At 40.4% G+C, this 57,671-nt stretch carries 57 protein-coding genes (2 of these 57 cut by a window edge); 14 read left to right on the plus strand and 43 right to left on the minus strand.

What is annotated here, in order from left to right:
* The 9 genes from ACOAOT_RS19140 to ACOAOT_RS19180 form a co-directional block, all read right to left on the minus strand.
* A protein-coding gene (locus tag ACOAOT_RS19140) for a GNAT family N-acetyltransferase (RefSeq protein ID WP_420218425.1) crosses the window boundary here: on the minus strand, positions 1 to 550 show its 5' portion. 14 nt of this gene lie to the left of the window's left edge; only the first 550 of its 564 coding nucleotides appear in the window; it begins with the start codon at positions 548 to 550; its stop codon lies off the left edge, out of view.
* Between the two features lie 76 nt (positions 551 to 626).
* Positions 627 to 1,376 carry an SDR family oxidoreductase gene (locus tag ACOAOT_RS19145; protein ID WP_420218426.1) on the minus strand — a complete coding sequence of 250 codons (750 nt, stop codon included), beginning with the start codon at positions 1,374 to 1,376 and terminating at the stop codon, positions 627 to 629.
* 34 nt (positions 1,377 to 1,410) lie between these two features.
* On the minus strand, positions 1,411 to 1,770 hold the full coding sequence (locus ACOAOT_RS19150; RefSeq protein WP_420218427.1) for a VOC family protein: 360 nt from the start codon (positions 1,768 to 1,770) through the stop codon (positions 1,411 to 1,413).
* A gap of 29 nt (positions 1,771 to 1,799) precedes the next feature.
* On the minus strand, positions 1,800 to 3,665 hold the full coding sequence (locus tag ACOAOT_RS19155; RefSeq protein ID WP_420218428.1) for an ABC transporter ATP-binding protein: 1,866 nt from the start codon (positions 3,663 to 3,665) through the stop codon (positions 1,800 to 1,802).
* Positions 3,662 to 5,422 carry an ABC transporter ATP-binding protein gene (locus ACOAOT_RS19160; RefSeq protein ID WP_420218429.1) on the minus strand — a complete coding sequence of 587 codons (1,761 nt, stop codon included), beginning with the start codon at positions 5,420 to 5,422 and terminating at the stop codon, positions 3,662 to 3,664. Before ACOAOT_RS19160 ends, ACOAOT_RS19155 begins: the two co-directional genes overlap by 4 nt.
* A gap of 88 nt (positions 5,423 to 5,510) precedes the next feature.
* Positions 5,511 to 5,939 (minus strand): MarR family winged helix-turn-helix transcriptional regulator, encoded by a 429-nt coding sequence (locus ACOAOT_RS19165; protein WP_420218430.1) that lies wholly within the window; start codon positions 5,937 to 5,939, stop codon positions 5,511 to 5,513.
* Positions 5,940 to 6,029: 90 nt separating this feature from the next.
* A complete protein-coding gene (locus tag ACOAOT_RS19170; RefSeq protein WP_420218431.1) occupies positions 6,030 to 7,001 on the minus strand; it encodes a hypothetical protein in 972 nt (323 codons plus the stop codon).
* A gap of 23 nt (positions 7,002 to 7,024) precedes the next feature.
* A complete protein-coding gene (locus ACOAOT_RS19175; protein ID WP_420218432.1) occupies positions 7,025 to 8,677 on the minus strand; it encodes an ABC transporter ATP-binding protein in 1,653 nt (550 codons plus the stop codon).
* The gene (locus tag ACOAOT_RS19180) at positions 8,674 to 10,398 is read right to left on the minus strand and encodes an ABC transporter ATP-binding protein (protein WP_420218433.1); all 1,725 of its coding nucleotides are present in this window, start codon (positions 10,396 to 10,398) and stop codon (positions 8,674 to 8,676) included. Before ACOAOT_RS19180 ends, ACOAOT_RS19175 begins: the two co-directional genes overlap by 4 nt.
* Before the next feature lie 278 nt (positions 10,399 to 10,676).
* On the opposite strand from ACOAOT_RS19180, the gene ACOAOT_RS19185 reads away from it, so the two are divergent.
* Positions 10,677 to 11,507: a class I SAM-dependent methyltransferase gene (locus ACOAOT_RS19185; RefSeq protein WP_420218434.1), complete on the plus strand. Its 831-nt coding sequence runs from the start codon at positions 10,677 to 10,679 to the stop codon at positions 11,505 to 11,507.
* Between the two features lie 126 nt (positions 11,508 to 11,633).
* Here the strand turns inward: ACOAOT_RS19185 and ACOAOT_RS19190 are convergent, their stop codons facing one another.
* The 3 genes from ACOAOT_RS19190 to ACOAOT_RS19200 form a co-directional block, all read right to left on the minus strand.
* On the minus strand, positions 11,634 to 12,266 hold the full coding sequence (locus ACOAOT_RS19190; RefSeq protein ID WP_420218435.1) for a hypothetical protein: 633 nt from the start codon (positions 12,264 to 12,266) through the stop codon (positions 11,634 to 11,636).
* 154 nt (positions 12,267 to 12,420) lie between these two features.
* A complete protein-coding gene (xynC, locus tag ACOAOT_RS19195) occupies positions 12,421 to 15,243 on the minus strand; it encodes a glucuronoarabinoxylan endo-1,4-beta-xylanase XynC (protein WP_420218436.1) in 2,823 nt (940 codons plus the stop codon).
* Positions 15,244 to 15,254: 11 nt separating this feature from the next.
* Positions 15,255 to 16,709, minus strand: coding sequence for a glycoside hydrolase family 43 protein (locus ACOAOT_RS19200; protein ID WP_420218437.1), 1,455 nt, complete (start codon positions 16,707 to 16,709; stop codon positions 15,255 to 15,257).
* Between the two features lie 228 nt (positions 16,710 to 16,937).
* Between ACOAOT_RS19200 and ACOAOT_RS19205 the strand changes: the two genes are divergently transcribed.
* Positions 16,938 to 17,825 carry an N-acetylmuramidase domain-containing protein gene (locus ACOAOT_RS19205; RefSeq protein WP_420218438.1) on the plus strand — a complete coding sequence of 296 codons (888 nt, stop codon included), beginning with the start codon at positions 16,938 to 16,940 and terminating at the stop codon, positions 17,823 to 17,825.
* Between the two features lie 85 nt (positions 17,826 to 17,910).
* Here the strand turns inward: ACOAOT_RS19205 and ACOAOT_RS19210 are convergent, their stop codons facing one another.
* The 7 genes from ACOAOT_RS19210 to ACOAOT_RS19240 form a co-directional block, all read right to left on the minus strand.
* Positions 17,911 to 18,606, minus strand: coding sequence for a hypothetical protein (locus ACOAOT_RS19210; protein ID WP_420218439.1), 696 nt, complete (start codon positions 18,604 to 18,606; stop codon positions 17,911 to 17,913).
* An 87-nt stretch (positions 18,607 to 18,693) separates the two neighbouring features.
* The gene (locus tag ACOAOT_RS19215; RefSeq protein ID WP_420218440.1) at positions 18,694 to 19,443 is read right to left on the minus strand and encodes an energy-coupling factor ABC transporter ATP-binding protein; all 750 of its coding nucleotides are present in this window, start codon (positions 19,441 to 19,443) and stop codon (positions 18,694 to 18,696) included.
* A 1-nt stretch (position 19,444) separates the two neighbouring features.
* Positions 19,445 to 20,269, minus strand: a complete 825-nt coding sequence (locus ACOAOT_RS19220) for an energy-coupling factor transporter transmembrane component T (protein ID WP_420218441.1) — start codon at positions 20,267 to 20,269, stop codon at positions 19,445 to 19,447.
* Positions 20,250 to 21,263, minus strand: coding sequence for a cobalt transporter CbiM (cbiM, locus tag ACOAOT_RS19225; protein WP_420218442.1), 1,014 nt, complete (start codon positions 21,261 to 21,263; stop codon positions 20,250 to 20,252). Before cbiM ends, ACOAOT_RS19220 begins: the two co-directional genes overlap by 20 nt.
* Positions 21,264 to 21,375: 112 nt before the next feature.
* Entirely contained in the window at positions 21,376 to 21,906 is a 531-nt protein-coding gene (locus ACOAOT_RS19230) for a YcxB family protein (protein WP_420218443.1), read from the minus strand.
* Between the two features lie 41 nt (positions 21,907 to 21,947).
* Entirely contained in the window at positions 21,948 to 22,505 is a 558-nt protein-coding gene (locus ACOAOT_RS19235; protein WP_420218444.1) for a uridine kinase family protein, read from the minus strand.
* Positions 22,506 to 22,542: 37 nt separating this feature from the next.
* Positions 22,543 to 23,064, minus strand: a complete 522-nt coding sequence (locus ACOAOT_RS19240) for a nitroreductase family protein (protein ID WP_420218445.1) — start codon at positions 23,062 to 23,064, stop codon at positions 22,543 to 22,545.
* A gap of 141 nt (positions 23,065 to 23,205) precedes the next feature.
* On the opposite strand from ACOAOT_RS19240, the gene rsmH reads away from it, so the two are divergent.
* Entirely contained in the window at positions 23,206 to 24,255 is a 1,050-nt protein-coding gene (gene rsmH, locus ACOAOT_RS19245) for a 16S rRNA (cytosine(1402)-N(4))-methyltransferase RsmH (protein ID WP_420218446.1), read from the plus strand.
* A 17-nt stretch (positions 24,256 to 24,272) separates the two neighbouring features.
* A complete protein-coding gene (locus ACOAOT_RS19250) occupies positions 24,273 to 25,094 on the plus strand; it encodes a CPBP family intramembrane glutamic endopeptidase (protein ID WP_420218447.1) in 822 nt (273 codons plus the stop codon).
* Positions 25,095 to 25,146: 52 nt separating this feature from the next.
* On the opposite strand, the gene ACOAOT_RS19255 is transcribed toward ACOAOT_RS19250, so the two are convergent.
* The 5 genes from ACOAOT_RS19255 to pdxR all read right to left on the minus strand — a co-directional run bounded on the left by ACOAOT_RS19255 (position 25,147) and on the right by pdxR (position 30,553).
* Complete coding sequence (locus ACOAOT_RS19255; protein ID WP_420218449.1) at positions 25,147 to 26,931, minus strand: collagen-binding domain-containing protein; 1,785 nt, start codon at positions 26,929 to 26,931, stop codon at positions 25,147 to 25,149.
* Between the two features lie 116 nt (positions 26,932 to 27,047).
* Positions 27,048 to 27,221, minus strand: a complete 174-nt coding sequence (locus ACOAOT_RS19260; protein ID WP_420218450.1) for a hypothetical protein — start codon at positions 27,219 to 27,221, stop codon at positions 27,048 to 27,050.
* Between the two features lie 177 nt (positions 27,222 to 27,398).
* Positions 27,399 to 28,775, minus strand: a complete 1,377-nt coding sequence (locus tag ACOAOT_RS19265; protein WP_420218451.1) for a DEAD/DEAH box helicase — start codon at positions 28,773 to 28,775, stop codon at positions 27,399 to 27,401.
* Between the two features lie 42 nt (positions 28,776 to 28,817).
* Positions 28,818 to 28,979, minus strand: coding sequence for a hypothetical protein (locus ACOAOT_RS19270; RefSeq protein ID WP_170072144.1), 162 nt, complete (start codon positions 28,977 to 28,979; stop codon positions 28,818 to 28,820).
* 158 nt (positions 28,980 to 29,137) lie between these two features.
* Entirely contained in the window at positions 29,138 to 30,553 is a 1,416-nt protein-coding gene (gene pdxR / locus ACOAOT_RS19275; RefSeq protein ID WP_420218452.1) for a MocR-like pyridoxine biosynthesis transcription factor PdxR, read from the minus strand.
* A gap of 116 nt (positions 30,554 to 30,669) precedes the next feature.
* Between pdxR and ACOAOT_RS19280 the strand changes: the two genes are divergently transcribed.
* Entirely contained in the window at positions 30,670 to 31,038 is a 369-nt protein-coding gene (locus ACOAOT_RS19280) for a pyridoxamine 5'-phosphate oxidase family protein (protein ID WP_420218453.1), read from the plus strand.
* 121 nt (positions 31,039 to 31,159) lie between these two features.
* Here ACOAOT_RS19280 and ACOAOT_RS19285 read toward each other — a convergent pair whose 3' ends face one another.
* The 4 genes from ACOAOT_RS19285 to ACOAOT_RS19300 form a co-directional block, all read right to left on the minus strand.
* Entirely contained in the window at positions 31,160 to 32,416 is a 1,257-nt protein-coding gene (locus tag ACOAOT_RS19285) for an MFS transporter (protein ID WP_420218454.1), read from the minus strand.
* Between the two features lie 25 nt (positions 32,417 to 32,441).
* Entirely contained in the window at positions 32,442 to 33,380 is a 939-nt protein-coding gene (locus ACOAOT_RS19290) for a GNAT family N-acetyltransferase (RefSeq protein WP_420218455.1), read from the minus strand.
* Between the two features lie 198 nt (positions 33,381 to 33,578).
* Positions 33,579 to 33,932: a DUF2085 domain-containing protein gene (locus tag ACOAOT_RS19295; RefSeq protein WP_420218456.1), complete on the minus strand. Its 354-nt coding sequence runs from the start codon at positions 33,930 to 33,932 to the stop codon at positions 33,579 to 33,581.
* Positions 33,933 to 33,952: 20 nt separating this feature from the next.
* Entirely contained in the window at positions 33,953 to 34,240 is a 288-nt protein-coding gene (locus ACOAOT_RS19300; RefSeq protein WP_170822874.1) for a zinc-ribbon domain-containing protein, read from the minus strand.
* Positions 34,241 to 34,677: 437 nt separating this feature from the next.
* Between ACOAOT_RS19300 and ACOAOT_RS19305 the strand changes: the two genes are divergently transcribed.
* Complete coding sequence (locus tag ACOAOT_RS19305) at positions 34,678 to 36,600, plus strand: heavy metal translocating P-type ATPase (RefSeq protein ID WP_420218457.1); 1,923 nt, start codon at positions 34,678 to 34,680, stop codon at positions 36,598 to 36,600.
* An 80-nt stretch (positions 36,601 to 36,680) separates the two neighbouring features.
* A complete protein-coding gene (locus tag ACOAOT_RS19310) occupies positions 36,681 to 37,274 on the plus strand; it encodes a methyltransferase family protein (RefSeq protein WP_420218458.1) in 594 nt (197 codons plus the stop codon).
* 7 nt (positions 37,275 to 37,281) lie between these two features.
* On the opposite strand, the gene ACOAOT_RS19315 is transcribed toward ACOAOT_RS19310, so the two are convergent.
* On the minus strand, positions 37,282 to 38,253 hold the full coding sequence (locus tag ACOAOT_RS19315; RefSeq protein ID WP_420218459.1) for a hypothetical protein: 972 nt from the start codon (positions 38,251 to 38,253) through the stop codon (positions 37,282 to 37,284).
* Between the two features lie 138 nt (positions 38,254 to 38,391).
* On the opposite strand from ACOAOT_RS19315, the gene ACOAOT_RS19320 reads away from it, so the two are divergent.
* The 3 genes from ACOAOT_RS19320 (at position 38,392) to ACOAOT_RS19330 (ending at position 41,355) form a co-directional block, all read left to right on the plus strand.
* Positions 38,392 to 39,174: an EFR1 family ferrodoxin gene (locus tag ACOAOT_RS19320; protein WP_420218460.1), complete on the plus strand. Its 783-nt coding sequence runs from the start codon at positions 38,392 to 38,394 to the stop codon at positions 39,172 to 39,174.
* A gap of 136 nt (positions 39,175 to 39,310) precedes the next feature.
* Positions 39,311 to 39,673 carry a BlaI/MecI/CopY family transcriptional regulator gene (locus ACOAOT_RS19325; protein ID WP_420218461.1) on the plus strand — a complete coding sequence of 121 codons (363 nt, stop codon included), beginning with the start codon at positions 39,311 to 39,313 and terminating at the stop codon, positions 39,671 to 39,673.
* 2 nt (positions 39,674 to 39,675) lie between these two features.
* A complete protein-coding gene (locus ACOAOT_RS19330) occupies positions 39,676 to 41,355 on the plus strand; it encodes a M56 family metallopeptidase (protein ID WP_420218462.1) in 1,680 nt (559 codons plus the stop codon).
* A 376-nt stretch (positions 41,356 to 41,731) separates the two neighbouring features.
* On the opposite strand, the gene ACOAOT_RS19335 is transcribed toward ACOAOT_RS19330, so the two are convergent.
* The 3 genes from ACOAOT_RS19335 to ACOAOT_RS19345 form a co-directional block, all read right to left on the minus strand.
* Positions 41,732 to 41,992, minus strand: coding sequence for a type II toxin-antitoxin system prevent-host-death family antitoxin (locus ACOAOT_RS19335; protein WP_420218463.1), 261 nt, complete (start codon positions 41,990 to 41,992; stop codon positions 41,732 to 41,734).
* Positions 41,993 to 42,157: 165 nt separating this feature from the next.
* The gene (locus tag ACOAOT_RS19340) at positions 42,158 to 43,540 is read right to left on the minus strand and encodes an amidohydrolase family protein (protein WP_420218464.1); all 1,383 of its coding nucleotides are present in this window, start codon (positions 43,538 to 43,540) and stop codon (positions 42,158 to 42,160) included.
* Positions 43,541 to 43,558: 18 nt separating this feature from the next.
* On the minus strand, positions 43,559 to 44,956 hold the full coding sequence (locus tag ACOAOT_RS19345) for an oxidoreductase (RefSeq protein WP_420218465.1): 1,398 nt from the start codon (positions 44,954 to 44,956) through the stop codon (positions 43,559 to 43,561).
* A gap of 175 nt (positions 44,957 to 45,131) precedes the next feature.
* Between ACOAOT_RS19345 and ACOAOT_RS19350 the strand changes: the two genes are divergently transcribed.
* A complete protein-coding gene (locus ACOAOT_RS19350) occupies positions 45,132 to 45,710 on the plus strand; it encodes a TetR/AcrR family transcriptional regulator (RefSeq protein WP_420218466.1) in 579 nt (192 codons plus the stop codon).
* On the opposite strand, the gene ACOAOT_RS19355 is transcribed toward ACOAOT_RS19350, so the two are convergent.
* From ACOAOT_RS19355 to ACOAOT_RS19365, 3 genes are all read right to left on the minus strand, one after another.
* Positions 45,707 to 46,549, minus strand: coding sequence for an enoyl-CoA hydratase/isomerase family protein (locus tag ACOAOT_RS19355; protein ID WP_420218467.1), 843 nt, complete (start codon positions 46,547 to 46,549; stop codon positions 45,707 to 45,709). The two genes, ACOAOT_RS19350 and ACOAOT_RS19355, sit on opposite strands and share 4 nt — an antisense overlap.
* A 137-nt stretch (positions 46,550 to 46,686) precedes the next feature.
* Positions 46,687 to 47,517 (minus strand): enoyl-CoA hydratase/isomerase family protein, encoded by an 831-nt coding sequence (locus tag ACOAOT_RS19360; RefSeq protein WP_420218468.1) that lies wholly within the window; start codon positions 47,515 to 47,517, stop codon positions 46,687 to 46,689.
* Between the two features lie 28 nt (positions 47,518 to 47,545).
* Complete coding sequence (locus ACOAOT_RS19365; protein ID WP_420218469.1) at positions 47,546 to 48,763, minus strand: M20 metallopeptidase family protein; 1,218 nt, start codon at positions 48,761 to 48,763, stop codon at positions 47,546 to 47,548.
* A 232-nt stretch (positions 48,764 to 48,995) separates the two neighbouring features.
* Between ACOAOT_RS19365 and ACOAOT_RS19370 the strand changes: the two genes are divergently transcribed.
* Positions 48,996 to 50,309, plus strand: a complete 1,314-nt coding sequence (locus ACOAOT_RS19370) for a helix-turn-helix domain-containing protein (RefSeq protein WP_420218470.1) — start codon at positions 48,996 to 48,998, stop codon at positions 50,307 to 50,309.
* 79 nt (positions 50,310 to 50,388) lie between these two features.
* On the opposite strand, the gene ACOAOT_RS19375 is transcribed toward ACOAOT_RS19370, so the two are convergent.
* The gene (locus tag ACOAOT_RS19375; protein ID WP_420218471.1) at positions 50,389 to 51,459 is read right to left on the minus strand and encodes a HAMP domain-containing sensor histidine kinase; all 1,071 of its coding nucleotides are present in this window, start codon (positions 51,457 to 51,459) and stop codon (positions 50,389 to 50,391) included.
* A complete protein-coding gene (locus ACOAOT_RS19380; protein ID WP_420218472.1) occupies positions 51,456 to 52,130 on the minus strand; it encodes a response regulator transcription factor in 675 nt (224 codons plus the stop codon). The genes ACOAOT_RS19375 and ACOAOT_RS19380 overlap by 4 nt, the downstream gene beginning before the upstream one ends.
* 165 nt (positions 52,131 to 52,295) lie before the next feature.
* Here ACOAOT_RS19380 and ACOAOT_RS19385 point away from each other — a divergent pair, with 165 nt between their 5' ends.
* On the plus strand, positions 52,296 to 53,240 hold the full coding sequence (locus ACOAOT_RS19385; protein WP_420218473.1) for an ABC transporter ATP-binding protein: 945 nt from the start codon (positions 52,296 to 52,298) through the stop codon (positions 53,238 to 53,240).
* The gene (locus tag ACOAOT_RS19390) at positions 53,237 to 53,947 is read left to right on the plus strand and encodes an ABC transporter permease (protein ID WP_420218474.1); all 711 of its coding nucleotides are present in this window, start codon (positions 53,237 to 53,239) and stop codon (positions 53,945 to 53,947) included. The genes ACOAOT_RS19385 and ACOAOT_RS19390 overlap by 4 nt, the downstream gene beginning before the upstream one ends.
* Positions 53,948 to 54,045: 98 nt before the next feature.
* Here ACOAOT_RS19390 and ACOAOT_RS19395 read toward each other — a convergent pair whose 3' ends face one another.
* The 6 genes from ACOAOT_RS19395 to ACOAOT_RS19420 form a co-directional block, all read right to left on the minus strand.
* The gene (locus tag ACOAOT_RS19395) at positions 54,046 to 54,990 is read right to left on the minus strand and encodes an NAD(P)-dependent oxidoreductase (RefSeq protein WP_420218475.1); all 945 of its coding nucleotides are present in this window, start codon (positions 54,988 to 54,990) and stop codon (positions 54,046 to 54,048) included.
* A 163-nt stretch (positions 54,991 to 55,153) separates the two neighbouring features.
* Complete coding sequence (locus tag ACOAOT_RS19400; RefSeq protein WP_420218476.1) at positions 55,154 to 55,546, minus strand: metal-dependent transcriptional regulator; 393 nt, start codon at positions 55,544 to 55,546, stop codon at positions 55,154 to 55,156.
* Positions 55,547 to 55,608: 62 nt separating this feature from the next.
* Positions 55,609 to 55,845 carry a hypothetical protein gene (locus tag ACOAOT_RS19405; RefSeq protein WP_420218478.1) on the minus strand — a complete coding sequence of 79 codons (237 nt, stop codon included), beginning with the start codon at positions 55,843 to 55,845 and terminating at the stop codon, positions 55,609 to 55,611.
* A gap of 65 nt (positions 55,846 to 55,910) precedes the next feature.
* Complete coding sequence (locus ACOAOT_RS19410; RefSeq protein WP_420218479.1) at positions 55,911 to 56,366, minus strand: MarR family winged helix-turn-helix transcriptional regulator; 456 nt, start codon at positions 56,364 to 56,366, stop codon at positions 55,911 to 55,913.
* Positions 56,367 to 56,529: 163 nt separating this feature from the next.
* Positions 56,530 to 57,306, minus strand: a complete 777-nt coding sequence (locus ACOAOT_RS19415; protein WP_420218480.1) for a formate/nitrite transporter family protein — start codon at positions 57,304 to 57,306, stop codon at positions 56,530 to 56,532.
* Positions 57,307 to 57,323: 17 nt separating this feature from the next.
* Positions 57,324 to 57,671 carry the 3' portion of an alpha/beta hydrolase family protein gene (locus ACOAOT_RS19420; protein WP_420218481.1) on the minus strand. 867 nt of this gene lie beyond the right edge of the window, so 348 of the gene's 1,215 nt are visible here — the last part of the coding sequence; its start codon lies off the right edge, out of view; it ends in the stop codon at positions 57,324 to 57,326.

A 57,671-nucleotide genomic window follows, 5' to 3' on the forward strand; every position in this document is an offset into this window, starting at 1 on the left:
TCCAATAATTTTCATATTCAGTTCCATCATGTCCAACCAGTTTATGATCTGTCCATTGAAAATTCATTTTTTCCAGTGCTTTCCTTCTTTCTCCCGCCAGAGGTATTGCTTTTGTCGCAATAATCTGACATTCAAATAATTTATAGATTGGTGCAATTAATATGGATAACAAGTTTTCAATGCAGTTTTCTGTTTCGTAATCGCTTCTTAAATCCATTCTTAATAAACCGCATTGATTAAAATCATCATTTGATCTTCTCTGAAACACCTCTATGGTTCCAATCACTTCATCCCTCTTTTTCGAGATTACGGACCAGCGCACAAAGCTTTTCCGTTCATACTCATCAATCCAGTAATTTACTGCCTCTTCCATACATTTATATGAATTATAATAGAAATCATCACCATGACAGTTATCACTATTAAAGAGCGGCACGGATTTTTCATCACTGTAAACACGTAAAAGAAAGGGGACATCCTTATGCTCAACAAACCTCAAAAGATAATAATCATTTTCCAATACAGGACACTTTTCATAAACATCTGACATATAGAAACCTCATCTCTCATTTTCTTCTATTATACCAAAGGAACCATGACAACTCTGTGTCATGGTTCCTTTGAAATCAGTTATGTGAATCAGGCTTAAAATACCAGTTCCAGTCCCCATGGTAGATCATACGCTTATTCATTCCGCCATCTACAGTAATTGTTTCTCCTGTAACAAAATCCTGATCACATAAAAATGTCACCATCTTTGAAATATCCTCTGGCGTTCCCACCTTTCCTGCCGGAATTGCAGCCACATCTTCCTGGCCAAATTCCTCCTGTTCCGTCACATTAATCCAGCCAGGTGCAATACAATTTACCAAAACTTCAGGACCTAATGAGATAGCCAGTGCATGAGTCAAAGCAACGATCCCACCTTTCGCACTGGCATAGGCTTCTGTATCAGGTTCTGACTGAAATGCACGGGAAGAGGCAATGTTAATAATTCTCCCCCGGTTCTTCTTCAATTCATCCTTGCATAAACGGCTTAATTCAAAAGGAGCCTTCAATCCGATGGATAAGGTATAGTCGAATTCTTCGTAAGTTAAACCTGACAAGATTCCTTTATTTCCCCGGCAGGCGTTATTAACCAGAACATCAATCCGTTTCAGCTTATCAAGGGCAAATTCAATGAAACTTTTCAGGACTGCCGGATCCGCCACATCTCCATTATAATAAAACAAACCGGGGGTCTGGTTTACAAAATCCAGGGATCTTTTTTCATCTGTGTCAATGAAACATACCTGATCTCCAGCATTGATAAAATCAGAACATATTTGTTTCCCTATCCCGTGAGCTCCCCCTGTCACAACCACACCTCTGTTCATAGCCCTCTCCTTCTTAAAAAAAAATCACATAACTCTATCCATGCTGTACAATCTGTACTTCCAGACCATTGGGGTCTTCCACAAAAAAGAAAGTGGTGGAAGGTGCTGGTGAAAAGGGCCCGCTTTTAATTTCTATCTGATTCTGCTTTACCATCGCCATTGCCTCTTCAATCGATGGAACTTCAAACCCAATTGTTATCCCTTTGCTCTCCTGGGAAATACCGTTTTGTTCGATTAATTCAATAAGCGCATTGCCCGGCTCTCCAAGCATGGCGATTTTCATATCGGGTCCTGCTTCAAATTGACTTACAATGCCAAGACCAATGATGTTGTGATAAAACCGGATTGATTCTTCTAAAGATTTTACATGAATGGTTGTCCAACAAAACTTCATATCCTGCCTCCGTATTTACTATATTATTATTATGCTGCCTCAAACTGACTGTTATAAAGCTGAGCATAAAATCCGTTCTTTGAAAGCAGTTCCTCATGGCTTCCGCTTTCGATAATATCACCATCCTTCATAACCAGAATTAAATCTGCATTTTTAATGGTTGAAAGCCGGTGCGCGATCACAAAAGAAGTTCTACCTTTTGTGAGCTGATCCATAGCCGTCTGAACCATACGTTCTGTACGGGTATCAACCGAGCTTGTAGCTTCATCAAGGATTAATAAAGGTGCGTTTTGTATCATGGCTCTGGCAATGGTAATCAGCTGTTTCTGGCCTTCTGAAAGACTGGCTTTATCATTTAATATTGTATCATAACCCTTTGGTAATGTCATAATAAAATGATGTAGTCCTACTGTTTTGCAGGCATTGATCACATCTTCCTCCGTCACCCCCTGCTTACTGTAAATAATATTTTCCCGTATGGTTCCTTCAAAAATCCAGGTATCCTGTAATACCATACTAAACTGAGCATGCACATTCTCTCTTGGTACCTGATTTACCGGTACCCCGTCAATCAGAATTTCTCCTCCATCCGTCTCATAAAATCTCATAAGCAAATTGACCATGGTAGTCTTTCCGGCTCCCGTAGGTCCAACAATAGCCACCTTCTGTCCTGCGCTAATTTTTGCAGAGAAGTTATTGATTACCGGCTTATTGGGTGTGTAACCAAATCTGACATTTTTAAATTCCACAGTTCCTTTTACATCTGTTAAAACATTCTTTTTCTCTGATTCATTCTCAAGTTCCTCTTCATCAAGAAATTCAAAAACGCGTTCACTTGCGGCTGCAGTCCTCTGAAGATTATTCATTGCCTGAGCGATCTGGGATAACGGCTGGGTAAATAAACGGATATACAACATAAATGCAACAATCACACCAAAGGTGATGGTTCCTTTCATAGCAAGAGCCGCACCTACCACACAGACAGCAACATATCCGAAGTTCCCCACAAAGCTCATCAGTGGCATCATAAGTCCTGAAAGAAACTGTGATTTCCATGCACTACTGTATAAACTGCGGTTGCTGTTTTCAAAAGCATCTTTTGCTTCCCTGCTGCCATTATAAACCTTAACAACATTATGACCGGTATAAACTTCCTCAATCAGCCCGTTAATCTGACCTAATTCTGTCTGCTGTTGTTTAAAGTATTTCTGTGACTGTTTCATAATAATCATCATGAAACTAAAACCTATTACGCTGGAACCTACCGCAGTCAACGCAAGAATCCAGCTGTTATAAAACATCATGATCAAAGAACCAGCCAGCATGGTAATCGCAGAAATTAAGGTTCCAACACTTTGATTTAATGTTTGTCCAATGGCATCCACATCATTGGTCACACGGCTTAATACATCTCCAATGCTTACTGAGTCAAAATACTTCAAAGGCAGGCGGTTCATCTTCTTCGAGATGTCTGTCCTCATCTTTTTTGAAATAACCTGTGTAATGGTTGCCATAACCAGACTCTGTATATAGTTTAACAGTAGAGAAATAGTGTAAAACACTACCAGCATCCGCCCAATTTTTATAACTGCATTCATGTCAATGGTTCCCAGAACCGGTGCTCCATTTACCATGGCAGGTAGCCCTTTCATGATTTCATTTGTTAAATTTTTTAATTGATCCGGTCCAATAATCTGTAATATGGTACCAATCGCAGCTGCAGCCAGAGCAAAGACAATGGCAGGAAGATATTGTTTGCAATACACCATAAGCTTTGTCATCGTAGTATTAAAGTTTTTTGGTTTTTCCACAACCTGCCCCATAGATCCCTTTCCCATGGGACCGCCTGACATTGGACCTGTATGGGAATTCTTTTTTCCTTGTTGTTCACTCATGATATTAATTCCTCCTGACTAAGCTGTGACATTGCGATTTCCCTGTAGACACTGCAGGTTTTAAGCAACTCTTTGTGCGTTCCTTTTCCAACTATCTTTCCTTCATCAAGAACAATGATCTGATCTGCATCCATGATTGTTCCAATTCTCTGTGCAACAATCAGACTGGTAGCTCCCTGGGATTCCTTTTTAAGAGCAGTTCGTAACACCCGGTCAGTTTTATAGTCCAGTGCAGAAAAGCTGTCATCAAAAATATAAATCTCCGGTTTTCGGCAAACAGCCCGGGCAATTGCAAGACGCTGTTTCTGTCCTCCTGATACATTGGTCCCTCCCTGTGCGATCTCTGCCTCATACTGATTCTCCATGTTCTCCACAAATTCACTGCCCTGAGCAGTCCTTACCGCAGATTTAATCTCTTCTGGCAGTGGTTTCTTCTTTCCATTATCACCAAATGCCACATTGCTGCTTACTGTCCCCCGAAACATCACTGCTTTCTGGGGTACATATCCGATCTTATTATGAAGAGCCTCCTGTGTATAATCCTTTACATTCACGCCATCAACCAGAATCTCGCCTTCTGTTGCGTCATAAAATCTGGGAATCAGACTGATCAGCGTACTTTTTCCGCTTCCAGTAGAGCCGATAAATGCCACAGTCTCACCCTTACCTGCCTGAAAACTAATGTTCTCCAGAACATAGTCGGCAGCTCCCGGATATTGAAAGCTGACATTTTTAAATTCAATGGTTCCCTGGGCACCCATTTCCCCATCTTTTTTGTCTCCGTCGATAATAACCGGCTTTGTTTCAAGTACCTCATTAATACGTTTTGCAGAGACGGATGCTCTTGGCAGAAGGATAAAAATCATTACCAGCATCATAAAGGACATGATAACCTGAACCGCATAAGATGAAAATACCACCATGTTGGAAAATATAGTCAACCGGTCCATAGCCTGGGCGGCGTTTATTAAATTAGCTCCAATCCAGTATATTGCCAGAGACAACCCACTCATTAATGTAGTCATCATGGGCATCATAATTGCCATGCCCCGGTTGGTGTATAACTGGGTGGCAGTCAGTTCCTGATTTGCCTGTTCAAACTTCTCTTCCTGGTAATTTTCTGCATTATACGCTCTTACAACCCGTAAACCGGTTAAATTCTCTCTTGTAACCCGGTTTAAACTATCTGTCAGTGATTGCATTTTCTTGAATTTGGGCATAATGAACATCATAATTGTTCCTATCACCACAACCATAACTCCGACTGTAAAACCCGTTGCCACAGTCCACTCATATCCTTTTCCTGCTATTTTTGTAATTGCCCAAACCACCATGATGGGAGCCTTAATAAGCATCTGAAGCCCCATGGTAATAAGCATCTGCACCTGGGTGATATCATTGGTGGACCTTGTAATTAAACTGTCAGTAGAAAAACGGTTAATTTCTTCCATGGAGAAAGAATCTACTTTTAAAAACAAAAGACTTCTAAGTCTCTGGGAAAAAGAAGCCGCAATTCTGGCCGCAAAGAAACCAACTGCTACTGCAGAAACCAGACTGCCTAAAGCACAAACTAACATTTTTGCTCCTGCCACCCATATGTCTGCCATCTCACTGCCTGGAACCTGTGTCATCCTGGTAATTTCTGACATATAGTCCGGAAGCTTTAAATCCAGCCAGACCTGAGCAACAATAAATATCAGACTGACAAAAACCTGTAGCCATTCTGCCTTTTTCAAACGTTTCAGTATAGTAATCATGTATGATCCTCCTCTTTACTAACTTCGTTATATACTAATAGTATTAGTTAATTCCGGTAAAATATGCAGCCGATTAATCGGCCGCACATTAATTAAACTCCTGGGGATTTCTTTCTGCAAGCTTCTTCATTATCCGGATCAACTCCGTCGCATCCGCTTCTCCCAGATACTCAAGCATGCTTCTTGTAATATTCAAAATCATATCAGAATGTTTCTTCGCCTGTTCTCTTCCTGCTTCAGTCAGATCTACGAGAATTCTTCTGCGATCCTCTGTGTCTATTCTCCGGGTAATCAGGCCTTTTGCCTCCAGACTATTCAGCGCTGCAGCGATTCTGGCAGAGGTGATTCCCATTTCATTGCTGATTTCACTTGGAATAATACCGCCCCTACGCTTGGAGATGTAAAAGAGCATAAAATTTTCGCCATGCATGGAATCGTGAATCTTCTTCTGCCCATTCATATGACGCATCTGATGCATGATCTGCATATATTCACGGGCCAGGCTTGTATAATCCATTTAGTCACCTTCTTGTTTTGTTTTAATTAGCTAACACAGTTAACTATATACACTATTAATTATTTTGTCAATACTTGTCTCTGTTTTTTTTTATTTTTTGCTCAGGATATAACTGGTAACCGTTTTAATGTCTTTATTGTTACCGGAATCATTGATTTCCTGACTGAGCTCATAATTTGTTATAAAGGTACCATCCTTTTGCTGAAAGCATACTTCAGCAATTAACTGGCCGCTGCCTCCGTCGTATTGATCGGAAACGATTGTAATAATGTCCTTTAACCCATCATTATTTAAATCTTTAAATGAAACTGCTTCTACATCAACACTGTAAGGAAAGCCGTTGGTAAATTCATAGAAAATATCCCCTTCTTCATTGGTCAGATAAAAAACCACCGGTACATGATTACCCTGCGTTAACTTTCCTGATACAAATTTAACCTTTCCCCATGAATCCAGATCAACCATAAAGGATTGATTCTCAATCGGTTCAAAACCTTCTATGTTTTTCAGGTTGTGAGGAGCAAAGTCAAACTTACCTTCAGGAATGGTCATTACCGTATCTTCCGATTTCTTAGTAATTACAATTTCTGCAGTCATTTCACTGGGGGACTTAAATGTGAATTTCAGTGTACCCTCATTTCCCCTTGAATCATTTACAAGCACGCACTCTGCTGAATCTCCACCTACAATTCCTTCAAATTGAGCATTGTCCATGTTGTAAGAAGGGCTGCCGCCCACCGCTGTAATCTCTCCCTTAAGTTTACCGTTGTAAATACCGTTAATCACAAACGAAATACCACCGTTTTCAGGGAAGTTGCTGTCTGTATTTCTGATCCAGTTCTTTTTAAAATAATCCATATAGTCTGTTTCTTTTTCTTTCTCTGCCATGGTCGTTTCAGAAGGCTCACTCTCCTGAGATGATTGTATGGAAATGGTTAAATCCTGAGTCTCTTTTACAGACGAACTTTCTGTTTCCTGTAAGCGGTCCGGCGAAGCCGCTTTCTGGCAGCCTGCTGCCAGGCAGGATACTGTAATTATGGTGAGTAATAATTTTTTATTCATAATACCTCCATTTTGTTAAGACTTCATCTTACGGATGAAATTTCAATTTTTCTATTACATAACCTTACACCTGATTCCCGATGTGAGATAATAAGGGCTGTTTTATTCTGTATCAATTGTTCTGCCGCCTGTAATACCAGCCGTTCTGACTCATAATCCAATCCAGATGTCGCTTCATCAAACAGAATAATGGGGGCATCTTTTAAAAATGCCCTGGCAATTGCTATCCGCTGCCGCTGCCCAAAGGATAATTTACTACCTTTATCTCCCACAACGTAATCGTATCCCCCCGGCAGTTCCATAATGAAATCATGGGCACAGGCTGCCTTTGCCGCCTTAACAATCTGTTCAAAGGACGCTTGTGGGTTTCCGTAACGTATGTTTTTTTCAATGGTTCCATAAAACAGAAATGGCCGCTGCGGGATATATGCAATCATCTGGCGAAGTGCATCTGCTCCGTATTCCTCCAGACTCTTTCCATTTATTGCTATATAACCTTTATCCGCATTATAAAATCCCAGCAATAATTTAAAAATGGTTGATTTACCGCAACCCGACCTGCCGGTTATGACTGCTGCCTCATTCTGGTAAATCTGCATATTGAAATTGTTCAGTACCTGTCTGTTGTTTTTATAGCTAAAATCCACATTTCTAAACTCAATGAAGCTCTGTTTATAATTCTCCTCCAGCCGGTCTGGTACACGGATTACTTCTTCCTCCATATTTAAAAAGGATTGAATCCGTTCCAGGCTTGCAATATTATCAAAAAGTTCGGGGAATCTCTTACCTGCTGATAAGGCAGCCCAGATGATACTGGCTTCCAGATTCATAAGCGCCACCAGAGTACCATAAGTTGTTTTCTCCGACTGTACCATGACAGATCCGGCAACGAGAAATACAATGCTGCATAATACAGTAAAACCACTGTTCATAGCCTCTAAAAATGCACCTATTTTCTCCCTGTCCAGGGCTTTCCCTGCATATTCTTCATTTGTTGTACGAAATTTTCCGGATAAAACCTCATTTAACTGATATTCCTTTATGGTCAATATCCCGGATAAAATATCGGAGGACCGTTCTGACAGCTTTGCACTTGCACCAGCGGTTAAACGGCCGACTGTTTTTACCCGATCCGAGAAAGCAGCATTTGCCAAAACACAAAGGAGGGAAACAAAAAGCAGCAGCAAAGTTAATGTATGATCCAGCAGAAACATGGGAATTACACTGGTAATCAAGGCAATTATAGGATTAAACGCTTCCTTGTATTTAGACCGGTAAAGTTCTTCTGCCTTATTTATATCATAGATCATCTGTGAAAGAAACTCTCCGCTGTGGCTGTTTTCAAAATAGGAAACCGGCAGCCTTGCTTTCTTTTCCATTACGTTTCTTCTAAGCCCGGCCTGGAACCGGAGAACGCAACGTCTGTATATGTATTGGGACAGGATTGAAATTACAAAGGACATAAAAAACAGTGCAGTATAAAGGAACAGTTTCCCCGTCATATGTTGATAGTTCCCACTGACAGATGCATCAATGAGCACCTGTGGGATGAGAGAAATTGCAATGGCCATTCCCGAATATCCAAATCCCAGGGAAAGAAGAAAGACAAGATACAGTCTCTTTTCATTGCCCAGATAGTCCAGTGCCTCTTTTATCTGAGACAGGTAATGTTTCATACCGAACCCCTCCCCATACCATTCTGGCTGTGAAATAATTGATAATAAAGTCCTTTTTTCCCAAGCAGTTCCTGGTGACTCCCATGCTCTTTCAATTCCCCGTGGTCCATCAGATAAATCCTGTCATAGTCCAGGATTGTATTCAGCTTATGAGCAACGGATATAATGGTTTTAGTACTTAATGCCCTTTCAATTAATTCCGTGATTTCCTTTTCTGATTTTGGATCAAGAGCCGAAGTTGGTTCATCAAATATAATCACTTCACTGTTTCTAAGAAGAGCCCTTGCTATGGCAAATCTCTGCCTTTGCCCTCCCGACAGATTGACCCCATTCTCTTCCAGTATGGTATCATACCCCTCAGGCAGGCTTTCGATGAAAGGAGCAAGCCCCGCGTCTCCTACCGCTTTTTCTATCTCTGTTCTGGTTGCACTGCGGTTTCCGTACAATAAGTTTTGTTCAATGGTATCCGGAAATAAAAAAGTCTCCTGAGAAACGATAGAAAAGCATCCCCGCACCAGTTTCATGTCCAGAGCTATAACCTGTGTTCCATAGAGGAAGTAATTCCCCTTCTGAGGTTCAAACAGTCCCAGTATCAGGTTCATTAACGTCGTCTTTCCGCTTCCGGAACCTCCTACAAATGCAATCCGCTCTCCTTTTTTCAATTCAAAGGTAAGATTATTTAAAATACGATTTAAACCATCATAAGAGAAACAGATATCCTGAAATTGTATCACCGGGTCAGAAAAAGGAAGGCTGGTAATATTACCTCCACTGCTTTCTTCCGGCGCTTCTAGCAGTCTGCGTAACCGGTCTGCACTGACTCCTGCTTTATTCAGTTCCACTAATACTGATGTAAAATTGCTGATAGGCGATGAAATGAACCCCAGCAGCACAAGAAAAGAAATAAAATTTTCCGCTGTTAATGCTCCTTTTATCACCATACCTGCTGCAAATATACTACAAAACAAAACAGGCAGACTGCGAATCATAGAGCTGAAAGCATTTGTCATAGCCTCTTTTTTCTGCCGTTTTAAATCAGCCTGATAAACCTTCCAGATATTGGTGTCAATTTCGGATAAATTTATCTCCTGTAAATTATAGCTTTTCTCTGTCTCATAGCATTCAAACAATTCCTGGGTTTTAGCGGTAAGTGCATCCTGTTGTTTCTTCTTTTCTCTGGTAAAACCAGCAATGCTGTTTAAAAAGTGATGATACAGTATGGTAGTAAATGGAATCCAGATCATAGATATTAAAGTAAGCTTCCAGTCTGTGGCTAATAAATAAACCAGAATCACCAGAACGCTGATTCCATTTAAAAAAACAGAAAACAAAAGCTGCTCAAAGTATCTGCTGACATCAGAGATATCTTCATTTAGTTTATTTAAAAAGGTTCCTTTCTGCTGACCCATAAGATAATCATAACGCATATTCATAATCTTTTCTATTACATCCTGCCTTAAACCACTGGTCATCTGAATACTTAATCTTCCAGTAACCAATTTGGAGCAATAGATTACCACAACCCAAATAAGAGTCAGACAAAGTATCTGAACAATCTTTCCAGCCAGGAAACTGCTTTTTCCAGCCAGAGTACCCTTAATCACATCTTTTAATAACTGTGAACACACCACTGTCATGACAGAATTAAGTAAGGATAGCAGTAGTGCCAAAGCTATGCCTTTCTTATATTTACTATAATAATGATAAACAAAACGTAGCATATTCCCCCCGGTATTCAGCCTGCCTGCGCTTTTATTTTGCTTTTCCACCTGGTAATCAGGTGAGATACATTCATAAATTTTACCATACTTCTAACCCATATGGTTATAATTTTTAAACGAATCTTACATATGGTATTGATCTATTGCTTGTAGACGACTATAATTAGAGTAATAATTTTGAAGGGAGTTGATAATTATGAATTTCGAAAAAATGATAATATTTAGCAACAATAAAAGGAGGGTGACAATAATTTAGCCCTCTTAAAACGGAGGAAATTATGTTCAACCAATTAAGCGATTACTCAAAAAAGCCAAAGCTTTATGCACCAAGTACAGGTAAATTCTGGGATGATGAGCATATATCAAAAGGAATGCTGGAAGCACATCTTAACCCTGATTGGAATGCGGCAACCCGGAAACATGATTTTGTTGATAAATCTGTAAGGTGGATTACTTCTATAGCCCCGCCTGCACAATTTCAACAATTACTGGATTTAGGTTGTGGACCTGGAATTTATGCAGAACGTTTTCGCAAGGCAGGTTATACAGTAACTGGTATTGACTTTTCAAAACGTTCCATCGAGTATGCACAAGAACAAACGTTACTTAACAAAAGTAATATTCAATACTTTTACCAAAACTATCTGACAATAGATGATACTGAACAGTTTGATGTAATCACATTGATTTATTGTGATTATGCCACGTTATCAATCACCGATAGACTGATTCTATTGAGTAAAGTATATCAGGCATTAAAACCCAACGGTAAGTTCATATTTGATGTGTTTACACCTCTTATGAGAAAAGCGGAAAACCATACATGGTATAACTGTGAAGAGAGTGGATTTTGGAACGAAAATCCCCATATTTGCTTAAATTCTGTTTATCAATATGATGATGAAGACAATACAGAATTAGTGCAGTCAATTGTATTAACCAAAGATACGATAAATTGTTATAATATATGGGATCATTATTTTACTAAGGAAAAACTGATATCAGAAATTAAGCCCGTAGGTTTCAATACATTTGAATTTTATGGTGATATTGCTGGACAGGAATTTTCTGATACAGGCGAGACTATTTGTGGGGTTTTTACTAAGTAGGATTTTCTAATCGTTATTTGCATTGAATCCTACAGGATTTCCAACTACCAGATTCTCAGCATTTCTTAAACTCATAAAAGCAGTTGCCCGCCTCTGTTCTGACTCTAAGAGGCGGGCAATGAAATTTTAAACCGGCAGTTTTTCTATTCCGGATATTCCTAAATACCGCAGTAACACCATTCCACCCTTACGATTATATCCTGTCTCCCACAATTCATAGAAGGAAAGCCAGCGAAATCCACCGTAGGTAGCAATTTTTACATAAAATTCATCCTCAAATTCTTCATATCCCACCAGCATAAACCAATGCCACACCAGATCCTTAAAGTTTACATTCTTATGGCGAAGCTGTAAAAAAGGGATGGGAATTCCCCGGTCAATCTGATCTTTTACTTTAGCTGCTGCTTCCTTTGCAGGAGTATCCCCAGGACAGCCGGACAGCTGTATCTTCTTCTCATTTACATATTCTAAATATTGATTAAATCCATCCATAAACACTTCCAACGTATCAATCCCCCCAAAGCGTGGTCTCAGATACGGCTTCATCGTGCTGGAAAACCTAATGTAAGCTTCCTTGTCAAGTTCCTGGATATCAGATGGATACAGATGAGTTTTATTGTGATGGAGCGCCAGATTAATGCAGACATCACATGCAGCTGCGGCTCCGCAGCCGCCTAAATGCATCATCGGATCCCGGAACCAGTCCTGATTTCCCCCGAATGAATCTCCAATACTGAAATAGGGTAATTCTTTCTTCATCTTTCTCCTCTCTCATTTTCATTATAAGCGTATTATAATACCAGTTTCCCAGCCCGTAAATACAAATCAAAATACTTAATAATTTAGCCGATGAAACAGGGCACCCTGACTGACTGTCAGAGCACCCTGCCTCATTTGTTTTTTATACACCTGCTTAGCTTAAACTGGTTACGAAAGTTGTTACACTTCTGGCTGGAAGCTGGGCAGTGAAGGAATTACCGGATACACGGTAGCTTGATCCTGCTGCAAGATTTCTGCTTCCGTCTGTGATCCAGGAGGATACCGAACCTCCGGTTCCGTTCTGGAAAGTAAATTTCTGACTGACAGCAGATGTATTCTTATTAATTGCTACAATCACTGCCTTATTATCTCCCTTGTAAGCGGAAATATAAACACCATTTGACGGATTCGCGGTAGCGTCTACCCTCACATAGCCAGGTCTGACAAATTTGGAGAAATGTGCCATATTATAGCCACGTTTGCTGATTGTTCCGTCTTCTTTCATGGGACCATACTGTCTTCGGATATACCACCATACGTAAGCCTGGAAATCACCTAAAACCATAGCATTGTGAATGTGATAGGAAACTTCAAGTGCTTCCGGCCATAAATCAGCGGAATTATTATTGCTGTTTGGATAATATACCTCCGTCATCCAAAGCTCCTTATTTGCCCCCTTCTGCTTGAAAAGCGGATACGAGAAGCTGCTCTCCGGTGTACCATAAAGATGTGCTCCAAGAATATCCATATTCGCAAGAGCCTGTGAATCATTTAATATGGGATCTGACATGTTCTTCATATAAGAAAATGATTCCGGTGCAATGACTTTGCAGTTAATGGATCCCGCATAATTTTTCATGAAGTTCAGCATTTCAGAAGGAGTCCACCAGGTCCAGGTATGTGCATAATCAGGCTCATTCTGAACGGATATGGCGTAAAGCTCCACTCCATTGTTCTTCATAAAGGTGACAAAATCATTGAGATGCTGGGCATAGGCACCGTACTTATCATACCTGAGCCGCTTCTGATTTGCTACACCGTCGCGGGTGAATGTCTCTGCCATATCACTGGGCGGATTCCATGGAGAAGCAAATAGTAAGGCTCCCTTTTCCTTTGCCTTTTTCGCCGTCGCCAGTTCCCTGCTCCAGTTGTTCTTATTTTCATCAATATAAATTCTTAAAATACTAAATCCCAGCTGGTTAGTTCCGTTTCCAAATGCAGTCTCTCTCTGAGCCGCCGTCAGATCGCCAATCCATGCAGGGTGGTTGATTCCTCCATACCCCCGGATCAGCTGCTTTTGTGCTGCCAGATTAATTGCTGCATCTCCGCCTGACGCGGATACCGCCATACTTGTTTCCAGCATATCTTCTGCAACGGATGCCTCCATAGTACCTGATGTTTTTTTATTTGAAGAGACAAATCGGAACCAGTTTACATCAACGTATCCACCACCTGATGCTGTATTAAAGTTGTAGATACCAAACTTATCACCCTGGAAGAATCCAAGGTCAAACGGCATATTCAGCTGTCCTCCCAGCTGCGTGAAATTCACATTGTCTGTACTGTAAGAAAAGACTGCCTTATCTGTAAGAAGATTTGCATTGGCCCGTAAGTACACAATATTACTGCGAAGTTCAGGACCATTGGTAATCACTCCCTGAGCATCTTCCTTAGCGTTGATATTGGCAACGATCTTTTTCACACCTGCAGATTTCACCACACCAATGGAGCCATAAGGAATGTTTAACAGACAAAGTCCTGCCTGATCCCCATCTGCCATATTGGCAGTATCCAGCTCAATGGTTCCCTGACAGTCAGGTCCCTGAACTCTCTGGGTAAGCGTATTGGTTGCTCTCCACAGATTATTGGCCTGTTTTGCCCGAAGCCGTAAATATCCAGGGCGCTCGCTCAGTGACCATTTGCTGTTGTCCGGATAATGGTTCCACTGCCACTGAACTCCCAGAACAGTGGTATTAAATTCATCACTGTCAGGAATCGATACTACCGGATAAGAAGCCCCCACATCTGGTTTTCTGTACGTAATGGGAACACTTCCCATAGGGTAGCTCTTTCCTCCGATTGTCACATTCTTAATGGTAGACGGATCGCCCAGCACCGGCCAGTCATTCTGCCACTGCATGGGTACCAGAATATCACGACGTCCTAAGCCGTTTCCATCCTGAAATACATAGAACCACCACTCCCCGGTCGGGGTATCAATGGGACCTCCCTGATGAATCTGGCTGCCGCCCGGTATCCTGGGTCCATTTAAAAGGATTCTCATTTCATAAGGCCCGTAAATATTTTTAGACCGCAGACAATAAGTATAGGATTCCGGTGGTGTAGAATTCCGGAATATGTAGTAATAACCGTTCTTTTTTATAACATGAGTGCCTTCCACCAGATACTTGCCGGTGATTCCTTCAATGCGGGTGGATACTCTGCTGTTTACCACAGACTTATAGTCCCCGCTCAGTTTACTGATTTTCACATCATTTGCTTCTGAAATAATATATCCGGTTCCATCGTCATCAAGAAACAGCGCCGGATCATGAAATCCCTGATTAAACACTGTTTTCGTATAAGGCCCCGCCGGATTGGTGGAAGTACACAGAATAAATTTGCCCTGTGCCTGATAAATACCCACATAATAAACACCGTTACGGTAAGCAATGGTAGGTGCCCAGCAGCCATGCCCATAATCCTCAAAATTGTTAGTGAGGGTATAGGATTTCCCGGTTCCGCTTAAATCTGCAGTCACATATCCGATTATTTCCCAGTTTACCAGATCTCTTGAATGCATGATTGGAATGGAGGGAAAGGACACAAACGTAGAGCTGACCATATAAAAGTCTTTTCCAACCCGAATTGCTGCAATGTCAGGATAATCCGCATTTAAAATCGGATTGGTGTAAGTACCATTTCCATTGTCAGACTGCCAGGATGCTTTTATTGTTTCATTTATACTATTATCCATATAGATCCCCTTTACGAAAACTGCCAATAGTCAAAGTTAAATAAGTTTCCGCTGCCGTTTCCGGTAAACGCAAAGAACAATTTATGTACTCCCGTAGCACCGTTAATTGTTGTTTCTACTTCTCTCCAGTTTTGCATGCCTCCGGTATTTGGTACAGTAAGAGTACCCACCAGCTTACCGGTTTCGCTGTCCAGACGTACTTCAATCTTACCTCCTGAAGTTGATGCAACGTTAGCCTTAAAGCGTTTGGCACCTGTGGAACCAAAATCTGCATTTCCTACACCAATCCAGTCTCCGTTCTGAATTCCTGTCACATCCTGATTGTATACAGGACCTCCTGAAGCAGCACTCTTTTCTGTTAAAATTCTGCCGTTCCAGCCAATGGTTTCCGCTTCCACCCGCTTATATGGATTTAAATTGGAAAGCTGACCCACTCCTGCATAGTTTGCTGCAACCTCACCAATGGTTCCATCGCTGTTATGGAACAACTGGTTAATGTGAGGAGAACGGTAACCTTTACCGGAACCATATAATGCAAGACTCACGGTCTGAGTATGATAAACCACGTACCACTGATTCTTAAACTGGAAAACACAATGATGGTTATTGCCTCCGCCTCCGAAAAAGTTGCCCGGATTCTTTAAGAAATGACCTCTGTAGGTAAATGGTCCCATTGGACTGTTGCTGGTCATATATCCGATTTCTCCTTTAGGAACGCTTCCTGGGTGAGAGCCGGAAAAATTAATGCAGTAAGAGTAGTAATAAACCCCGTTATACTTGTGAATTCCTGAATCTTCAAACATAAAAGGAGCATCAATGGTGGAAGCGCTTCCTACAATACTGATCATGTCCTGCCCCAGCTTAAGAACTCTGGCAGTCTTTGGATTTGCCACCTGGGACTGTGACGGATTCTGGCCTCCCGGGATTCCGCCGCCGCAGTACAGATATCCGGTTCCGTCACTGTCTACAAAGACAGCCGGATCAAAGAGCCATACCACACCGGAGATACCTGGTGTATTGCCTGATACCAGCGCTCTGCCCAGGGGATCACTCCATGGACCAATGGGACTGTCTGCCGTCAATACGCCGATGCCGTTTCCACCATTGGCGAAATAAAGGAAAAATTTGTCCTTGCCATTGATATTTTTCACCGCAGCTGCCGGTGCCCAGGAGCCGCCTGCCCATTTTGCAATTCCCTGCCCTGCGTTAGCACCGTTTGCACCTGCTACCGGAATGGCTCCATGATCGGTCCAGTTAACCATATCTTCTGACGATATTACAAAAACACTCTTTAAATTATTAAAACTGTTTTCTTTGATTGATCCATCTGCGTTGTACTCATAATTGTCGCTGGACATATAGATATAAACTCTTCCATTGTAAGTCAGGGCAAACGGATCTGCTCCTAAGTGGTGATCGATCAGAGGGTTGGAATTGCCTACTGATTTTGCAATTGTTTTATTCATCTTTTATTTCCTCCTGGAATTTTAAAATTTCAAATGGCCCCCCTTAGCCGGCATAGACGGAGAAGCAATTGATCTGCAAATCTAACTGTTAAAAAGAATGGAGGGAGAGATTTGTAAACCAAAAAATAATTTATTATTTAATAAACGTTTAAAGTTTACAAATATGACTGATATCTTCTTTTTTATTACTGAATTTGCAAATTCAAAAAAATAAAAGGAGATACGATTATGGCAGATTATGATAACTCTAGATATACATACACTCAGGTACTTGCTGGTACCGGATATTACATGAAAGATGATAAGCTTCGTTACAGTGCAGGAGTTAAGACAATGCAGGGGAAATTAAATACAGCGGGGCACAACTGCGGTACTCCAGATGGTAAATTTGGCAATGGAACCGATACTGCAGTTAAAAGTTTTCAGAGTTCCAAAAGTCTTAGTGTAGACGGAAAGGCTGGAAAAGCTACTCTCACCGCTCTTGATCAGGCCACCTCTGGCGGCAGTTCCGGAGCCAGCGCAGCCGCAAAAAACCTTAAAAAGAAATTTGGATCAATTATCTCTTCCTTTGCTTCTAAGTACTCCATCGGAGAAGATGTGTTAGGGGGCTTTATCCTCACCGAATCTTCCGGATCAGGTTTTACCGGCGGAAAACTATTAATCCGTTTTGAAAACCATATTTTCTTAAAGAATGTTTCAAACGCCTCCAAGACCTTTAAAGTTGAGGATAAAGTACATTATTATTACAAAAATGGAACATGGAATAAAACCCACACCGGAAATCAGGCCAGTGAGTACGATGCATTTAATCTTGCAATTGGAATTAACGAATACTACGCTTACTATTCCATTAGTATGGGACTTCCCCAGATTATGGGCTTTAACTATGAGGTTACAGGTTTTAGTTCACCAAAGGCTATGTTTAATGACTTTAGCATCAGCGAAGACAACCAGATGAAAGGCTTTTGTACCTTTATTGCAAAGTACAGCAACGGTTCTCTGCTAAAAGCCTGCCAGTCACGGGATTTTAATAAGATGGGAGCAATCTACAATGGAGATGGCGCCACCTATGGTCCTAAGCTTAAAACAAATGCAGCCGATTACGCAAAAGCATAATCCCATGTATATAAAAACAAGCGCTCCCAGTGTCCTATGAACACCTGGGGCGCTTGTTTAAGTAAGCCATATAAGCAATCAGAAATTATTTGTTTTTCAGATAATCGTAAATATGCCCCATGCTCATATCTTTTTCTTCAATATGATCATTTACATCATCTGTCATATCCTTCGCCAGAATAAAGCCCTTTTTGTCCGCGAGGAATATTCTGGCTTTGGGACGGGGCTCCATCCCCTGGGGACCGGCACCGGTAATGTAGTTAATAATAACAATTACATCCTTTATATTATCCCCATTTACATCATGAAACGCCACCGACTCCACACTGTCAAAAAGCCCGGCATATTGATCCGTTTTATTATTCTCACCATAATAGGGGAATGCAAAAACCACCTTATCATTTTTCATCAGGTAAAATGATACATCTTCAAAATCCGAACCAGCTGCAGGAGCGTATGACACAAACCGTACATCTCCCCAGTCGCCCAGTTCAGCATGAAAGGACTGCTCAAGTATAATCCGGTTTTCATCAAGCTTTACATCTAAACCGGACGAATCGTCATTACCGGATGATGCTGTTTCTGTTTCTGTTTCTGTCTCCTCTTTTTCTGAATTGCTTACAACTTGGTCTTTAGATTGGTTTCCTGTTTCATTTTTAATATCAATACCACTGGTAGCTTCTGACTCCTTAGGGAGGTTCTCAGCCTTTTGATTCTGACAGCCCGCGGTTATACTTAAAGTCAGTATTGCCGCGGCAATTAAAATCACCTTTCTTTTCATACGTTTTCCCCTTAAACTATTATTAATCAATACCTTATTATATCTTTGGCTAATCAACTAATCAAGTCTTTCCAGCTAAATTGAAGACTACACCTTGTATTGATAACACGAATCCACAAGATTTACCCTTTTTAACAGCTCCACATCCGTTAACAGCTTTTCGGTCACCATATCTGCCACAATGGTATGGGATTCTCCAAAGAGAACAGCCCTATTGGATATTTCATGCACAAGCTCAAGATTATGAGTGGAAGTTATTAAAGTCTTCCCCGCTTTGTTTAACTTCTTCAGAAAATCCACAAGCCATCTCTGCGTCTTGGGATCAAGTCCGTTCATTGGTTCATCAAGAACAAGAACCTCAGGATTTAATGACAGCACGCAGGCAATCGCAACTTTCCGCTTTTCTCCTCCGCTTAAGTGATATGGTATTCTATTACGGAATTCCTGTATCCCCAGCAAAGCAAGACAATCATTTACCCGATGTTCCACCTCTGATTCTTCAACGCCCATCTGCCTTGGCCCGAACGCCACTTCATCATAGACACTGGAACAAAACAGCTGCGTATCGGAATTCTGAAATACGAATCCAATTTTTTGATGAAGAAGCTTTGAAAATTTTTCATCCTGAAGTTTTTTATGAGTGACTTCTTCCCCATGAAACCCATAGCTTCCAGAGTCTGGAGAAATAATTCCATTTAATAGCTTTAACAGAGTAGACTTGCCACAGCCATTCGCCCCCATTAACGCAATTGCTTCCCCTGTTTTTATGCTGAGATTAATGTGATCCAATGCAATCATATCCGAATATGAAAAACAGACATCCTTTAGTTCAATCATGTTACACCCTTCCAAAGTAAATAAATAAAGTGAAAAAAACAGCAATTATTCCAATATAGAGGTAATCCTGCCATTTAAACTTTGACTTATCATTTAAATGATATTCTCCCGTAAATCCTCTGCATTCCATGGCATGATACATATCCTCGGCCATTTCTTTGGACTGAAGAAATACAGTTCCTGCAATTCCTGCCATTGACGAGTACTTGCTGCGGTTCTTTCCCACAGACCGAAGCTTTAATGCATAAAGCATATTTAACGAGAATTCACCCAGCATATAAATATATTTGATTGTAATATCAAGTATGAATATAAAAATATCAGGTAAATAAAATCGTTTCAGTGCCTGAGTCAGTGCACTCCACTTTGTGGAATGAGAAAGCAGACCCATGGCAGTGATTGTAGCAAACACCTTTGTCGTGATCATGATACTGCTATAGGTATTACCCAAAACAAATGCCGGCAGCATGATAATAGCCGTAAAAAAAGTAATACCCATACTTAGCTTCAAGATTACAATCATACGCGTTGTGTCCGTAATGCTTAAGACTGCCAATAACCAGACATTTACAATTATAACAAATACAAAGCTTCTTGTGAGTGAAACCAGTAAAATTAAAACGAGTGTGCCAAAAACCTGAAGAGGTACATTTATTTGAAAAGCTGTTTCCCCTGGTGAATCCTGTTTTTTTATTCTGGATAACACCTTAAATACAGACAGGATACTTTTGTTAACAAAAGTATCCTTATCGGCTGACGGTATGTAGTTTTCGTTTTTTAAAAGCCATTCCGGCATATCATTTACTTTAATTTCTGTATGATCCAACGTTGTTTCCAGCCTTGTCTTTTTTCATATTACCAAGTATCTTAAAGAAAATAATCATGATTGCCACACCAGCAACTGCAGACAATAGATATCCTGCTACTTCCGGCAGGCCGCTCACTGCATAATCTGGCATAACAGCACTAAAATTAAAACCTTCCTTCATACCGTGAGGAACAAATCCCAGTACATTCCCCCCAGATACTACCTCCTTAATTTCATCTGCTCCCCACTCTCCCCACGCGGTTCCTGTCGCCAGAAGACCAAGGGGAGTAAAGCAGATAAGCCCGGCTACCAGACCGTAAACAGCTCTCGTCTTTTCTTTGGCACCCTTATAAAATGTACCTGGAGAGACCTTTTTTATGTAAATCACAATTGCGACCGTAAAAACAGCTTCCACAATTCCTGCAACCAGCAGATGAGGAATCAGCATGGCAGGTATGGAAACAGAGAGGGGGTAAGGACAATAAAGTGCCTGACCTGCACCATCTTTAAATAAAAGAGGCTGAATCCCAAATTCTATGGCGGCACAGAGTGCAGCTATATTAATACCGGCATAGGAGCCCAGAATAATACCCAGGTATTCCCCTTTTTCTGACCTGACATGATCTTTAATCAGTTTATAAATATAATATCCAAAAAACGGCAGAACAAATGCCATATTAAAACAATTCGCCCCAAAAGCAAGAATACCACCGTCTCCAAATAACAGCGCCTGAATAAAGAGAGCAACCGTAACGCTGATGCAGGCGGCGTAAGGCCCCATCAAAATAGCCAGCAGCGTACCGCCTACAGCATGCCCTGTTGTTCCACCTGGAAGCGGTACATTAAACATCATAAGAAGAAATGAAAACGCTGCTCCCACACCAAGCAGGGGTATTTTTGCTTTAGGAATCTCTTCCTTCACCTTCCTGATTGCCTTTGTCCAAACAGGAACCATGGCAGCCCCCATAGCGGCACAGGTTGACGGACTTAAATAATTGTCTGGAATATGCATGTTCTTACCAACCTTTCATAATTCTACTTTCTGCTAAGTACAATTATAAAACGTTATTTGATCTCAACAAGCCCCGGTGGAGGATATAAATTTATATTTTTTAATTTTTATGTTAACTTGTGACCCTGCTTTCATAAATTCTGTCTGCAATAAAATTTTTAAAATCCTTTTTGTCTCCGATCACAAAGCTGTCTTGTGGAATTCGGAAAACTAAATCAGAATTGTGCCATAAATAATAGTATTCATTGTCTTCTGTTATTCTTTTAATGTAAGAATATTCATAAACACTTTCTGTATTTCCTTCTTTTACTTTCATAACATCAGAAAATGTTGTGGATCTGATCCATTCAGCCGAATCCAGCGACTTTTGCATACAATTATAAAACTTTTTATTTACTCTGTTATACTGATAAAAGAACTTATAAATAAAACCTGCACCAAGACCGAGGGCCAGGCAACATCCCACCCATTCTTTCAATAACACAAATATCAACGCACAAAGTAATGATAAAATAAAAAATAAAATATTTCTGCTTTTCCATGCCCGGAACTTTCTTTTTGCTTCCTCACCAACAGGATTGTTACAAAAATGTAAATACCTTTCCAACGTCATAATAAATTCACTCTTAAATATAGTGTCCAACTTATCCCCCAGCTTCCAATTCCTAATAAAATCTTTAGTTTCTAAATATGTTTCTTTATCAGTTCTAAAATACCTTCTTCAGCAAGCTGAGACGGTTTTGATCCATTTAATATCATATCTGCTCTCCACTTTGTTGGCTCCACATATTCTTCATGACGGTATCTCACCAGATCAAGATAAACATTGGTAATTTCGTCAAAAGTAAGCCCCCAGTTCATGTTTCTGCGAAGACGCCTGACGATTCTCTCATCTGCTCTGCAATCCACAAACAATTTTAAATCTAGAGCAGAAAGGATCTCTTCGTCCCATAAAACCAGCAAACCTTCAATAATAATTAAATCGTAATCACCGTACAATGCTTCCTTTAAATCATTATGTAGCTGCTTCAAATCAATGGTTTCCGGATGATTATCATCTACATACATGGTTTCCATTACAGGTGATTTGCTGTAAGGCCTTTCCTCTTCAGGCTTAAAATAATCATCCATATGGATTACTTTTTTATTATAATTCTCAAGCTGTTTCTCAAGCCTGTCACACAAAGATGATTTACCACTTGCACTGCCGCCTGCAATCCCTACAGCAAACACCTTTTTCATATCATTCAATCCTCCAGCAAAATATTTTCCAAGCAGATTAAAATTTGTCAAAATGCAGCTTTTCAAGCTTGAGCATATCTTCCTCGTACGGTTTCTTCTCTTCAGCAGGATAACCAATGGCAATCAGGCATTCAACACGGTACTGTACGGGTATTCCCAGAACTTCCCTGATATAATCTCCCGCTGTTTCCTGCTCTTTATGAAATCTTTCTCTCACCTGAATCCAACACGAGCCAAGTCCTAAGTCCTGGGCTGTTAACTGAATTATTGTCGCAGCTATGGACACATCTTCAATCCAGACGTCACTAAGTGTATGATTCGCAATCACCGCAACTGCAAGAGGCGCTCCTGCCAAAAACCCCGAACCAGGATCCCTGCTTTGTGAAAGCTGGTTTATTATTTCTTTATTGGTGACAGCTACAAACTCCCAGGGTCTTATGGAGCGGGATGAGGGGGCAAGCAGCGCACTTTTTAAAATGGTATCAATCTTTTCCTGTTCAATCTCTTTGTTTTGAAACTTCCTGATGCTTCTTCTGGATTTTAAAATATCCAATAACATAATTTTACCTCCCATTTAAACATAGATAATTACATTATATAACGAAATAAAATAAAAACAATCATTTGCCATTCTGTCATGGGTTTGTTATCATGTAAGCAGATACATTTATAAAAGATATTTAAAGAAGGTGGAACAAAAATGGATAATCAGGAACAAAAACATCAGCGCCGTCCCAGATATAAAGGGACTCACCCAAAGGCTTTTAAGGATAAATATAAAGAATTAAATCCAGAACTATATTCTGATACCGTTGCTAAGGTGATTCAAAAGGGCAATACACCAGCTGGCACGCATCGCTCTATCTGCGTACAGGAAATACTGGATATTTTGAAAATCACCCCCGGCGAGACCGGATTAGATGCAACATTAGGCTACGGCGGTCATACGTTAGAGATGCTTAAATGTCTGGATTCAAAAGGACATATGTATGCAACCGATGTGGATCCTATCGAATTACCCCGGACACGGGAACGCCTTCAAAATCTGGGTTATGGTCCGGAGATACTGACAATCAGGCAAACTAATTTTTCCAATATTGATGAGATAATTCCGGAATCGGGCCCCCTGGATTTTATCCTGGCTGATTTAGGTGTATCTTCCATGCAGATAGACAACCCGGATCGGGGATTTTCATTTAAAACCGAGGGACCTCTTGATCTGCGGCTGAATCCATCAAAGGGAATCTCTGCTGCTGAACGTTTGAAAACCATTTCCCAGAATGAATTATGCGGAATGCTTTTAGAAAATGCAGACGAGCCTCATGCCGAAGAAATTTCCCGTGCGGTGACTTTCGCAATAAAAAAAGGGGAAGAGGTTACAACAACCGGCCAGCTCCGGCAGATTATTAAAGATACGCTGAAATTTATTCCGGAAAAGGACAGAGAGAATGAGATTAAAAAATCCTGCCAGCGATGCTTTCAGGCGCTGCGGATTGATGTGAATAATGAATTTGAGGTATTATACGACTTTTTAGAAAAGCTTCCGGATGCTCTGGCCAAAGGGGGACGTGTGGCGATTCTCACGTTTCATTCAGGGGAAGACCGTCTTGTAAAAAAATCGTTTCAGCGTCTTCACCGCAACGGTATTTATAAAGAAATTGCACCGGACGCAATCAGGCCTTCTGCAGAAGAATGTAATTCCAATGGACGTGCCCGATGTGCTAAATTACGTTGGGCTGTAAAATCATAACACGGAAAGGAATCATTATGCCAAAGCCATGTTCCAATCATATGAACGGGTATATGAAACATCTATTATGTTTTGTTATAAGTACTTATCTGGTTACATGGGTCTTATGGCTTGCGTCCTTTCAGATTAGTGGTTTCTTTCGTATAATAGGCTCCTTTGTTCCTTCTGCCATGGGAATAGTATTTATTTATGGTAAAAGCAGAAAAGAAGGATTAAAGACATTATTTAATAGTCTTAAGCGCTATCGGGTAAAATGGTATGTTTATTTTTTCGTTATGTTATATACTATTTTTTCCTTACTGGTTCCTCATTTATTAGCTGGTGTATTTAAATATTCAGTGCCATTCCAGGTTAAAAGGAGTATTGGTATTTTTAATATCTCTGATCCAATCTCAGCTTCTGTCTGTTTTCTGGCAATTTTAACAGCCGGCGGACCGCTGGGCGAAGAATTTGGCTGGAGAGGTTTTCTGCTTCCTGAGCTGGAAAAAAAGCTGTCTCCGTGTAATTCTGGTATTGTAGTCGGAATTGTCTGGGCATGCTGGCATTTACCTATGTTTTTATTTCATGTGGATGGTTATCAGATATCGTTTTTACTGTATTTAATTCAGACAATTTCTTTAAGCATAATCTGCACTTGGATATACCATGCTTCAGGAAAGAGTATGCTGATGATTCTTTTGTTTCATACAGTAGATAATTTTGTCTGCTCCATCGCTTATCAGGCATTGTTAAATGGGAAAAATATCTACACAGCTTTTTACTGGATTATCCAGATAATATTGTTAATTTACATTGTAATGGATCTGAGAAGGTATAATAAATCTGACCATGTTTATTAAAAACTAAAAAGCAGCCGCAATTGGGTAATACCGCTTGCGACTGCTTTTCATATTAATCAATGGTAAAACTGGCTACACCAATGTTATTCAGCGTGATAATAGGCTTACACCAGAATGTGTTCCAGCAGTTCTCACACATCCTTACTTTTAGTATATAGCAGCCATCATAGGGAGCCGCAAATTCAAAGCAGCCACAACCACAGATCTTAATACAGAACATCATTGTATCAACATCATTGACCCTCTTATATAATTTTACCTCCCAATCATGGAAATCACCGCACCCACAGCCCCAGATACAACCGGCAATAATTCCCGGTTTAATCAGGCATTCCTGGCAAACTGGACATGGCTCTGGTTTTGGACATTTCGGGCATACCGGGCATACCGGACAGGTTGGGCAGGGCTCTGGTTTCGGACATTCCGGGCACACCGGACATGTTGGACACGGCTCCGGTTTCGGGCATGCCGGGCAGGTCGGACATGGCTCAGGCTTCGGACACGCCGGACAAGTCGGACAGGGTTCGGGCTTCGGGCACACCGGACAGGTCGGGCACGGCTGAGGTTTGGGACATGCCGGGCAGGGTTCGGGTTTCGGGCACACTGGACAAGCAGGGCATGGTTCCGGCTTGGGGCAAGGCGGCGGAGTCGGGCATGTCGGGCATGGTGGCGGGGTCGGACATGGCTCAGGTGTGGGACATGGCGGCGGGGTCGGACATGGTGCAGGTGCAGGCGGTGCCGGACAAGTCGGACATACCACAGGCTGCTCCTCATTTCCCGGTGATACCTCTGGCACTTCTGGTGCCGGAACCTGGCACATTACACCTCCCACAAAGGGGTAATAATGGAATTCAAAGCCGCTGGCCGCATTGACTGCAAATGATCCCAAAGCCGCGTTACCGCTTACATGACCGCCAGTGGGATGGGCATGGAACATTGCCTGGGGTGCCAGTATACTTCCCCAGATATCGGAGGATTTTTCCATATAAATATTTGTGGCATCCTCAAATACATACAAAGTCCGGTTGGCTTTGCTTTCTTCTCCATAGAGACCATATTGCAGGTGAGCATCAGGGCCCGTTCTCAGCCTTACGATGACATTACTTCCTTGGGGAACTTCTGCACGGATCCCTTTGTTAACCAGACCATTTGGTCTTACATCAATCAGGAATACATTTTGTACAGGATCATTTCCCCTTAATATCCATTCGTAATTATTATCTACTACAGTTCCGGTTGGTGTTAAATTATCAATACAGTTTTTATAATATCCAATTCCGTTCTTTGCATCCTGAAAGAATTTTGATACGTCTGCATGTATTCTGCCTGCAGGTATATATCTTGGAACATCATAGCTGGAAATTAAATAATGATTTCCTTTGTCTGATGGTGTCCAATACTGACTTCCGCCATTGGCCTGATATAAAGTCGCCAGCTCTTTTGCCTGATCCGCCTTTCCACTTTTTCCAATTAAGTATGTGCTTCCCTTGCCTGCACGGAAGCCGCCGCCGACAACCGTATGACCTACAATCACCAGTGGCTCACTCATTGCCACATTACCGCCAACGAGAAAACGCACCAGATCCGGTGAGTAATTGGCATCTCTGCTGCCCTTATCTCTGGAAAAACCAGCGCTGAAACCTCTTGGGCTGTAAAAACTTCCTCCAATGGCCACAGGTCCTTCCACGTCAACAATGTTATTGGCATCATTAAATACAATAACATTTAATTTGGAGGCTGGACCAAAGGGCTGACCTTCTATATCATACCAGTTTATATTATCATAGGGTAATCCAGCACTCGCTAATGCTCCACTACTATAACTACTACCATCCATATAAACTCCTGTAAACTGCTCCGATTGCATTTTTATTCTCAGTTCATTTTATTCTTATGGATATGGTTCTGTGCGGTTTTTCGTGTTATTAAATATATTTTCAATCAATCTTTTACCTATTTTTTAATTGCTTTTATAACAAACGTAACCGGGAGCATACTGGCTTTCTTCGCAAAACTGTTGTCCTTTGATTTTATTATGTCCGCATCAGATTCTTCAATCAACTGTTCAATGATAAATCCGGCCCGTGCCATTGCATTGATGTAAGTTGATAATTTACGGTCTGACAATGACAGCACGCCCTCCTCTTCCATAGACGAGCAGATCAGCTTGGCTGTGAGATTACATTGAATGGGATACTGTATATGATGGGATCAGCTTTGTCTATCTTCCCCCCTATATCTGATCATGTTCTTTAGCAAAAAGAGGTATTGAGATTTTCACATCAATCTCAATACCGCTCTTTTTTATTTGCTGCTTTTTCTTTTTGTTGAAAAACTATTATAACTCTTTTTCTCTTTTAACGTCCCATCCGCTGTCATCCGATATTTTTTCTTTGTGGCTGATGCCTTTTTTCCCGTTCCGGGCTGGTGTGATTCTTTTCTTGATGTTGCGTTGGATTTCTGTGAGGATGGATGGCTTTTTGCCTTTTCTGTACGTCCTGTATCTCTTTTCGGCTGAGTAGTTTTTATAGCCGGAAAGTTGTTTTTTAATGGATAGGGATGATCACTCACCTCTGTTAATTTTTTTCCAATTAACCGCTCAATATCTTTCAGCTGCTCTTTTTCATCAAAATCGCAAAAGGATATTGCTGTTCCGGAAAGACCTGCTCTGCCTGTACGCCCAATCCGGTGTACATATGTCTCAGGTGTATCCGGCAAGTCAAAGTTTATGACATGGGTTAATTCATCAATGTCGATTCCTCTTGCTGCAATATCTGTAGCTAGCAGAATCCGCAGTGATTTGTCTTTAAAGCAGCTTAGTGCACGCTGACGTGCTCCCTGTGATTTATCTCCGTGAATCGCCTGCGCCGATACGTTACTCCTTGCCAATTGTTTGATCAGACGATCCGCACCATGCTTTGTACGTACAAATACCAGGACAGAAACAATCTCCTTATTTTCCAGTATGTGCAAAAGCAAATCTTTTTTACTGCTTTTATCCGTATAATAGAGATACTGGTTAATGGTATCCACGGTTGAAGATACCGGGGTTATTTTTATTTCCGCTGGATTTTTAAGAATCGTACCTGCCAGTCTGGCAATGTCCGGTGGCATCGTCGCGGAAAAAAGTAAGGTCTGCTTCTTTGGAGGCGTTTTTGCTATGATTTTTTTCACATCATTTATAAATCCCATATCCAGCATTCGGTCAGCTTCGTCCAGGATCAGTATTTTTAAATGATCTATATTGATAAGCTTCTGATCCATGAGTGCCAGCAGTCTGCCCGGAGTTGCCACAAGAATATCAACTCCCTGTTTTAACTCTTCTTCCTGGGGTTTTTGGGATACTCCACCAAAGACCACACAGCTTTTTAAATTGGCAAACTGTCCGTAGGTCTGAAAACTCTCATAAATCTGAAGAGCCAGTTCTCTGGTTGGTGTTATGACAAGCGCCCTAATATTTTGTTTTGAAGTACGAGGGGCATTTTCCTTGCTTAAGAGCTGAAGGGTTGGTATGGCAAATGCGGCCGTCTTTCCAGTACCTGTCTGGGCACAGCCCAATAAATCCCTGCCTTCCAATATAACGGGTATTGCTTTTTCCTGAATCGGTGTGGGAGTTTCGTAATTCTCTTTTTCCAGTGCCCTAATAATATCAGGCATAATCTTTAAATCTTTAAACTGCATGCATTCTCCTCTAGAATCTGTATTGTCTGTCCTAATTCACTTTTACTGTGAAATTTTATGCGTTCTTGTAAATTCAATTCCTATATTCTTATTCCTCTTTTCAACTTTACCACAACCAATTTTCTTTTCAGCCTGTAAAAAAGCACCCTTGGATTTCTTCTCTTCCAGTAATTTTTTCATCTTTTCTATATCTTTCATTGACATCTCGTATTCCTCCAATCATTTATTGATCTATTATCTTTCAAAGGTAAAGGCTCTATTCTTCAAGAATAGAGCCTCTAAAAACGTTTGAAAATAGTTACCTATCTATGGTGTCAGTATACAGAAAAAGTGACTGTTTGTCAAGAATACAGGCTAATTAGTCAATATATGGTATTATTCCACGCCTTTGATAATTGCTCTACTCCTTTGGTCAGTTGTTTTTCTGATACATATCCAAAGCTTAACAAAACCATATTATTAGAATAACAATGAACATCATGCCAAAATATTGATACGGGATAAACCAATACGCCATATTCCTTTGCACGTCCAATCATTTCTTTTTCCGTTAATCCTTGTGTGGATTCAAGCAAAATATGCAAGCCTGCGTGTTTACCATGAATCACTACCTTATCACTCATTAATCCATGAATCAAACGTATGAGCAGATCATGCTTACGTTTATTTATAACACATAGCTTACGCAAATGACTTTCAAAATGTCCAGAGCTAATAAATTCATAGAGAATTCGCTGTTGAATTATGGATACAGGGGATTGATATAATTTAAACTCTTCATTATAACATTTCAGCCATTTTTGAGGCAATACCATATAGCTGACCCGTAAACTTGGTGATAAAGACTTGGACATGGTTCCAATGTATATAACATTATCATTTCCGGAAACACTGCTGATTGATGGAATAGGTCTTGAATTGTAACGTAATTCACTGTCATAATCATCTTCAATAATTATTCCATTGTTTTTCGCAGCCCACTCCAGTAAAAGCAATCTCTTTTGTATGGGCATAACTGCACCTGTTGGAAATTGATGGGATGGTGTAACATAAATTACCTGAGCTGAGATCTTTTCTAACTCCGTTACATTTACCCCATCTTTTTCAACGCTTACAGAGACCGTATTAAATCCATTATGCTCAAAAATCTCTCTTGCGCCAAAATAGCCAGGCTCTTCAAAAGCAATTTCACTGTAAGTATTCCGAAACAGCTGACTTAATAAAGATAATGCAGACTCTAAACCGGAGCATAAAATAATCTGCTCTGCACTGCAGGTAACCCCTCTGGACTTCCTTAAATATTCTGCCAGTTTTTTTCTTAACTGCAGTTCACCCTTTGGATCACTGTACATTATCATATCTTCTGCATTTAATGATGCCAACGCTTTCATTGAAACTTTCCGCCATATATTTTGTGGGAAATCCTGTGGACTTAAGTGTCCATATTGAAAATTACAGATAATATTTTCCTGTAATTCTCTTCCTTTCTGCTCTGTTGGAAACTCAACATTCTTTCTGTCATTACCCAGGGAAAATATATTATGAATGTCCTGCACATAAAATCCGCTTCCAACTCTGCTTTCAACATATCCTTCTGAAGAAAGCTGCAGGTAAGCCTTTTCTACCGTATTTCTGCCAACTGCAAGTGATTCTGCAAGATAGCGGGTAGATACTAATTTTGAACCCTCAGGCAGCTCCCCTCTTATGATTTCATCTCTAAGCTGTTCATAAATTTGTATATATTTAGGAGTTTGTACATTGTTATTTAATATTATCATATTCTCCTCCAACTGTATCCTACAAATAGTTCATAATTGGTTCTTCCATACATGCCAGTTAAATAATATACTTATATTGCAAATATGTCAATTTACAAAACTACAGGAGGTTTCATATGTCCAACGAAAAATTATATGAGGTTATTAAACACGAAGGTGTAGTATCAATTGTATCCAGCGGAAATGACGAACCACATGTCGTTAATACGTGGAATTCATATGTTGTCATAGAAAACAACAAAATGCTTATCCCTGCTGCCGGGATGCGCAAAACCCAAAAGAACATAGAACATAATAACCGAGTATTGGTCACATTAGGAAGCAAAGAAGTAATGGGGCACAAACATATGGGGGCAGGATTTCTAATCAATGGAACTGCAGATTTTCTGGAATCTGGCTCAGAATTTGATATGATGAAAGAGAAATTTCCATTTCTAAGCAGAGTTCTGGAAATTACAATTGAGACAGTTAAACAAACAATTTAAACCTGAAAAACTATAATTAACAGCTTTTCCGGGAGTTTTAAAGGGGCGTCAGTTGCAGTCGCAGATTTAAGCCTTTAAAACTCCCATTTTTTGTACCAGGCATATTTTTATGGAGACTATATCACTCTTGTGCAAATTCAGGATCGCAGATTTTACCAACTATGATTATTGCTATGGTATAGATCGTAAATGTAAATACAAATGGTAAACGGCGGTCTATACTGGACAGCCAGCCTGCCAGGTAACCAAAAGGAGAAGCAAATGCAATGGTAAAGGACATAATAAGAGCATTAATACGAGCCCGTTCATTAGGATTGATGTTTAGCTGAAGCAAGGCATCTTTTCGCGGCATTACAAGTCCGCCTGCCACCGCCCCAACAAAAACATAGACGATAATAAACGGCATACTGCTGCCAATAGGAGTCAGGATCAGAAGAACTGAGCACGCGGCATATAATACAAGACCGATCCACATTGGTATCCGAAATTTCACGGATTCCAAACGGTGCTGTACACCAATCATAAAAATCAGCATTACAGCGGCATTTAAAATAGGGAAAAAAGCAAGATAACGGTCTGCAATTTCCAGCCTTTGCGTCACATACAGGCTAAAGAAGCTGGTGTTTACCAGATTTGCTATATGCAATATTACACAGACAATCAACACTTTCACAATCTCTTTATTCATCAGTACTTTTGGTATTAAGTCCTTATATTCATAAATCATATGAAAGACAGAGGTGTTTTTGGTTTCAGCCATACGGATCTTCCCCTGCCGGGTTTCTTTACAATACCGGAACGTAATAATCACTTTAATCAGCATATTCACAGCAAAAACAACATATAGAACGCGTACAACCGGAACCACGGAAAAGGTATTGATCAGCAATCCAGAAATTGGTGCAAAAAAGATTGCAATCAGACCGCCAATATTTACCCATGTATAGATTCCGATTAAATCCCTGGAGTCTGCATCCTCTATCAGCAGACAGTACCATGCAGTCTGGTTAATCTGTTCAAAACTGTTAAATAAAACTGCTGCTAAAAAGAACCAGAAATTACCAGAAACAGCCCATATGAGGCAGGCAACACCCCAGCCAAAGAAATCTCCCATCATGGTTGTGAATTTACGTCCCAGCTTATCAGTGAGGATACCTCCAATAAAAGAAAAAAGCACCTGAACAACCATGGAAACCGATAAAATCAAACCAATCTGAACATCTGTTATTCCCTGCGTGTACATATATAATGTGGCAAAAGGTGCAATCAAATTATAGGGAATTCCCCAGAGTGGTTCCATTAAAATCAGAGTCTTTGGATTTCCCTTGTTGTTCTTTAACAATTCAATCAGTGGATGCTTTAACAACGAATTCTTCATTTTGTGATGGTTTCCTTCTTCACATTTACTTTAACTCAAAATAATCCATAACCGATGTTTCCTGAAATCCGCAGGATTTGTACAAGTTGAGAGCCGTTCCATTTTCCGCAGCTACCTGAAGCATCACCTCTGTGGCTTTTGCATCTTTCAGCTTTTCTACCCCAAAAGTGAGAACTGCCCTTCCAAACCCGTTACCCCTAAACTCAGGCAATACACCAAGCCCATAGATTCCACCAATGCCACTATCAGACATCTGAAGATTTACCTTCCCAATTATTCTTTCTTCCTTTTCAGCAATATAGATTGTCATGCCTCGTTTTTCTTCCTCTTCGGGCAGAAGAATACCATTATCTTTAGAATCCTCATTTTCTTCTTCCCAATCATCACCAAAATAAATCATGTTTTGCCGGCTTATCTCCGAAGCGTCTGCATTGACAGCTTTTCTGAATGTGATACCAGAAGGCTGCTGTTTTTCCAACGTCTCATAAAATTTATGATTCAGATACATTTCAAATTCGGAAAATTTATAAACAGCACTGATCTTTTTTAAAAACCCCTGACCGGAAATGGATTTTTTATCACACAAGGCCAAAATTCCTTCTGCATTTCTTGTTCTACATTCTGCAATGACCAGTTCCATCAGTTTTGAAAAAATCCCCTGACGTCTGTACTCCGGGTGTACCATTCCGGTAATCTCCAATGGCTGAGAGATTCCTCCAAAACCGCATATCCCCATATAGCCGATTAATTCTTCACCGTTAAAGTACATGAATTCATTTATATCAGAAATTGGGGTATCCGCCGTTCTGTTTTGAGCATCACTCAGTTTATAGTCCAGCTCAAGCTTCAGAGTGATTTGATCGTTCTGGGCACATTGTATTTCAAGCATATGAATCAATTCATAATCTTTTTGGTCAAGATTACTTTTTAACTTCAAATAGGCTCCTTCTACTGTTTTCATCATATATCATTCTCCCTTAAAATTTAGATATCATATCGTGACTCATTGACAGAGTTTCTTTTGTCATACAAAAAGGCAGAACCAAACGCCAAACGGATGAATTTCATTGACGAGTCGCCATAAACAGCTCTCCTCACCAAGTTTTACTTCATCTTCTTTGTGTCTGCTCCTGCCTTTTTTATTTTGCCAGATTTAACTGATTCACTTAGCCATATGATATCCAAACCAATATGTAGCAATTATACTTGCCAGAAACAGATGAAAAAGTCCATATCCAAAAAACAGGCCGGTTAAAAACCTCCTGATATTGGTGCTTTCATATGTAGTCAGTAACTGAATACCACCGTCAAGTATCATGGGAATCAAGAAAATCAAAGCATATAAAATTGGTGGGTGATACATGGCATAGGTAATTCCCAATAACAGGATCCCCACCAATTCACCGGTACATCTTGCACAAATAGGAAATTGCTTTCCATTCAGAAAAAATGAACGTTCCGCCCTGCAATGGCAGCCAAAGAAAATTGGGAGCCATCGATAGAAAAAACCACTCATAACAAGTAGGGCCGCCGGATTTAATAACCCGCCATAGCACCCAGAAGTCCCAGTCCAAACATTAATGCATAAAAAAGAATCATGCAAACAACGCTAATTAATGCGCCAATACCTGCTGCTTTCGCAGTCTTTGGTTTTGAATCTTTCCAAACCAGAAACAGAATTAATCCTACTAATGGAATACAGCAGCCTAAAAGTCCCCACCCAAAACCGCCATTATCAACCACTTGAGGAGTCTGTGCCACACCACAGTGTGGACAGATGGCTGCTTTGTCATCAATCTCTTTTGAACAATTTTTACAATACATCTCTTGTATCCTCCACTTTTATATAATAATAATTCAAAATTAGAAGCAAATTTTATTTCTTCTAATAAAATAAAATATACCATATTTTGACATATTATTCCATAATGTTTTGCATGATTACAAAAAAACGTCACAATTACTATTGTTCTGACATTTTCTACCACTAATCTGCAACATACCGTAACATTTTTCCGATTGTAAATATTTGAAACCAATTATTATCTTAACATTACCAGTACTTTTCTGCTTTATGAAAGTCAGATACACCTCATAATAATACTGGAACATATTAAAAGTAAAACCATATATTTATAATTTTTTTTAATATATTCGATTTTCATATTGACAGTTGAACATATATTCAATTATAATACAATTGAAGGATCATTCAACAGTTAATATTTGCTTTAGCGATAAAAGGAAGGAAGGTTAATAATATGGCACACAATCATGAACATTCCCACAGCCATTCCCATGATCATACACACGAGCATGAAGGTGGAGACTTAAACAAGAGAAAAATTATACAGCTGATATCAGGTATCATTCTGTTTGCAGCGGGTCTGGTACTGAAAAAAGTTTTCCCAGATGAAGTCACATATCACTTTGCTATATTTGGACTTAGCTATTTAATCCTTGGCGGAGAGGTTGTCTGGCAGGCGTTTAAAAATATTACCAAAGGCCAGATTTTTGACGAAAACTTTTTGATGAGTGTTGCAACAATCGGTGCATTTGCAATCGGTGATTTCCCAGAGGGCGTTGCAGTAATGCTTTTTTATCAGATCGGTGAGTATTTTCAGGATGCCGCAGTGCAAAAGTCAAAAAAATCCATTACTTCACTTATGGATATCCGTCCCGATTACGCCAATTTAAAGCGGGGAAATGATACAGAAAAGGTTGCACCTGACACGGTTAAAATTGGTGATATCATTTTGATTCGCCCAGGTGAAAAGATTCCATTAGACGGATCGGTATTAGATGGAGAATCCATGCTGGACACCAGCGCACTAACCGGGGAATCGGTTCCCCGTTCTGTAAAAGCCGGGGAAGCGGTGCTGGCAGGCTGCATTAATCAAAGCGGTGTACTGACGGTGGAGGTAACCCGGGAATTTGGTGAATCAACTGTAGCAAAAATTATTGATCTGGTAGAGAATGCCAGCAGCAAAAAAGCACCCTCTGAAAACTTTATTACAACTTTTTCACGTTACTATACGCCGGTTGTGGTGGGTCTTGCACTTCTGCTGGCGGTCATTCCTCCGTTGTTCTTTGGCGGCACCTGGACGGAATGGATTAACCGCGGACTCATCTTCCTTGTAATCTCCTGCCCCTGTGCACTGGTTATTTCAATCCCGCTTGGTTTTTTCGGGGGAATCGGAGCTGCTTCCAAACGGGGCATCCTGGTAAAGGGCAGCAACTATCTGGAGGCGCTTAACAGTCTGGATACTGTTGTCTTTGATAAAACTGGTACACTTACCAAAGGTGTTTTCGAAGTCACAGGCCTGTACCCTGCCGGTGAAACGACGAAAGAGCAGCTGTTGGAATACGCAGCAAAAGCCGAAAGCTTTTCCAACCACCCCATTGCACGTTCCATTATGAAAGCATATGGCGGTGATATAGAAAAGGAGGATCTTCGTGATTATGAAGAAATTTCCGGCCATGGCATCCGTGTCACATCTGATAAATCGGTGATTCTTGCTGGAAATGATAAACTGATGAAGCGTGAAAACATTGATTTCCAGCAAAATGATGAAATTGGTACGAAGGTGTATGTGGCGGTAAATGGAATCTTTGCCGGAGCAATTGTTATTGCCGACGAAATCAAGGCCGACAGCCGTTCGGCAATTGCACGCCTTAAGGAAGCCGGAGTAAGAAAGACTGTCATGCTGACTGGAGATAATGTACAGATTGCTGAGGCCATTGCAAATGAGCTGGGTCTTAGTGAGGTCCATGCCCAACTGCTTCCTGATCAAAAAGTGGAACAGGTTGAAATTTTAGATAAAAACAAACCTGCAAGAGGCAAGCTGGCTTTTGTAGGAGACGGCATTAACGATGCACCAGTCCTGGCGCGTGCGGATATCGGCATTGCCATGGGCGGTCTGGGCTCGGATGCTGCCATTGAAGCGGCAGACGTAGTGTTAATGACGGATGAACCCACAAAGCTTGTGGAAGCCATTGCAATTGCACGCAAAACAAAACGGATCGTATGGCAGAATATTGGGTTTGCACTTGGAGTAAAAGGCATCATCCTCTTGTTTGGCGCCTTCGGTATTGCCACTATGTGGGAAGCGGTTTTCGCAGATGTGGGCGTATCACTGATTGCCATTCTCAACGCTATGCGGGTGCTGCGGACAAAAGAGTAATTTCTCAGGAGGTGCTATTCATAGCACCTCCTGAATAAATCTGCTGAGAGGTTTAAATATCTATTAGAAAGGGTGACAATATGGATCAATTTAATATGCCAGGTTTCATTGTATTGGTCTCGTTCTATGGTAGTTACTTATGTAAACAAATTTTATTAAAAAAGAGGGGCATTTATACAAACCGGCTGGGCCGCGGCAATAAACCTGCACGTACATTCAAAATTGAAACATCTCTTAAGCTAGCAACGTTTTCCATGGCAGCAGTACAAATACTCAGCCTGTTTGTGATAAAAGAAGGGAGTCTTATCCTGTCACAGCCGGCCATTCGTTTTGCCGGTATCAGTATTGCATTTCTTGGAACAGGAGTATTTATTACAGCAATGGCATGCATGAAGACCAGCTGGCGAGCGGGTGTAGATACAACTCAGAAGACTATACTTATAAAAAGCGGAATTTATCACATCAGCCGGAATCCTGCATTTCTGGGATTTGATTTATTCTATATTGGTTTTGCCCTTGGTTTTTCCAACCCACTTCAGATAATATTCACGCTGTTGTGCGTAGTAATTCTTCATCTGCAGATTCTGGAGGAGGAGCGTTTTCTTCCTGCTGTTTTCGGTTTGGCTTATGAGGAATATAAAAAAACCACTCCGAGGTATTTTTTATTCTTATAAGAAGGAATCATTTCTTATATTCATCTATAACCTGCGTAAAGAACGAAACAATATCCGCGTTTATTTCAGGTGTGGTTCCATGCCCAACACCATGATACGTATTGAACCGGGCACGAATGTTTTGACTTTCATATAGATTCTGACATTTTTCCCACCTGACACTCATGTCTTCCCCCAGGACCTTAATAATCAACTCACGTTCCAAGGGAGAAAAAGCATCATCAAAGGGAAGTGTGTCATTTTCATCGTCTGCTCCCATGTAATAGTACTGGGGGACTGATGCAAATGCGGATGGATTGAAGTCCAGATCCGCAATTTGCTTTATGTCTGAAATACCTACCGGATAAACAAGCTCATTGCCCTTTATATTTTTCACAGGTAGAATTGCCATACCATTAATGCCACCGGCCGCAACCGCCGCAACTCGTTGGGGATATAGGGCTGTAAAACGGTTTACAAAGCTTCCTGATGCCGAAAAACCATTAAGTAAAACCTTATCTTTTATATGAATATTATGGGCATCAAGATACATTTTAGCGTCATCGATCATGAAATTTAACTGTTTGTCAATCCGTACTAACGGATATTTATCGCACAAAAGAGTATCTCTATCCAGGGCATGAGTATAGATTTGCCAATCCTCTTTTGGTCTGTCAAAGCATGGTATAAGCAAGGGGATTCCCAGTTTTCGGGCAATTTGATGGGACTGACCAAAACGGAGGGTATCATAAGCCGCTTTCTTATGCTTTTTATGTCTGTCATCAACGAATCCCGTATTATTAGGTTCTACCAGTAAAAATGTAGAGTCGGACACTTTTAGTGTATCAGGTATAAACAAATAGTACTCCGTATTAAATCCTTTATCAGATGCCGCTCCAACCTTAATAATTCTCCCGCCGACCCCTACAATTCTATATGCCAGAAACAGAGTTACAAGTAGAAATGATGCCGTTATAAATAAGATGTATTTTTTCTTCATCCATACCTCCCGATTTTTGAATTATTTTAATTAAATGTTCCAAAAAGCACTACTTGAACAATGTTTTGTTATTGCTTATTATATATTATATATCAACAATATTATGAAGACAAATGTTTATATGGAGGATTGAGGGTCATGAATACATATTTAAACGTAGTTTATTTTAGTGCTACAGGCGGCACTGCAAAAGTGGTAAAGGGAGTGGCTGAGGGAATTAGTAATGACTATCGGGAATACAATCTTACCTTACCTGCCATGAGAGAAAACAGTATCACCTTTGACTCTCATGATCTGGTAATAGTGGGTGTGCCTGTATATGCTGGCAGAGTGCCAAAGTTTTTAATTGATTTTTTCTCCAATGTAAAGGGAAATAATACGGCTGCAGTTTTTATTACCGTTTATGGAAATCGTAATTATGATGATGCTCTTCTTGAATTAAAGGATACCTTTGAGGCAAATGGTTTTATTGGAATATCGGCAGCTGCATTTATAGCAGAACATTCATATACTCCAAAGGTGGGAACAAACAGACCTGATGCACAGGACATAGAGGCGGCAAAAAAACTAGGTAATGATATTAAAAATAAGTTAGAAAGTTTTGATGATCTTCTGCAAATACCCAGACTTACTGTAAAAGGTAATACTCCATACAAGGAAAGAACCTCTGCCCCATCAATTGCTCCCGATACAAATGATGATTGTGTTAATTGCGGCATATGTGCAACAAATTGTCCAATGGGTGCAATCAGCAATGCTGATGTTAAAGATATTGATTCTACAAAGTGCATCCGCTGCTGCAGTTGTGTTAAAAAGTGTCCGGTAAATGCCAAATCGATTAACCATGAATTTTTTAATAAAATAACAAAGGGGTTAATTGATAACTTTAGCGTAATCAGGAAAGAACCTGAATATTTTTAATCCAGTGATTCTTCCGCTAAGTATTACATGCTTTTAGCCAAAATAGAAAAAATTACCACGCTAACAACGATTGACGTCTTTGTCTAATTGTGTTAGACTAAATTAGTCTAATAAGATTCGACAGGAGGATATTTCAGTGGAACAATATAAATTAGGTGAGATGGAACAGAAATTTGCTGACATTATCTGGGCAAATGAACCTGTCAGCTCCCGCAGGCTCACAGAACTATGTGAAAAAGAATTTGACTGGAAACGTACAACAACTTACACAATGCTAAAGCGGCTGTGTGAGCGTAAACTATTTGAAAATAATAACGGCACAGTCACTGCGCTGATGTCCAAAAATGAGTTTGGAGCGGCACAGGGCGAACAGTTTCTGTCCGAAGCTTTTGCTGGCTCGCTACCTCAGTTTTTGGCAGCATTTACCCGCAGGAAAAAACTGAATCCCAGAGAAATTGAGGAAATACAGAACCTGATTGATGGCTATAAGGAGGAGTAACAATGCTGGAACGAATATTTTTGCAACTTTTAAACATGAGCTTCACAGCAAGTATTGTCATTGCTTTTGTATTGGTTGCAAGAATTATTTTGCATAAAGCGCCAAAAGTATTTTCCTATATGCTGTGGTCGGTGGTTCTGTTCCGATTGATTTGTCCGTTTTCCTTTGAGAGCATTTTTAGTCTTCTGCCCACAAAGGCAAATCCGATCTCACAGGATATCCTCTATATGCAGACGCCAAATATTGATACTGGTATTGGGATAACTAATCAATCTGTTCCTGTGATTATTCCGGCCCCATTACCCCAAGCCAGCGCGAATCCATTACAGATCTGGATAGCCATCTTTAGTCATATCTGGGTACTTGGTGTTGCAGCGTTGCTGGTATATAGTCTTATTGCGCTCTTTCGTCTAAGAAAACAATTGCTGAATGCCACCCTGTATCAAAACAATATTTTTATTTCGTCCAGGATTGACACAGCCTTTGTCATGGGTATTTTTTACCCGAAGGTTTATCTTCCCTCTGATTTAAATGTTGCTGAACGAAGCTATATTCTGCTTCATGAACAAACACATATCAAGCGGCTTGACCACATTTTCAAGCTTATAAGCTTTTTGGTACTATGCGTCCATTGGTTTAACCCTTTTGCATGGATCGCATTTTTTCTTAGCGGCAGGGATATGGAGATGTCCTGCGATGAAGCAGTTATCAGACGGCTGGGTGATGAAGTTAAAAAAGATTATTCGGCCTCCCTTCTGACCCTTGCAACAGGCAGAAGAATTGTAAGCGGTACACCTCTTGCCTTTGGCGAAGGCGATACAAAAGGCAGAATTAAAAATGTGCTTAATTATAGAAAGCCCAGGGTTTGGGCTGTTTTAATTGCCTTACTAGCCGTTGTTTTTGTGGTTTTCGGCTTAACAACAAGTCCTAAGGATATGCCTGGCAAATCTATTGGTGTGAATGCAACCATTCTAAAGATTGACAAAACTAACCAGACTATTACAGTAAAGGGAAATGACAACAATAGTCCCATTGGTGATAACTGTATTGTCAGCTGGAAGGATGCGACCCTCCAGACAGTAATTAACAAAGAGGATCCAATAAAAATATCCATTGATGATTTCGCCATAGGTGACCACGTGGTGCTCTTTTTAGGTGAAATCCAGGAAAGCTATCCCACAAGGGCAGAAGCCACAACAATTCAGTTAGAGCCAAATGAAACATCAGTCACAGCATACCCGGTTCAGGATTTATGGAATGCACGTACGAAGTATGTGGGTGATAATTCCGCAGTTGGTAAGCTGATTGGATTGCTGCCAGTTCCAATGGGCATGCAATATGACCATTTTGAATTACAAACTTCCTCCTCCCCCTATAAGGTTGAACTTGTATATTCTGTTCCCACACAATCCCTTTCAGAATACGATAGTGAAAATTCAGCCGCATCCAATACGTTCCGGACAAACGCCCTTTACTTACTTGCTTTAATAGAAAATGCTGATGAAATTCAGGTAACTTTAACAGATGGCAGTCAGGAAATCGCGTTTACCAGCGATCGAGAATGGGCTGACCACGCTGTAGAAGGAGAAGTGAGTGACTATGGAAAGAGCCCCGAAAAATTACAGGAGCTGAAATCTCTGGCATGGAAGGTTTATTTTATATACGACTCGGGATCATCTTAGCGGAAAGCAGTAAGTTACCTTCCTGGTCTTATAAATTGGGTATAAAAATAGCAGCATATTTCAGCTGCTATTTTTGTTTCTTATAATTTGTTTATATACAATTCCATGTTATGAAAATATCCCACTATATATATAGAATTCATCACCTCATCAATTCGAAAAATAATGACATAATCATAGTGTGAAATTACTGCTTTACGATATCTTCTTGATTTCATAAAAAGATCTTCTGAGTAAGCATACATTTCAGGATTACATACTAAATTAGTGTATACATGCTCTATCTCTGTTAATAAATTCCCGGCTGCTTGTGGATTTTTCAACTTATTAATAATATAAATCAAGTAACTCTTCAGCTCTCTCGGTTATAATAAGTTTATATTGCATATTTCTCTCTTAATTTATCCAGAGATTCTCTTGCATCCTTCGTCTTTCCTGCTTCAATCTGTTTTTCAGAAAGCTCTAATTCACGATACATGTTTAATCTCCTGACTATACTTTCATACATGTCGATACTCATAATAACCATATCTCCATAACCATTTTTCGTTATAAAAATTGGTTCTTCTGCTACATGGCACATTTCTGAAATCTCTGATGTATTTTTTAAATCTTTAATCGGAATAATTTGTGGCATGATATCAACCTCCTTAAATTATGTACTAATTATACCATAATTATCCCATAGTAGCAACCGACAAATTATTGTAACATGGTTTAAATATAGAATTCGGGTTCATGAATGCAAGTGTTAAGCATGCAGTTCGGGGCAGTCGTATGGCCGCCCCGGATCGTCTATGTTTTATTTAGATTTTATTTTTAAATCACCAATCTTTGTAATAGCAATGGCATCGATCATACCATTTATAAACGTTCCTGAAATAGTGTAAGGTATTTTACCCATAGTTGTCTTCAAATCGCCTTTAAAAGTAATATTTCCATCTGCATCAATGGTTCCCCCTGAAAAAACATTATCATTTTTCATGAAGGATATAATGCCAGATAATGAAGCGCCCTCCATGTTCAGAACAATTTTACCAGGCATTTCACCCATTGGTGTGGATATTAAAACTTCATATTCATTCTCCATAACATCAGCGTCTTCTTTTATTACGCTCCGGGGCGTTGTAAGAACAATTTTTTGGGTATTATCATTCAGCGAATCGTGTATGGCATTTTCTCCTCCGCGGCGTTTTGTAGTATCAATTCCTAACAGCTTTCCAAGGTTACCACCGAAAATCTTACGTTTATCCTCATCGGAAAGTGGCAGGTATCCATATTTCCACTGCAATTCCTCAGGAATCTGAAAATCAAGCAGACCCAAAGAAGCTGCTCCGATTTGTGCACCGTAACCGGCACTGTCTGTTCCCCAGATAATTCTATCCGGACCAACAAAGCGGATTGCCTCTCCAAGAATATGTGCAAATTTGTACGGAGCAGTCAGCGCCCAGGGCACAAGCAGACTCAGGCACAAATAAACATTGGGATGTCCAAGTGCAACCATATTCAGTGCGTCAGAGTACGGATAACCCATATGGAATGCAACTATTTTCAGTCCTGGAAAATCCCGTGCTACATCATCAAGCTGGGTCGGATGGCAGTATTTGCTCTTACCAGGGGGAACCCAGGAAAATCCGGTATGCATACACAAAACAGCGCCCAGTTCTTCGGCCCGTTTGTAAAATGGCCATAGTTCGGGATCATTCATATATGTATCTTCAGGTGAATAATATTTAAAAATCTTTGCTCCCTTATCCATCCAGTATTCCATTTCCCATATGGCATTTTTAACGCCTCTCTGTTTAATGGGTGACAGATTTGGCTCAATAATGAAGCGATCGGGATGGGTCTGCACTGCCTTCCATGCATCACCATTTGTGCACCAGCGGCTGGAGTATCCTGTAGTATCCATCATGGATTCAGGCAGGAGACAAGCCACATCCACACCATACTTATCCATTGCCCGAATAATATTTTCAGGATCTGTACTTTTCGTCATTTCCCATGGTTCAATGGTATTTAAAAGAGACTCAGGCGCACACTGCAGTGTTGGACGCATAATTCCATCAATGGCACGCCACCACATCTGAACGCCGGGATAATGATTGACCGGCTCCATATCACCGATAATATGACATTCTGGATCAATTTTAAAAAAGCCATCTTCCCATACATTGTGATTCATAAGCGTAATCTCCTTTCCTTAGATGAGTGACAAGCCATCGCATTTTTCCATAAACTTCTTAGCACGGACATCCATCAGACCTTCCGTTTTCCAGAGTTCGGGATAATACTTCTCAAAGCCCGCAGTTGGATTAACGGCGCAGCGAATCCAGCGGTTTTCAAACAGGTTCATGTAGCATTGCTGGCACCGTGCACATTTGACAATGTCGCACTCACGTCCTTCCTTTACCTTTGCAGGCCAGTAAGGATCGGCAATGGATTGACGCCCCAAAGAAATGATATCGGTTTTTCCGGATGCAATCGCGTTTGCAGCGGTTTCCGGATTCATAAAGCTTGGTGTTATAATCGGCAGTCCGCCAGAAGCCGCTTTAAAACCTGGCGCCCATTTTGTAAAGTCATCTTCCCCATCTGGAGCAAATCCCGCTCCCAGATTCTCGTAACCACCCTGTGACACATTGAAATAATTAGCTCCCGCATCTGTAAAAAGCTTTACAAATGCGCATGCCTCTTCATTGGTCAGCCCCTGAGGCATAAGCTCATCGCCAGACAGACGGCAACCCAGTACCTTATCCGGACCGGCCTTTTTGCGCACACGCTCAATGATATTTGTTACTACACGACCGCGGTTTTCTATGCTGCCGCCATATGAGTCGGTACGTTGATTGGATCGTCCTGACAGAAACTGGTGGAGCAGGTACCCATGAGGGGTGTGGAGTTCCACGCCATCAAAGCCAAGATCGTAGCAGGCACATACCGCTTCCACCATGAAATCCTCAAGCTTTTCAATCTCACTGATTGTCAGTTCACGGGGGGGCTGCCCACATATAATGTGGTAATATTCCGGAGCTTTTTCCTTTAGCATGTTGAGAATATGAGGTTTAATTGCTTCGTATTCTTCATCGCTTAAGCTTTTGATTTTATCGTAGTCCCAAATATCTGAGGGGAGAGAGATTCCCGCCTGTTTCATAATGCGGCTTAACTGCCGATACCAACCCTTGTTAATGTTTCGCAAGTCTATATTAAGAGGTACCGCACTGGGTGCACCAGATGCAATGCCATTCTCATCGGGATGTCCCTGCCGACCCCAACCTGGGGAAATCTGGGCAAATACCTTTGTTCTTTTATAGGAATGGATCACATCCGCCATCTGACTAAGCTGGCGGTACTTCTTCTGACTATCTGCCAGCAGCGGATTCAGGCTGTCACTGCCACGCCACGGAAAAGGATTCGCCACTACACATTCTGTGATAATCAGACCAAAACCACCTCTGGCACGGGTTGCATACCATGCATTGGACTGTTCGCTGGTATAGCCTTCCGGTCCTGTATACCCCATGTTCATGGGGGACATGGCAATGCGATTTTTCAGTTCCACATTGCCCACCTGAATAGGCTCAAATAATACATCAGTGTTCATAAAAAAGACTCCTTCCAGTATTTAATATAGCAACAGGCGGTAATTAATTGACATCTGTTACTGTATCTATTATACTTTTAAGGAGTATATATGCAACGCTCAAAGTGTATGCGAATGTAACTTAATTGACAAAGTCATTGTAATTGTTTCCCAACGAATGGAGCTGTGAAGAAAAATGGACTTACGAATACAAAAAACCTATATGGCATTAACCAGTACTTTTTTTGAATTGCTGGAAGAAAAGCGTTTTGAGGATATCACCGTCAATGAACTCTGTGACCGGGCAATGATACGCAGAGCTACATTTTACAAGCACTTTGGTGACAAATATGAGTTCTTTACCTTTATCATCCGGGAAATTCAGGCGGAGTTTGATCAGGAAATCGCAGGCAGCCTGGATACTGACATGCCGATTGATTTTTATATCACCATTGTCCGCCGCGTTATAATATTTTTCACCGAAAGGGAGAAGCTCATCCAATCTGTGCTAAAGAGTGAATGTTTTCCGTCTTTACTTCGAATTCTTTCGGAACAGGTTGAATTTGATATTCTTCAAAAACTGAAAGAAGATGCTGAAAAGGGGTATAAGCTCATTGCTGATCCAGAGGTTATGGCACATTTTTTTACCGGTGCCATCCTTGAAACTTTACAGTGGTGGTTAACTCGTAAAAAACCGATTTCTCTGGAAAGCGTTGAGAGGCAAATCGTGGATATGATGAAAGCCGTCTATCTGTCGGCTAATGCTGATATTTAGGAGGCGGAATTATCCTTTTGAAAACGTTCCCTTATTTTCATCAGTCTCTCATAAGTACCCTCTTCATCAATGGCCATGTCGTACATTTGGCGTGCGAGTTGGAATCCCTGATTACTGACAAGGGCATTTTTCCATGGACGGGACATGATTGAATGGGTCAGATGTCTTGTAGATCGGGGAGCCTGCATTATCATCTCTGCAAGTTCCCACCCACGGGGAAGAAGCATTTCATGAGGCAGTACCTCACTTACAATACCAAGGTCTAATGCCACCTGAGCATTTATGTTCATACCCGTATATGCGCAAAAAGCCGCTCTCTTAATGCCTGTTAAATTTTGAAGCGCTAATACAATCCCATCACCAGGAGACACTCCGCCCAGGTAATGCGCATCGAAAAAATTTGTATCTTCGGCACAAATTGTAATATCACATAATGTTCCCATTTGCCAGTGTGATCCTGTACCATTGATCACCCCAATTGTGGGGATATCCATGCAAAAGATCATATTTTCAATCATTCTCAATGATTCCTGATACATCTCCAGTTTACGGTTCTTAGGCCAGTCCATAAATTTTGTTTTCCATATTTCTGGGTTTGCTACTTGCCATTTATCTCCCGTTCCGGTGAGAATCATTACCTCATTTTCAGGATCACGGCCAATATCTGACCATGCATTCCCATATGCAGTCAGAACTGGCCAGTCAAATTGAAGCGATTCCCCCCGCGTATGCATACGTACTTCCAGTATACCGTTACGACGGGTCATTAAAAACAGTTCTTTGTACTTTTCCGAGTATTCTTCAAATTTTGTAGGTCCTGCGATACATTGCTCTGACATTTTAATTCCTCCAATCTTATAATGGGGGTTTCTTTAATGAAAATAGCAGGGGGCTGTGTCCCTATGTTACATAAAAAACGAGATAGCCCCTCTGCCATTATATCATTGCTATAAGTACCGGTTAACAGCCAGTGACTTTATTTGCCCATTAAGCGTCCTTTCATTTTTGTCAGTCGTTCAAACGCACCTTCTTCGTCTATGGCCATATCGTACATCTGGTGAGTAAGGTGGAATCCCTGATCACTGACTAAGGCTTGTTTCCATGGACGGGATAAAATGGAATGCGTAAGATGTCTGGTTGAACGAGGTGCCTGCATTATCATCTCTGCTAGTTGCCAGGCGCGGGGAAGCAAATCTTCACGGGGCAGAACTTCACTGACGATTCCAAGGTCTAACGCTGTCTTTCCATCGATATTTTTACCGGTATATGCGTAGTATGCCGCTTTCTTAAAACCTAACATATTCTGAAGTGTAAGTATCATTCCATCGCCAGGAGGTGTTCCTCCCAGAAAATGGGGATCAAAAAAGTCCGCATCTTCTGTACATATGGTAATATCGCAGAGCGTTGCGATTTCACAATGGGTTCCCGGTCCATTGATCGCCCCAATTGTGGGGATGTCGAGGCAAAATATCATATTTTCAAGCAGTCTCAGGGATTCATGATACTGTTCCAGTTTCTTTTGCTTCGGCCAATCCATAAATTTTGTACTCCAGACATCAGGGTTTCCTACAAGCCATTTATCTCCCGTTCCAGATATAATCAAAACCTCATTTTCAGGGTCACGGCCGATATCTGACCATGCATGAGACCATGCCGTATGGGCTTCCCAATTATGATGATAAGGGCCCCCGTTGGTGTGCAGCCGCACTTCAATTATTCCGTCACGACGGGTCATTAATAGAAATTCTTTGTACTTCTCCGAGTACTCTTCAAATTTTGTTGGTCCTATCATACGTCTCTCTGTCATTTAAATTCCTCCTTGTTTTGTTTAGATATTATCTATTACTTTCAAGCCAGTCTCTGGCGAAAGCAGCGTAAACCGCAGCTCCTTTACTAAGTACATCATCGGAAAACATTACCTTTGGATGGTGCATAGGGTAGCTATTACCTTCTTTTGAATTGTCCGCGGAAATAAACACTGAGGTACTTGGTACCGCCTGTGTTACAAATGCGAAATCTTCCGATCCCATTAATTTACCACCAGGTATCAATTGTGTCAGATCAATGAAAGAACTGGTGCCAAATGTTTCTGTAATGGTTGTTCTCATTTGATCGTTAAGTCTGCTGTCAATTTTTACCTCAGGACAGCCCCTGGTATAAATCACATCCACCTTTGCATGATATGTTTCCCCAATACCAGTAGAAATTTCATGAATACGGGTTTCAATTTTATCACGCATTACGGCGTTAAATGTGCGTACACTGCCTTTGATTCTGGCAATATCGGGGATCACATTGTTCGTACTTCCACCTTCCATCACTCCAATTGTAAGAACCGCACTCTCAATCGGAGAGATTTCACGGCTTATGATCCCCTGCAGCGCCAAATGAAGATGAGCAGCTACATTTAACGGATCCACCGCGGCATCGGGCATTGCTCCATGCGCCCCTCTTCCGTGAATGACTATTTCAAACCAATCTGAGGAAGCCGAAATCCCTTTTCCAGCCTGAGGAATTACTAATTGCCCCACAGGTATTGGCATTCCGGACAACACATGGATCATCATTGCTGCATCCACTTTTGGATTTTCCAGAATCCCATTTTCAAGCATCATCTTTGCCCCGTGCAGGGTTTCTTCCCCTGGCTGAAACATTAATTTGACCGTGCCGCAAAGCTGCTCTTCCTTTTCCTTTAGTATTTCCGCAGCTCCCAGCAGCATGGAAGTATGCAGGTCATGACCGCATGCATGCATATTTCCATTTAATGATGCAAAGGAAATATCCGCTTCTTCTTTTATTGGCAGCCCATCCATATCCGCACGGATAAGAATCACCTTTCCCGGACGTTGTCCGCCAATGGTAACCATTAAACCTGATTCTCCCACAGGAGTGGGCGTAAGACCGATCGACTCCAACTTTTCTTTTACATATGCAGTCGTCCTGGGTAAACTCAAATCAAGTTCCGGAATCGCATGAAGATGATGCCTGTACATAACCAACTTTTCCTGCAGCTGGTTGGCCATATTCAAAAAGTCTCCGGTTTTTTCAATCACACTGAACACCTCCTATCGCACAAATCGAATTAGCAAACAACAGAATAAAATTGCCCGCCTTGTATTTTAAGACATTTTAAGAACACTTTTATTATACTTATAAGGCTAACCTCTGTCAAGAACATTTTAAGACTTTTTAAGAACACTTTTTCACAGATCCCTGCAGATTGAAATATCACATTTATTATGATATAATTCTTTTCATTGAATTTGTTTATGAAAGGAATCTACCATGAAAATCAAGCTGGGTATAATCACGCCTGAGACCCATATGGACTATTTTCGCGTCATTGAAGAAGAGATGCGGTCAGTATGTCAGTTTCGGTTTCTTATAATAAGCAACTTCCGGGAAACAAAAGACATATATTTGAAAAATTTAGGTTTGGTGGACGGGTTTGTTATCAGTGGCAGATTTCTCTACGAATCAATTGATAAGGAATGTCTGGATACCAAAGTTCCCACTCACATTTTGCAGGATAATGAAAACCTTCTTTATAGAGAACTTTTCAGACTACTGATCACAGAACCTGAGCTTGACATCTCCAGAATCTATGTGGATTATGCATATATTATTGATTCTTTCAGAGAATTTCAAAAATACCTGACTCATGAGGGGAAGCCTGTTGACAGCAACGATTTTTTTGAACGAGTGGAAACAATGCTGAAAAACCATATAACTCTGTGGGAAGAGAAAAAAACAGACTTGTCCATTACGGCGTTCGGCCACTTTGTTCCAGAACTTAAAAAGCACGGGGTAAGATATATCTTAATACGTCCCACTTTGGAAAACATAAAAGAAACCATAACAGAGATCATCAATGAAATTACCATACTTAAGCTCAAGAACCAGAGAGCAGTCGTAGCATGCTTATCGATGGAAACTGCGCAGCCGCCAGCAATAGAGCAGCTTCAAGAGCTGAAGGATCTTGTCAGCAGATTTCTGGTCAGCGTGAATCTGGCGGATACAGCTCAGATCTCAGAAGGCTATGTGAGGCTTTACACCACATACGGTAGTTTTATGAAAATCACCTCTGACGCCCATAACTGCACCCTGCTGGAATATCTGAATGAATCTGTAAGCGAAACTGTGAAAATAGGCTGGGGCTCTGGACATGAATATTATCAGGCCAACGAAAATGCCACGAAAGCTTACAGACAGGCAAAAGCCTTTACGGGCAGCTGCAGCTTTTTTATAAACGAGGATCAGAAGGTGATCGGTCCGATGAAGAGTATGAATGTGATACAGTTTTCCGAACAGGGAGACCCTGAAATCATCGCATTAGCCAAACGTATGGGAATAAATAACATTAATTTACAGAAAATTATATCTTATGCGGAAATCATGAGAACAAACAAACTATCCTCTGAGGATGTTGCTCAATGCCTGTCCATGACCGTCAGAGGTGCAAATCGTATTCTCAATAAAATAGAAGAAAAAAATTATGTACAAACAGTATTTGAAAAGCGGGACAACGGTAAAGGACGTCCCAAAAAATACTACGAGCTGTTATTTCTTGACAAAGATGGGCACAAATCAGGAGAGTAATAAAAGAAAAATCACAGGTACAGAGGTTAATCTGCCCTGTGATTTTTTCAGCATACAATGGAGACGGAGCCTGCAAAATCTATATTCTGACATTCAGACCTAAAGGTAATTCCACAATAAAAGCACTGCCTTTCCCAGGTTCACTTTGTACTTCAATTGTTCCTTCACATAGCTCTGTAATTTTCTTAACTAAAGTCAAGCCCAATCCATTTCCAGCCAATGTGTGAGATGTGTCACCCTGAAAGAATTTGTCAAATATATGACGTAAGATCTCTTCATTCATTCCGCAGCCGTCATCTTCAATCCGAAAGACTGCCTTTTGACCGCTCCGGCATAATCTTACTTTTATTACTCCACCAGTGTTTGTGTACTTAATTGCATTGTCAAGAAGATTAACCCATATCTGATGGATTAAATTTTTATCACCAAGTATTTCAATTCCATCTTCAAGCTGAATGTCAACATGAAGATTTTTATCACTCCACTTTGGTTCTAACATAACAATCGCAAGTCTAATTTGTTCATCCAAACTATAGATCGTTTTTTCACTGATAATCTCTGTGCTTTCTATTTTTGAAAGATTAAGAACGTTTGTGGAAAGATGAACAAGCCGCTCTGATTCCTGCACGATTATATTTAAGTATTCCTGCTTTTCTTCGTCATCAGCATCACCCGCCTGCAATAATTTGGCGAATCCACGAATGGAAGTAATGGGTGTTTTGAACTCATGGGAGAAGTTTCTTACAAAGTCACTGCGCAGGGTTTCGATTCCTTTTAGCTCCTGTACCATCTTATTAAAGCTCCCGGCCAGCGCATCCAATTCAAAGACAAAACTGCCGTTTACCACAACCGAAAAATCACCCTGTGACACCTTTTCAGTGGCTTTCATCATGTCTCGGATTGGCTTAACGGAACGCCTGCTTAATAATGTTGCTATTACCACACCCAGGAAAATACTGATATATATCATTACAGAGATAGCCCGGCTTGGACTTGCTTTCCCTCCCAAATCCATGATTCCTAATTTGATCAGCAAATAAGCAATCAAGCCAGCCGATAAAATAGAAAAGAGCATAACACCAAAAACCAGGGCCACCAGGGAAACTGCAAGACTAATTTTCGGAGGCAGTCTTTTTTTTATCTTCTTCATACCCGCCTCCCTATTTTATACCCCAAGCCGCGCACAGTAACTATTTCAAAATCGGGGTTGTTTCTAAATTTATCCCGTAATCTGTTTATATGAACATTTAAAGTATGCTCATCCGTCTCAGTCTCCAATCCCCAAAATTCGTCCATTAGTTGATTACGCGTAAAAATCACATTGGGATAACTCATGAGTTTAAAAAGTAGCTGAAACTCCTTCTTTGGCAAAGTATGTTGTTCATTTTTCCATGAAACAGTGAGAGAATTATAATCCGCTGTGGTTTCACCTATGACAACTTTATGCTCATTGGCAATTTGCGCCCGGCGCAAAAGCGCCTTGATCCGAAACTGCAATTCTTGTTCGTCAAAGGGTTTTGTCATATAATCATCTGTTCCGGCCAGAAAACCTTTATGCATGTCTTTCGTCTCCTGATTGGCTGTTACCATCAGTATTGGAATATTCTCCCCCACTTCCCGTAATTGCTCACAGAATTTATAACCATCCATGCGGGGCATCATTAAATCCAAGACAATCAGATCAAATCGCTGTGTTTCCATCTTTTCAAGTGCCTCAAGGCCATCTTTTGCAGTATATGTGTTATAACCGCCATGTTTTAGAACAGCGCACATTAGTTTTTGGGTATTTATATCATCTTCTACAATTAAGATATCAAACACGATAGATCACCTCCATGATATGTATTATATACAAGCAAAGTAAACTAAACATCAACTAACTTTCGGGTAAAAATTGACGTTCAGTTGATGTTTCAAAATTATAGTTCATTATAGCGTTAATATAAATAAAAACGCAAAATAAAATTCACAAAAGGAGTGTATAAAATGGGAAAATCAAGTGGTAACGGCTCAGCTGCAATACAGTTGGATCGTCTCACAAAAAATTTTGGTGATTATCATGCAGTCAGCAATCTCTCACTTGAGGTAAATAGCAGCGAAATATTCGGGTTTCTTGGTTTAAACGGAGCAGGCAAATCAACCACAATTAAAATGATGTTGTCATTGCTCAAGCCCTCGTCCGGCAGTGTCTATATGCTGGGAAATAAGGTTGACTCCGGAACTTATAAGTTGTGGGAGGAGGTTGGATATTTAGAGGATGCTACTTATTATCCAGGACTTACTGTGATAGAAAATTTAGATATTGCCCGCAGGATGCAAATGATATCTGACCGTCAATCGATTACCAGGGTGATAAAAAAGCTGGGTTTAGAGGCTCATAAAAATAAGAAAGCAAAAAATCTTTCTCTGGGAAACAAACAACGGTTAGGGTTAGCAAAAGCAATGATTCATAATCCCAAAATTTTAATCTTAGATGAACCGATTAATGGCCTTGATCCCGCAGGTGTCGTGGAAATCAGAAAAATGCTTATGGATTTATCAAAGAATTTTGGTGTTACTGTTTTTATATCCAGTCACCAGCTGGAAGAACTTTCAAAACTGGTTGATCGAATTGGAATCATCCATGAAGGTCGGTTAATCCAGGAAATTAATATGGCACATTTGGAGCAGTCTTTGCAAAAACACCTGGTTCTGGATGGGCGGGATAAAAATGCAATAGAACATATACTTACAGAACATGGATATCATTTTGAAAAAAGCAAAGATGGACTGCAGCTGCTATTGGAAGGCCCTGCAACGGAAAGCCCTGAAAGATTGGCTGAACTGTTGGTTCGTTCTGGACAGCCTCCAACACAATTAAACATTGTTACCGAAGATTTGGAAGGTTATTTTCTGCGGATGATTCAAAGTATAAGGAGGATATACAAATGATACTGTTGTCATTTATACATTGCGAAGCTCTTAAAGTATTGCGATCAAGTGTTTTTTGGATTGTTGTTGCTACATTTGCCACTATGCCGATTATGTTGGGTTTCGTCACATATATCAATGCTGCAGATGCCGGTTGGGATCCTTATTTAACAGATTTACTTGGTACCAGCACTGCTCTTTTGGTGATTGGATTTTCTTTCACCGCATGCTGGGTTTTTGGACGGGAATATACAGATAAAACAATTAGTGAATTGCTGGTAAAACCAGTGTCTAAACTTTATGTGGTACTTTCAAAGTTCATCGTAATTTTTATTTGGGATTTGTTACTGGCCTTTTTCATGTTTGCGGTTGTATCCATTATGGGGATCTTGATTGGACTAAATGGTGGTACATGGCTGCTTATAGTAAATAGCTTCCTTACTTTTATGGCAGCATCACTTCTAACTATGATAGTTAGTACAATAAGTGCTCTCCTTGCAAATGTAAGCAAAGGATATCTAGCTCCTATTGGACTCGCGTTCCTTATAGTGGTTGTTTCCAATGTCGTTGCGCAGGCGGGGCTTGCCGCTTACTTTCCATGGACAATTCCGGCATTAATCATTTCAAATGTTCCTCTTGGCTTCATCAGCATCGCCATACTCGCTATTACTGGAATAATAGGGTTTGGCGGTACAGTTGCTTGGTGGAAGTATGCCGAACAACTATAGGTATGGTGAGGTGTAAATATCTGCACTTTTTCTCCCCAGTCAATCTGCTATATTGACTGGGGAGAATTTCGCCAGGACCTGACAATCGTTATATCCAACTATAACTGATTAAGCCTGCTTTCAGGCTCTTCACCATTTTCTACACATCTTATATTTTTTACAAAGAAATCATATCTCTTTTTATGGAGTTTGAGGCCGTCAGGCATGCCTGCCGTATGAGGTGTGAGTATCACATTACTCAGACTACGCAGCTCACTGTCAATTGGAAGTGGCTCCGTTTCAAACACATCAAGACATGCACCTGAAATTTCTCTGTTTTTTAACGCATCTATTAAGTCTTCTTCGTTTACAATCCGACCACGGGCTGTATTGATAAATAGTGCTGTATTCTTCATTTTCCTGAATACTTCTTTATCGATCAGCTTTTGGGTTTGCTGATTTAAAGCTGAATGTACTGTGACAATATCTGATGTGCTTACAAGATTATCAAAATCAGTTATCTGAGCATTCTCATAAGACTGTACAGCAGTATTTCTTGTGTAAACCAGCACATTCATATCAAACGCCTTACATAACCCGGCTACTTTTTTACCAATGGTGCCAAATCCAATAATGCCAATTGTTTTGCCTTCTAACTCGCTTCCTGCATACTCCAACTGATTTTGATCTTTCTTATTTTTCATGAAGCCATCAAGAAGGGGTATATTTTTATAGTAAGACAATATGAATGCCATTACATGCTCGGCCACTGCCCTGGCATTCACTCCAGCCACATTAGCTGCCCAAATACCCAGTTGTGTACAGGCATCGATATCTACATTATCGTATCCTGCACCTGTTTGTACTAATTTCAATTGTTTCGCTTTTGAAAGTAGATTTCTGTCAATCTTAACATGCTCTGGTATAATCACCTGGCAATCTTCAATATGATGCAGCATTTCTTCCCCTGGCGGAACAATTACAATGTCCCATTCTTTTGGGAAACAATTTATAATATTCATCTTTGATGTCTCAGTGAAATAGCCAACTATGAGAATTTTCATTTTAAAACCCCTTTCATAATTTCTATTTAAAAGCAATTTGTTGTTAAATTATTTATTTTATTTTTTAAATTTAGTATAGTTAGTCCCATTTATACAGTCAAGTTCTATTCTTAAGTCAGCCGCTTGGTTTTTGTCTGGGCAGGGATAGAATTGTGGGTTTACTCTAACCTAAATATTTTTTCAGGGCAAAGACAGAATCATTACTGATAATATGCTCCATTTTGCAGGCATCTGCACTTGCTGTCAATTCATTGACATTACAACATGCAATGAGAAAATCTTTAATGATCTGGAATTTAGCTGTAATAATCTCGCCCTGTTTACGTCCTTCCTCAGTTAGCTGAATTTCTCCACCTAAAGGTTTGATTACCAGCCCTTCATCCTGCAATGCATTTACGGCACAATGGACACTGGGCTTGGAAACCCCTAAATATACAGCAATATCGATTGAACGTACTAATTGGGCTCTTTGAGAAAGCATATAGATAGCCTTTAAATATTCTTCCCTTGATGAACTAAGTTTCTTTCTTATTAAATCATTCTTATCCTGTTTCACAGCTAATCCTCCACCATTAAACTGTAGTGCAAAGTGTATAGTTGCCATACTCTTTGGCACAATTACTTTTTTATCTTTGAACTCTTATTCTTCTCGTTATCCACCGGTTGATTGATAAACAAATCAGCTTCTGTAAATGCAGAACGGTCATACGGATAAACAGGTGCACTAAAGCATTGAGAAAATGAGTTAAAAAGTGCCTCAAGTAATTTTTGATTAACTTTGAGTTTTTGCAGATACTGCTGCTCGCTAACCTCACTATGATCTTGGGTATGATATTTGGTTAATTTCTTTTTCATGTTAGTTTCTCCTAACTTTATGTTGTGAAAAATGTGTATGGCTGCCATACACTTATGCAAAATTTTTATTTGATTATATTTTCATCAAAATTTTGAATCTTGTTAATTAAGCCAGACAAGAATTCTGACAAAAATTTTATATCCTGATCTGTAGCATCTTGCAATTCATTTTCCACCATGCTGTTTATGATTTCATGATAATACATGTGATTTTTATGAGCCTTTTCTCCTTTATCTGTAAGGCTCAGTAAATATCTGGATAAATTTAGTTCATCAACTTCCTTTTTAACCAAAGCCTTTCTCTCCAGCTTTCTGAGAATTTCGGAAACAGCTCCCTTTGTTATACCTAGAATATCCGCCAGACCACCTACGTGAATGCAGGGATGTTCTGCTATCGCCTTTATTACATGGACTTCAGAGTGGTAAATTGGTACATCCGTTCCGTAGTATCGTGTTTTTTTATCTAGTTCCATTAATGCAAACGCCAGTTCTAAGGACTCATATCCAATTTGATGTTTCATATTTTTTATTTTTTCCATAACAACAGTATATGGTTGCTATACGCTTTTGTCAAGAATATTTTCTTTATGCAGAGAGAAGGGCACATATCCACTCTCATTTGTAATAAAAGAGCAGAGTATATATTTCTATATACCCTGCTTTAAAGAAGAACAAATTTAACTCTTACCCAACTGACTTTGATTTGGAAGCATACCAATAAGGTACTGCTAGCAGAAGAGATCCCCCCACCATATTACCAACGGTAACAATCAATATATTTTTTATTACAGCCAAAGCGGTCAAACCCGTTTCATGAGGCAACATTAGAGCAATTGAGAAAATCCCCATATTGGCGATGGAATGCTCAAACCCGGAAGCTGAAAATGCCAATACACAAAATAGCATCATAATCAGCTTCGCACTTTCCTCTTTCATCTTGTAACACAGCCAGATTGCAAGGCAAACAACAAAATTACACAGTACAGCGCGGAAAAATAACTGTCCCCAAGGGATACCAAGTTTTGAAATTGCTGTTTTTTCAATATATACATCAGATATTCCAATCATGGCTTTACTTTGCACATAAATAAAAGATAATACCACGCAGCCCAGAAGATTTCCAATATAATTTATCAGCAACAGCTTTCCTGCCTTTTTTAGACGTACCGTTCTTTCCAGGCAGCCGACTGTAAATACAAAACAATTTCCGGTAAACAGTTCACCTCCAGCAAATGCCAGCAGCCCAAGGGCTACCCAAAAGGTAAGCCCGATTGCTATCTTACCATAAAATTTCCCTTCTACCTGAGTAATTGCGGCAACGGAAAAGGAAAGAGCAACTCCTATGATAATAAAAAATCCGGACATCATTGCCAATACAATATATTTTGAGAGGTTTCCATTTAAAAAATCACTTTTATACTGTGCCGACTCTGCAACCTTTTTAATTTCATCTGCATACATAACCGCACCTGCCTTTATCAGATTTCCTCCATGTTACAGTCAAACACTTCATCCATCCAGTCAAACATAACCTGATGGAAAAGTGCATGATTTCCCTCCTGGCAATGCTCTTCCGCTCCTTCCTCAATGGTAAATACGCGGACTGTCTTGGGAGCTTTTATTTCCTCCAGCAAAGTATCCAGCTGGTCTTTGGACACAAAGTGGTCTGTTTCTCCCATGGTAAGCAAAACAGGACATTTAATATTTCCGGCAATTCCTTTTAATGAAGCTTTTTTCATCTCTTCAAACACTTCATAACGGTGCTGTAAGCCAAACACCCATTTTCCATTGTTAAGCATCCATTTTAGATTAGAATTGTGTTCCTC

Source organism: Lacrimispora struthionigena, from assembly GCF_048627165.1.
Lineage (GTDB): Bacteria > Bacillota > Clostridia > Lachnospirales > Lachnospiraceae > Lacrimispora.

Coding starts and splice junctions, on each gene's coding strand:
- ACOAOT_RS19370 (WP_420218470.1), top strand. CDS start 48,996: ATGAAAATCAAGCTGGGTATAATCACGCCTGAGACCCATATGGACTAT.
- ACOAOT_RS19205 (WP_420218438.1), top strand. CDS start 16,938: ATGGCAGATTATGATAACTCTAGATATACATACACTCAGGTACTTGCT.
- ACOAOT_RS19215 (WP_420218440.1), bottom strand. CDS start 19,443: ATGATTGAACTAAAGGATGTCTGTTTTTCATATTCGGATATGATTGCA.
- ACOAOT_RS19405 (WP_420218478.1), bottom strand. CDS start 55,845: ATGAAAAAGAAATTAACCAAATATCATACCCAAGATCATAGTGAGGTT.
- xynC (WP_420218436.1), bottom strand. CDS start 15,243: ATGGATAATAGTATAAATGAAACAATAAAAGCATCCTGGCAGTCTGAC.
- ACOAOT_RS19360 (WP_420218468.1), bottom strand. CDS start 47,517: ATGACAGAGAGACGTATGATAGGACCAACAAAATTTGAAGAGTACTCG.
- ACOAOT_RS19250 (WP_420218447.1), top strand. CDS start 24,273: ATGCCAAAGCCATGTTCCAATCATATGAACGGGTATATGAAACATCTA.
- cbiM (WP_420218442.1), bottom strand. CDS start 21,263: ATGCATATTCCAGACAATTATTTAAGTCCGTCAACCTGTGCCGCTATG.
- ACOAOT_RS19150 (WP_420218427.1), bottom strand. CDS start 1,770: ATGAAGTTTTGTTGGACAACCATTCATGTAAAATCTTTAGAAGAATCA.
- ACOAOT_RS19300 (WP_170822874.1), bottom strand. CDS start 34,240: ATGTATTGTAAAAATTGTTCAAAAGAGATTGATGACAAAGCAGCCATC.
- ACOAOT_RS19340 (WP_420218464.1), bottom strand. CDS start 43,540: ATGAATCACAATGTATGGGAAGATGGCTTTTTTAAAATTGATCCAGAA.
- ACOAOT_RS19395 (WP_420218475.1), bottom strand. CDS start 54,990: ATGAAAATTCTCATAGTTGGCTATTTCACTGAGACATCAAAGATGAAT.
- ACOAOT_RS19210 (WP_420218439.1), bottom strand. CDS start 18,606: ATGAAAAGAAAGGTGATTTTAATTGCCGCGGCAATACTGACTTTAAGT.
- ACOAOT_RS19165 (WP_420218430.1), bottom strand. CDS start 5,939: ATGGATTATACAAGCCTGGCCCGTGAATATATGCAGATCATGCATCAG.
- ACOAOT_RS19175 (WP_420218432.1), bottom strand. CDS start 8,677: ATGAAACATTACCTGTCTCAGATAAAAGAGGCACTGGACTATCTGGGC.
- ACOAOT_RS19190 (WP_420218435.1), bottom strand. CDS start 12,266: ATGAAGAAAGAATTACCCTATTTCAGTATTGGAGATTCATTCGGGGGA.
- ACOAOT_RS19185 (WP_420218434.1), top strand. CDS start 10,677: ATGTTCAACCAATTAAGCGATTACTCAAAAAAGCCAAAGCTTTATGCA.
- ACOAOT_RS19320 (WP_420218460.1), top strand. CDS start 38,392: ATGAATACATATTTAAACGTAGTTTATTTTAGTGCTACAGGCGGCACT.
- ACOAOT_RS19145 (WP_420218426.1), bottom strand. CDS start 1,376: ATGAACAGAGGTGTGGTTGTGACAGGGGGAGCTCACGGGATAGGGAAA.
- pdxR (WP_420218452.1), bottom strand. CDS start 30,553: ATGATAATATTAAATAACAATGTACAAACTCCTAAATATATACAAATT.
- ACOAOT_RS19305 (WP_420218457.1), top strand. CDS start 34,678: ATGGCACACAATCATGAACATTCCCACAGCCATTCCCATGATCATACA.
- ACOAOT_RS19280 (WP_420218453.1), top strand. CDS start 30,670: ATGTCCAACGAAAAATTATATGAGGTTATTAAACACGAAGGTGTAGTA.
- ACOAOT_RS19375 (WP_420218471.1), bottom strand. CDS start 51,459: ATGAAGAAGATAAAAAAAAGACTGCCTCCGAAAATTAGTCTTGCAGTT.
- ACOAOT_RS19290 (WP_420218455.1), bottom strand. CDS start 33,380: ATGATGAAAACAGTAGAAGGAGCCTATTTGAAGTTAAAAAGTAATCTT.
- ACOAOT_RS19390 (WP_420218474.1), top strand. CDS start 53,237: ATGATACTGTTGTCATTTATACATTGCGAAGCTCTTAAAGTATTGCGA.
- ACOAOT_RS19345 (WP_420218465.1), bottom strand. CDS start 44,956: ATGAACACTGATGTATTATTTGAGCCTATTCAGGTGGGCAATGTGGAA.
- ACOAOT_RS19270 (WP_170072144.1), bottom strand. CDS start 28,979: ATGTCAATGAAAGATATAGAAAAGATGAAAAAATTACTGGAAGAGAAG.
- ACOAOT_RS19350 (WP_420218466.1), top strand. CDS start 45,132: ATGGACTTACGAATACAAAAAACCTATATGGCATTAACCAGTACTTTT.
- ACOAOT_RS19315 (WP_420218459.1), bottom strand. CDS start 38,253: ATGAAGAAAAAATACATCTTATTTATAACGGCATCATTTCTACTTGTA.
- ACOAOT_RS19235 (WP_420218444.1), bottom strand. CDS start 22,505: ATGAAAAAGGTGTTTGCTGTAGGGATTGCAGGCGGCAGTGCAAGTGGT.
- ACOAOT_RS19385 (WP_420218473.1), top strand. CDS start 52,296: ATGGGAAAATCAAGTGGTAACGGCTCAGCTGCAATACAGTTGGATCGT.
- ACOAOT_RS19240 (WP_420218445.1), bottom strand. CDS start 23,064: ATGTTATTGGATATTTTAAAATCCAGAAGAAGCATCAGGAAGTTTCAA.
- ACOAOT_RS19415 (WP_420218480.1), bottom strand. CDS start 57,306: ATGTATGCAGATGAAATTAAAAAGGTTGCAGAGTCGGCACAGTATAAA.
- ACOAOT_RS19285 (WP_420218454.1), bottom strand. CDS start 32,416: ATGAAGAATTCGTTGTTAAAGCATCCACTGATTGAATTGTTAAAGAAC.
- ACOAOT_RS19355 (WP_420218467.1), bottom strand. CDS start 46,549: ATGTCAGAGCAATGTATCGCAGGACCTACAAAATTTGAAGAATACTCG.
- ACOAOT_RS19310 (WP_420218458.1), top strand. CDS start 36,681: ATGGATCAATTTAATATGCCAGGTTTCATTGTATTGGTCTCGTTCTAT.
- ACOAOT_RS19180 (WP_420218433.1), bottom strand. CDS start 10,398: ATGCTACGTTTTGTTTATCATTATTATAGTAAATATAAGAAAGGCATA.
- ACOAOT_RS19170 (WP_420218431.1), bottom strand. CDS start 7,001: ATGAATAAAAAATTATTACTCACCATAATTACAGTATCCTGCCTGGCA.
- ACOAOT_RS19255 (WP_420218449.1), bottom strand. CDS start 26,931: ATGGATGGTAGTAGTTATAGTAGTGGAGCATTAGCGAGTGCTGGATTA.
- ACOAOT_RS19335 (WP_420218463.1), bottom strand. CDS start 41,992: ATGCCACAAATTATTCCGATTAAAGATTTAAAAAATACATCAGAGATT.
- ACOAOT_RS19265 (WP_420218451.1), bottom strand. CDS start 28,775: ATGCAGTTTAAAGATTTAAAGATTATGCCTGATATTATTAGGGCACTG.
- rsmH (WP_420218446.1), top strand. CDS start 23,206: ATGGATAATCAGGAACAAAAACATCAGCGCCGTCCCAGATATAAAGGG.
- ACOAOT_RS19330 (WP_420218462.1), top strand. CDS start 39,676: ATGCTGGAACGAATATTTTTGCAACTTTTAAACATGAGCTTCACAGCA.
- ACOAOT_RS19155 (WP_420218428.1), bottom strand. CDS start 3,665: ATGAGTGAACAACAAGGAAAAAAGAATTCCCATACAGGTCCAATGTCA.
- ACOAOT_RS19160 (WP_420218429.1), bottom strand. CDS start 5,422: ATGATTACTATACTGAAACGTTTGAAAAAGGCAGAATGGCTACAGGTT.
- ACOAOT_RS19295 (WP_420218456.1), bottom strand. CDS start 33,932: ATGAGTGGTTTTTTCTATCGATGGCTCCCAATTTTCTTTGGCTGCCAT.
- ACOAOT_RS19200 (WP_420218437.1), bottom strand. CDS start 16,709: ATGAATAAAACAATTGCAAAATCAGTAGGCAATTCCAACCCTCTGATC.
- ACOAOT_RS19410 (WP_420218479.1), bottom strand. CDS start 56,366: ATGAAACATCAAATTGGATATGAGTCCTTAGAACTGGCGTTTGCATTA.